The sequence below is a fragment of the Archangium sp. Cb G35 genome (genome assembly GCF_001896145.1).
Classification (GTDB): Bacteria; Myxococcota; Myxococcia; order Myxococcales; family Myxococcaceae; genus Archangium; species Archangium violaceum.
Map to the genome: position 1 here is coordinate 403,061 of NZ_MPOI01000008.1, position 57,671 is coordinate 460,731.

At 67.3% G+C, this 57,671-nt stretch carries 45 protein-coding genes (1 of these 45 cut by a window edge); 20 read left to right on the forward strand and 25 right to left on the reverse strand.

The genetic code is table 11. The features are described from left to right. On the reverse strand, positions 1-712 hold the 5' portion of the coding sequence (locus BO221_RS25685) for a DUF3142 domain-containing protein (protein WP_233166255.1). 410 nt of this gene lie to the left of the window's left edge; only the first 712 of its 1,122 coding nucleotides appear in the window; it begins with the start codon at positions 710-712; the stop codon falls past the left edge of the window. 282 nt (positions 713-994) lie between these two features. Between BO221_RS25685 and BO221_RS25690 the strand changes: the two genes are divergently transcribed. Both BO221_RS25690 and BO221_RS25695 read left to right on the forward strand, forming a co-directional pair. After that, on the forward strand, positions 995-4,030 hold the full coding sequence (locus BO221_RS25690; RefSeq protein ID WP_083681358.1) for an error-prone DNA polymerase: 3,036 nt from the start codon (positions 995-997) through the stop codon (positions 4,028-4,030). A 14-nt stretch (positions 4,031-4,044) separates the two neighbouring features. Beyond that, complete coding sequence (locus BO221_RS25695; RefSeq protein WP_073563127.1) at positions 4,045-4,695, forward strand: hypothetical protein; 651 nt, start codon at positions 4,045-4,047, stop codon at positions 4,693-4,695. A gap of 61 nt (positions 4,696-4,756) precedes the next feature. Here BO221_RS25695 and BO221_RS25700 read toward each other — a convergent pair whose 3' ends face one another. Both BO221_RS25700 and BO221_RS25705 read right to left on the reverse strand, forming a co-directional pair. Next, positions 4,757-5,683, reverse strand: a complete 927-nt coding sequence (locus BO221_RS25700; protein ID WP_073563128.1) for an NAD+ kinase — start codon at positions 5,681-5,683, stop codon at positions 4,757-4,759. Further along, a complete protein-coding gene (locus BO221_RS25705; RefSeq protein ID WP_073563129.1) occupies positions 5,676-6,653 on the reverse strand; it encodes an SPFH domain-containing protein in 978 nt (325 codons plus the stop codon). Before BO221_RS25705 ends, BO221_RS25700 begins: the two co-directional genes overlap by 8 nt. Before the next feature lie 273 nt (positions 6,654-6,926). Between BO221_RS25705 and BO221_RS56390 the strand changes: the two genes are divergently transcribed. The 5 genes from BO221_RS56390 (at position 6,927) to BO221_RS25730 (ending at position 10,365) form a co-directional block, all read left to right on the forward strand. Beyond that, the gene (locus tag BO221_RS56390) at positions 6,927-8,372 is read left to right on the forward strand and encodes a hypothetical protein (RefSeq protein WP_233166256.1); all 1,446 of its coding nucleotides are present in this window, start codon (positions 6,927-6,929) and stop codon (positions 8,370-8,372) included. Continuing rightward, the gene (locus BO221_RS56395) at positions 8,369-8,719 is read left to right on the forward strand and encodes a DUF2019 domain-containing protein (RefSeq protein ID WP_073563275.1); all 351 of its coding nucleotides are present in this window, start codon (positions 8,369-8,371) and stop codon (positions 8,717-8,719) included. The genes BO221_RS56390 and BO221_RS56395 overlap by 4 nt, the downstream gene beginning before the upstream one ends. A 93-nt stretch (positions 8,720-8,812) precedes the next feature. Further along, positions 8,813-9,184 carry a DUF2019 domain-containing protein gene (locus BO221_RS25720; protein ID WP_073563131.1) on the forward strand — a complete coding sequence of 124 codons (372 nt, stop codon included), beginning with the start codon at positions 8,813-8,815 and terminating at the stop codon, positions 9,182-9,184. Between the two features lie 159 nt (positions 9,185-9,343). Continuing rightward, entirely contained in the window at positions 9,344-9,523 is a 180-nt protein-coding gene (locus BO221_RS25725) for a hypothetical protein (protein WP_143195675.1), read from the forward strand. A 47-nt stretch (positions 9,524-9,570) separates the two neighbouring features. After that, positions 9,571-10,365 (forward strand): alpha/beta hydrolase, encoded by a 795-nt coding sequence (locus tag BO221_RS25730; RefSeq protein ID WP_143195676.1) that lies wholly within the window; start codon positions 9,571-9,573, stop codon positions 10,363-10,365. A gap of 42 nt (positions 10,366-10,407) precedes the next feature. Here BO221_RS25730 and BO221_RS25735 read toward each other — a convergent pair whose 3' ends face one another. The 3 genes from BO221_RS25735 to BO221_RS25745 all read right to left on the reverse strand — a co-directional run bounded on the left by BO221_RS25735 (position 10,408) and on the right by BO221_RS25745 (position 15,779). After that, positions 10,408-12,999, reverse strand: a complete 2,592-nt coding sequence (locus BO221_RS25735; protein ID WP_073563277.1) for a DEAD/DEAH box helicase — start codon at positions 12,997-12,999, stop codon at positions 10,408-10,410. After that, complete coding sequence (locus tag BO221_RS25740) at positions 12,992-13,873, reverse strand: DUF1837 domain-containing protein (RefSeq protein ID WP_158079912.1); 882 nt, start codon at positions 13,871-13,873, stop codon at positions 12,992-12,994. The genes BO221_RS25735 and BO221_RS25740 overlap by 8 nt, the downstream gene beginning before the upstream one ends. Before the next feature lie 244 nt (positions 13,874-14,117). Further along, a complete protein-coding gene (locus tag BO221_RS25745; RefSeq protein WP_073563134.1) occupies positions 14,118-15,779 on the reverse strand; it encodes an acyl-CoA dehydrogenase family protein in 1,662 nt (553 codons plus the stop codon). Positions 15,780-15,847: 68 nt separating this feature from the next. On the opposite strand from BO221_RS25745, the gene BO221_RS25750 reads away from it, so the two are divergent. Beyond that, on the forward strand, positions 15,848-17,794 hold the full coding sequence (locus BO221_RS25750; RefSeq protein WP_073563135.1) for an ATPase: 1,947 nt from the start codon (positions 15,848-15,850) through the stop codon (positions 17,792-17,794). A 111-nt stretch (positions 17,795-17,905) separates the two neighbouring features. Here the strand turns inward: BO221_RS25750 and BO221_RS25755 are convergent, their stop codons facing one another. Continuing rightward, complete coding sequence (locus tag BO221_RS25755) at positions 17,906-18,682, reverse strand: WbqC family protein (protein ID WP_369865582.1); 777 nt, start codon at positions 18,680-18,682, stop codon at positions 17,906-17,908. Positions 18,683-18,699: 17 nt separating this feature from the next. Beyond that, entirely contained in the window at positions 18,700-19,818 is a 1,119-nt protein-coding gene (locus BO221_RS54975; protein ID WP_073563137.1) for an endonuclease/exonuclease/phosphatase family protein, read from the reverse strand. A 441-nt stretch (positions 19,819-20,259) separates the two neighbouring features. On the opposite strand from BO221_RS54975, the gene BO221_RS25765 reads away from it, so the two are divergent. Further along, positions 20,260-22,602 (forward strand): ATP-binding protein, encoded by a 2,343-nt coding sequence (locus BO221_RS25765; protein ID WP_073563138.1) that lies wholly within the window; start codon positions 20,260-20,262, stop codon positions 22,600-22,602. Positions 22,603-22,608: 6 nt separating this feature from the next. Here BO221_RS25765 and BO221_RS25770 read toward each other — a convergent pair whose 3' ends face one another. After that, positions 22,609-23,400: a phytanoyl-CoA dioxygenase family protein gene (locus BO221_RS25770; RefSeq protein WP_073563139.1), complete on the reverse strand. Its 792-nt coding sequence runs from the start codon at positions 23,398-23,400 to the stop codon at positions 22,609-22,611. 2 nt (positions 23,401-23,402) lie between these two features. Then, complete coding sequence (locus BO221_RS25775) at positions 23,403-24,395, reverse strand: aldo/keto reductase (protein WP_073563140.1); 993 nt, start codon at positions 24,393-24,395, stop codon at positions 23,403-23,405. 62 nt (positions 24,396-24,457) lie between these two features. Here BO221_RS25775 and BO221_RS25780 point away from each other — a divergent pair, with 62 nt between their 5' ends. From BO221_RS25780 to BO221_RS25800, 5 genes are all read left to right on the forward strand, one after another. Continuing rightward, a complete protein-coding gene (locus BO221_RS25780) occupies positions 24,458-25,411 on the forward strand; it encodes an alpha/beta fold hydrolase (RefSeq protein WP_073563141.1) in 954 nt (317 codons plus the stop codon). Positions 25,412-25,533: 122 nt separating this feature from the next. Continuing rightward, positions 25,534-28,512 (forward strand): DUF4215 domain-containing protein, encoded by a 2,979-nt coding sequence (locus BO221_RS25785; RefSeq protein WP_083681361.1) that lies wholly within the window; start codon positions 25,534-25,536, stop codon positions 28,510-28,512. A gap of 275 nt (positions 28,513-28,787) precedes the next feature. Continuing rightward, on the forward strand, positions 28,788-29,384 hold the full coding sequence (locus BO221_RS25790; protein WP_233166257.1) for a dihydrofolate reductase family protein: 597 nt from the start codon (positions 28,788-28,790) through the stop codon (positions 29,382-29,384). 55 nt (positions 29,385-29,439) lie between these two features. Then, positions 29,440-30,027 carry an NYN domain-containing protein gene (locus BO221_RS25795; protein WP_073563143.1) on the forward strand — a complete coding sequence of 196 codons (588 nt, stop codon included), beginning with the start codon at positions 29,440-29,442 and terminating at the stop codon, positions 30,025-30,027. 18 nt (positions 30,028-30,045) lie between these two features. Beyond that, entirely contained in the window at positions 30,046-30,885 is an 840-nt protein-coding gene (locus BO221_RS25800; RefSeq protein WP_073563144.1) for a helix-turn-helix domain-containing protein, read from the forward strand. On the opposite strand, the gene BO221_RS25805 is transcribed toward BO221_RS25800, so the two are convergent. Continuing rightward, a complete protein-coding gene (locus BO221_RS25805) occupies positions 30,860-31,813 on the reverse strand; it encodes an MBL fold metallo-hydrolase (RefSeq protein WP_073563145.1) in 954 nt (317 codons plus the stop codon). The two genes, BO221_RS25800 and BO221_RS25805, sit on opposite strands and share 26 nt — an antisense overlap. Positions 31,814-31,972: 159 nt before the next feature. After that, complete coding sequence (locus tag BO221_RS56400; protein WP_233166258.1) at positions 31,973-34,273, reverse strand: vanadium-dependent haloperoxidase; 2,301 nt, start codon at positions 34,271-34,273, stop codon at positions 31,973-31,975. 325 nt (positions 34,274-34,598) lie between these two features. Here BO221_RS56400 and BO221_RS25815 point away from each other — a divergent pair, with 325 nt between their 5' ends. Both BO221_RS25815 and BO221_RS25820 read left to right on the forward strand, forming a co-directional pair. Further along, positions 34,599-35,387: an exodeoxyribonuclease III gene (locus BO221_RS25815; RefSeq protein WP_073563146.1), complete on the forward strand. Its 789-nt coding sequence runs from the start codon at positions 34,599-34,601 to the stop codon at positions 35,385-35,387. Between the two features lie 18 nt (positions 35,388-35,405). Continuing rightward, positions 35,406-36,185 (forward strand): 1-acyl-sn-glycerol-3-phosphate acyltransferase, encoded by a 780-nt coding sequence (locus BO221_RS25820; RefSeq protein WP_073563147.1) that lies wholly within the window; start codon positions 35,406-35,408, stop codon positions 36,183-36,185. Here the strand turns inward: BO221_RS25820 and BO221_RS25825 are convergent. Continuing rightward, complete coding sequence (locus tag BO221_RS25825) at positions 36,172-36,702, reverse strand: polymer-forming cytoskeletal protein (RefSeq protein WP_073563280.1); 531 nt, start codon at positions 36,700-36,702, stop codon at positions 36,172-36,174. The two genes, BO221_RS25820 and BO221_RS25825, sit on opposite strands and share 14 nt — an antisense overlap. Positions 36,703-36,891: 189 nt before the next feature. Between BO221_RS25825 and BO221_RS25830 the strand changes: the two genes are divergently transcribed. Further along, a complete protein-coding gene (locus BO221_RS25830; RefSeq protein ID WP_073563148.1) occupies positions 36,892-37,263 on the forward strand; it encodes a hypothetical protein in 372 nt (123 codons plus the stop codon). Positions 37,264-37,400: 137 nt separating this feature from the next. Then, complete coding sequence (locus tag BO221_RS25835; RefSeq protein ID WP_073563149.1) at positions 37,401-38,651, forward strand: hypothetical protein; 1,251 nt, start codon at positions 37,401-37,403, stop codon at positions 38,649-38,651. Between the two features lie 19 nt (positions 38,652-38,670). Here BO221_RS25835 and BO221_RS25840 read toward each other — a convergent pair whose 3' ends face one another. From BO221_RS25840 to BO221_RS25850, 3 genes are all read right to left on the reverse strand, one after another. Further along, on the reverse strand, positions 38,671-40,557 hold the full coding sequence (locus BO221_RS25840; RefSeq protein WP_073563150.1) for a hypothetical protein: 1,887 nt from the start codon (positions 40,555-40,557) through the stop codon (positions 38,671-38,673). Between the two features lie 75 nt (positions 40,558-40,632). Then, positions 40,633-41,667, reverse strand: coding sequence for a low specificity L-threonine aldolase (locus BO221_RS25845; protein ID WP_073563151.1), 1,035 nt, complete (start codon positions 41,665-41,667; stop codon positions 40,633-40,635). A gap of 29 nt (positions 41,668-41,696) precedes the next feature. Next, on the reverse strand, positions 41,697-45,368 hold the full coding sequence (locus BO221_RS25850; RefSeq protein ID WP_073563152.1) for a lipopolysaccharide assembly protein LapB: 3,672 nt from the start codon (positions 45,366-45,368) through the stop codon (positions 41,697-41,699). 137 nt (positions 45,369-45,505) lie between these two features. Between BO221_RS25850 and BO221_RS25855 the strand changes: the two genes are divergently transcribed. Beyond that, positions 45,506-46,597 (forward strand): hypothetical protein, encoded by a 1,092-nt coding sequence (locus tag BO221_RS25855; protein ID WP_233166269.1) that lies wholly within the window; start codon positions 45,506-45,508, stop codon positions 46,595-46,597. On the opposite strand, the gene BO221_RS25860 is transcribed toward BO221_RS25855, so the two are convergent. Then, positions 46,569-47,027, reverse strand: coding sequence for a universal stress protein (locus BO221_RS25860; RefSeq protein ID WP_073563153.1), 459 nt, complete (start codon positions 47,025-47,027; stop codon positions 46,569-46,571). The genes BO221_RS25855 and BO221_RS25860 overlap by 29 nt on opposite strands. A gap of 286 nt (positions 47,028-47,313) precedes the next feature. Continuing rightward, complete coding sequence (locus tag BO221_RS25865) at positions 47,314-48,111, reverse strand: serine protease (RefSeq protein WP_073563154.1); 798 nt, start codon at positions 48,109-48,111, stop codon at positions 47,314-47,316. A gap of 386 nt (positions 48,112-48,497) precedes the next feature. Between BO221_RS25865 and BO221_RS25870 the strand changes: the two genes are divergently transcribed. Then, positions 48,498-49,379 carry an SDR family oxidoreductase gene (locus tag BO221_RS25870; protein ID WP_073563155.1) on the forward strand — a complete coding sequence of 294 codons (882 nt, stop codon included), beginning with the start codon at positions 48,498-48,500 and terminating at the stop codon, positions 49,377-49,379. Positions 49,380-49,395: 16 nt separating this feature from the next. Here BO221_RS25870 and BO221_RS25875 read toward each other — a convergent pair whose 3' ends face one another. The 7 genes from BO221_RS25875 to truD all read right to left on the reverse strand — a co-directional run bounded on the left by BO221_RS25875 (position 49,396) and on the right by truD (position 57,613). After that, on the reverse strand, positions 49,396-50,883 hold the full coding sequence (locus tag BO221_RS25875) for an FAD-dependent oxidoreductase (RefSeq protein ID WP_073563156.1): 1,488 nt from the start codon (positions 50,881-50,883) through the stop codon (positions 49,396-49,398). Beyond that, positions 50,880-52,238: a 2Fe-2S iron-sulfur cluster-binding protein gene (locus tag BO221_RS25880; protein ID WP_073563157.1), complete on the reverse strand. Its 1,359-nt coding sequence runs from the start codon at positions 52,236-52,238 to the stop codon at positions 50,880-50,882. The genes BO221_RS25875 and BO221_RS25880 overlap by 4 nt, the downstream gene beginning before the upstream one ends. Positions 52,239-52,606: 368 nt before the next feature. Beyond that, positions 52,607-53,131 carry a hypothetical protein gene (locus BO221_RS54005; protein WP_143195677.1) on the reverse strand — a complete coding sequence of 175 codons (525 nt, stop codon included), beginning with the start codon at positions 53,129-53,131 and terminating at the stop codon, positions 52,607-52,609. A 320-nt stretch (positions 53,132-53,451) separates the two neighbouring features. After that, entirely contained in the window at positions 53,452-54,861 is a 1,410-nt protein-coding gene (locus BO221_RS25885; protein ID WP_073563158.1) for a hypothetical protein, read from the reverse strand. Positions 54,862-54,869: 8 nt separating this feature from the next. Next, positions 54,870-55,379, reverse strand: a complete 510-nt coding sequence (locus BO221_RS25890) for a hypothetical protein (protein WP_073563159.1) — start codon at positions 55,377-55,379, stop codon at positions 54,870-54,872. Further along, entirely contained in the window at positions 55,376-55,942 is a 567-nt protein-coding gene (locus BO221_RS25895) for an RNA polymerase sigma factor (RefSeq protein WP_198956189.1), read from the reverse strand. Before BO221_RS25895 ends, BO221_RS25890 begins: the two co-directional genes overlap by 4 nt. A 123-nt stretch (positions 55,943-56,065) precedes the next feature. Next, on the reverse strand, positions 56,066-57,613 hold the full coding sequence (truD, locus tag BO221_RS25900; protein WP_073563161.1) for a tRNA pseudouridine(13) synthase TruD: 1,548 nt from the start codon (positions 57,611-57,613) through the stop codon (positions 56,066-56,068). Between the last annotated feature and the right edge of the window lie 58 nt (positions 57,614-57,671).

A 57,671-nucleotide genomic window follows, 5' to 3' on the forward strand; every position in this document is an offset into this window, starting at 1 on the left:
CCGCGGACAGGGGCGTCCCATCGTGCAGCCGCACACGGTAGGTGGGGAGCGCCACGTGGAAGGGACGGCGGGTGACCCGGGACCAGGCCTCGATGAAGCTCCGGGCCTCGCCGGGGGTGAAGAGCGTGGGAGCACGCACGGCGTGCACCTGGACCACGATGCCATCGGGAATGGAGACGAGCCGGGCGAGTGCCGGCGAGGTGCTCCACGTGGGTAGCGCCGTGAGGGAGAGCGCCAGGTCTCCGAGTGCCGCCCGCTCGCGAGCCAGCCAGTCCGCGTAGGCGGGCAGTGCGGCGGTGGCGCAATCATGATCCAGCTCGATGCCCCGGACGCGGACGCCCTTCGCCTGCCAGGCACGAGCGTGGGTAGCGACTTCCTGGAGGGAGATGCCCTCGAGCGGCGCCGTGCCATCCACGCGCATTACCGCCACTACCTCGCGGCCGCTGCGAGCCAGTGCCTCCACATCCACCGCGATGTCCACCGGCGTACGGGAGGGTCCGGAGCGCTCGCGAGCCAGCACGCGGAGAGCACCCAGCTCCGAGGGAACGTCCGCGATGGCCTGCTCCAGCTCGGGGCTCCAGTCGCGCTGCCAGACGTAGGCCTCGTGGACGAGCTCCTGTGATGGCCGTGAGTCCCCTCGCGAGCAAGCGAGGCCGAGCGAGAGGAACAGCACGCCCAGCGATATCCAGGTGCATCGTCGTATCGAGGACACCTTGGAATCCTAACCCGGTTCGAGCGGCCCCACTCCCTCGCCCTCCGGGAGAGGGCTGGGGTGAGGGTATCCGGCTCCCGAGTTCCCACCCGTGTGCATCCCCTCTCCCTCTGGGAGAGGGTCAGGGTGAGGGTCTGGATCAGACGTCCCAGGTTCCACCCCGAGCCACACCCGGCAAGAAGGTCACGCGGGATGATCCCACTTCCTGAGTGACGTGACACGGCGGGTAGACTGTACATACCTACTGGGGCGGACCTTCCGCCTGAACGGCCGCTCAGTAGGGTGGCGAGCGTGTACGCCGAGCTGGTCTGCCGGTCGAACTTCTCGTTTCTGCGCGGGGCATCGCACCCCGAGGAACTGATCCAGGCAGCGGCGGAGCGGGGACTGTCCGCCGTGGCGCTGGCGGATCTGGACGGCCTGTACGGAGCGGTGAAGGCCCACCTCGCGGCGAGGGAAGCGGGAATCAAATACCTGATCGCCAGCGAGCTGACACTGCTGGATGGCCCGCCGGTGGTGGTGTACGCGCAGGACGCGAGGGGCTACGCGAACCTGAGCCGGCTGATCTCGAAGAGCCGGATGTTGCACCCCAAGGGCGAGGCGGGCCTGCCGTGGCGCGAGCTGGCGGAGGGCAACGAGGGGCTGCTGGCGCTGCTGCCGTACCCTGTGGCGGCGGATCGGGTGGGGCCGCTGGCGGAGTCCTTCGGGGATCGCTTCTACGTGGGCATGTGCCGCACGCTGTCCTCTGGGGACGAGGCGCGGGTGGCGAAGGCGAAGGCGCTGGCGAAGACGCTCGGGGTGCCGCTGTGCGCGCACAACGATGTGCACACGCACCAGCGGAGCCGCCAGCCGTTGCAGGACGTGCTCACGGCCATCCGGTACAAGACGACGCTGGGGCAGCTCGGGACGAGGCGGCTGCCCAACGCGGAGCGGACGCTGAAGGGGCCGGAGGAGATGGCGCGGCTGTTCGCGGACTGCCCGGAGGCGCTGGAGCGCACGGTGGAGCTGGCGAGCCGCTGCAACGCGACGCTGGACGGGTTGCGCTACCACTTCTCGGAGGAGGATCTGCCGCCGGGGCAGACAACGTCGACGTGGCTGCGCGAGCTGACGTACCAGGGGCTTCAAGTGCGCTACCCGGGAGGCGTGCCACCCGAGGTGGTGAAGCAGATCGAGCACGAGCTGAAGCTGATCGCGGCGTTGGACTTCGCGGGGTACTTCCTGGCGATCTGGGACATCGTCCGGTTCGCGCGCTCGAAGGGGATTCTGTGCCAGGGGCGTGGGAGCGCTGCGAACTCGGCGGTGTGCTACGCGCTGGGCGTGACGGCGATCGATCCGGTGCGGATGGGGCTGCTCTTCGAGCGCTTCCTGAGCATGGAGCGCAAGGAGCCGCCGGACATCGACGTGGACTTCGAGCACGAGCGGCGCGAGGAGGTGCTGCAGTACGTGTACGAGAAGCACGGCCGGCACCGGGCGGGGATGGTGTGCGAGGTTATCTGCTACCGGGGGAGGCTGGCGCTGCGCGAGGTGGGCAAGGCGCTCGGGCTGTCGCTGGACCAGGTGGACCGGCTGGCGAAGGTGGCGGGGGCGCACGGCGAGATGTCGCTGGAGCTGCTGAAGGAGGTGGGGCTGTCGGAGGAGGACCGGCGGGTGCGGCAGACGCTGGCACTGGCGCAGGAGATCGAGAGCTTCCCGAGACACCTCTCCATCCACGTGGGCGGGTTCGTCATCACGCGTGAGCCGCTGGTGGAGATGATCCCGGTGGAGAACGCGGCGATGAAGGGCCGCACGGTGGTGCAGTGGGAGAAGGACGACCTGGAGGCGGTGGGCGTCCTGAAGGTGGACCTGCTGGGGCTCGGGATGCTGACGGCGCTGGCGAAGTGCCTGGCGCTGATCAAGGAGCACCACGGGCGCGAGCTGACGCTGGCCACGATTCCGGCGGAGGATCCAAAGGTCTACGACATGCTGTGCAACGCGGATTCGATCGGGGTGTTCCAGATCGAGAGCCGGGCGCAGATGAACATGCTGCCGAGGCTGAAGCCGCGGTGCTTCTATGACCTGGTGGTGGAGATCGCGCTGATCCGGCCGGGGCCGATCGTCGGGGACATGGTGCACCCGTACCTGCGGAGGCGGGAGGGGAAGGAGCCGGTGGAGTACCCGTCGGAGGACGTGCGGCGGATCCTGCAGAAGACGCTGGGGGTGCCGCTCTTCCAGGAGCAGGCGATGAAGCTGGCGATGGCGGTGGCGGGCTTCACGCCAGCGGAGGCGGACGGACTGAGGCGAGCGTTGTCCCACAAGCGGGCGGAGGAGCGGCTGGGGCCGTTCCACCAGCGCTTCGTGGAGGGCGGAGTGGGGCGGGGATACTCGCCCGAGTACGTGGACACGCTGTTCCGCCAGTTCCGCGGGTTCGCGCACTACGGCTTCCCGGAGAGCCACTCGGCGAGCTTCGCGCTGCTGGCGTACGCGTCCTCGTGGCTGAAGTGCCACTACCCGGCGGCGTTCACGGCGGCGCTGCTGAACTCGCAGCCGATGGGCTTCTACGCGCCGCACACGCTGGTGGCGGACGCGCAGCGGCACGGGGTGAAGGTGCTGGGCGTGGACGTGAACCACTCGGGGTGGGATTGCACGATGGAGGAGGGCGGGGCGCTGCGGTTGGGGATGCGGATGGTGCGAGGGCTCCAGGAGGCAGCGGGGCGGCGGGTGGAGTCCGCGAGACAGGGAGGGCGCTACGCGAGCATCGGAGAGCTGGCGAGGCGGACGCGGGCACCGCGGCACGAGCTGGCGCGGCTGGCGCTGGCGGGGGCGCTGGGGAGCATCAGCGGCTCGCGGCGGGACGCGCTGTGGGAGATCCAGGCGCTGGGCCCGCTGGAGGAGACGGACCTGTTCTTCGGGATGGCGATGGACGGGACGCAGGTGGAGCTGCCGCAGATGAACGTGGCGGAGCGGGTGAGCAAGGACTTCGAGACGGTGGGCGTGTCGCTGGAGAAGCACCCGTTGGAGCTGTTGAGACCGGCGCTGCGCAAACGGGGCGCGGTGACGGCGGCGGGGCTGGAGCGGGTGCGAGCGGGAGCCCGGGTGGCGGTGGGCGGGATGCTCATCACCCGGCAGATGCCACCGACGGCGAAGGGGTTCTGCTTCCTATCGCTCGAGGACGAGACGGGGATCGCGAACCTGGTGGTGGCACCGGACGCATATGCGCGGTTCCGTAAGGACATCCATGGCGCACTGTTCCTGGTGGGGCAGGGGGTCTTGGAGAAGACGGGGAAGGTGCTGAACGTGAAGGTGCAGCACCTGGAGCCGCTCGCCCAGGGGCTCCCGGGCTGAACTATGCTGCTTGGATGATCTCCCTCCTGCTCACTCTGTCGCTGCTCGGCTCGACACCAGCCGAACTCAAGCCAGCCTTCATCGTCATCGCCGATGGAGCCAAGACCCAGGCCGCCGCCGCCGCGAAGCTCAAGAGCTACAAGGCGAAGCACCTGCCGGAGCACGGTGACTTCCCCAAGGTGATGGACTCATCCACCATCAAGGGGCTGAACCCGGGCTTCTTCATTGTCGTCGCCGCGATTCCCGCCAACGAGGAAGTCGCGAACACACTCGCGGCGTTCATCCGCAAGACGCTCCAGGGCGCCTACGTGAGGCGGGTCGAAGTCGAAGCACCCGAAGCGTTGCGGCTCCTCGCCATCGAGCGCGTGAAGGTCCACGACTCGGAGCCCGATTCCATCTCCTACACGCTGCACCAAGAAGATCCGATGCGCTACTCGATACGAGGGCGTAGCTACCCCAGCCCGGACAACGGACTTGTCATTCCCTTCACTGTCGACTCGACGCTGCCCCAGAAGTTCCGTGTCAGCGAGAACCATAAGGAGGAGATGTCGATTTACTGTGAAACCGATAATCCGGAGCAGCTGAAGCAAGGGTTCGGTCCTGATGATGTGCTCGTGCTTCGCGTGCCAGAACTGAATGTCCACTGCCGCATCGCGGGCGATTGAGAGTGCCTTGCCAGTGGTGCCACCGGAGCGGCTTTGGATGTGCTTCCTGGAAAGGACTGTCTCAGTGGACAACGAGCCGGGCGCGTTGGGCGGCCGGACGCACGCGGGCCGTGGTGCCCGCGTTGAAGGCGAGGAAGTCCTCCTCCACTCCATCACTGAAGATGACGCCTCCCGAGGGCATCCGAGACTCCACCTCTAGTTCTTGCTGAGCGCTGACGAACCCGGCCACCAGGCTGGCCGCCGAGTGCCGGCTGATGAAGGGCTCGCGCACCACGAAGGCCAGCCGCGGGTCCTCCCAGGTGAGCCGCCAGGGCTGGCCTGGCTGCCCACCCGTCGCCGCCGTGAGTCCCTGGGCCAACGTGAACACCGAGGACAGCCAGCCGCTCGAACCTGCGCCCGTGGAGACGATGATGCCGCTGGAGGACTGGGACTCGGCGCGCTTCTCGTAGTGCAGCATGTATCGTGCGGAGACGTGGGTTCGCGCCCCCAGGAACAAGTCGTTGAACCCGAGCAGCCGCTGGCCATCGCTCAGCACTACCTCGGCGAGCGTCACCTCGCGGAAGCGGGCGTGTGACTCCAGCACATGGCGCACCGCCACCCGCGCCTTGTCGACGCCGAAGGGCAGCAGTACGCCATCGAAGCGCTCGGGGTCCGGGTTGACGCCGACGATGGGCTGCGAGCCCACGTACTTGGCCACGTTGGCCACCAGGCCGTCCTGGCCCACCGTCACCACCATCTCCTTGCCGGTGAAGAGGAAGGTGGGCACCAATGAGCGGTCCACCTGCTGCACCGGCAGGCCGAGCTCCAGCAGCTTGTGCAGCGCATCGAGCGAGCGGCGGTAGGTATCATCCTCCCGTGCGTAGTCCTCGAAGTCCTGTCCGGCGTGCTCCAGATAGAAGCGTGCCTGCGAGCGTGTATTGAAGCGCTCCACCAACTCGGCGAGCCTCGTCTTGCGGGTGACGAGGACGATCTTCTCGTACTCAGCCATGGCGGCCCTGGTTGCCGGACGGGCCCGAGAGCAGCGAGCGCAACAGGTCCGGGGACACGTTCAGCTCGCCGATCTTCCCGGCGTTCTCGGCCATCTCGCGGAAGGCGAGCGCGATGTTCAGCTTGGGATCGTTCCCACCGCCAGCCGCCGCCATGAGCACCTTCCAGTCCATGTCCCGCACCGGGGCGAGCGTCTTCTCCAGCGCGTAGGCCTTGGCCTCGGCGGCCTTGCGCTCGTTCTCGCTCCAGCGCTCCATGAAGGAGGCGCGCTGCTCCTCCACGGCGATGTCCGCGGCGATCTGTGCCTCGCGGATCTGCCGCTTGCCGGCCTCCACGGACAGCTCGGTGGCGATCTCGCTCTCCTTGATGCGCCGCTCCTGCTCCACGGCGGCGTTGCGGCGGGCGTAGATGGCCTCGTCCGCGCGCCGCTGGAGGGCCTCGCGGGCCTCGGCCTCCAGTGCCCGAGCCATCTCCGGGGTAGGGCGTGCCGAGAGCAGCGAGAAGCCCTGCACCTCCACGCCTAGCATTCGCACCGCCTCCGTCTCCCGGAGCGCCGCGAGCACCTTGCCCTCGATGGTGGCCGCCTGCACGAGCACCTCGCGCAGGGGCATGGATTGCACCACCGTGCGGGCGCGCACCTGGGCAATCTGGACGAGCCGCTCCTCGAGCTTCGAGGGGTCTTCCGAGGCGTACTCGCCCGAGGGCTTCACCGAGTAGTCGAGCAGCCCGGCGAGCAGCTTGGGGTCGGCCACGCGGTAGGTGAGCTGTCCCTGGAGGGTGACGGCCTGGAAGTCCTGGGTGACCTCGTTGAAGGCGAAGGGCACGTCCGAGCTGGCGAGCGGCACGGCGACCACGGTGGTGGTGGGTGCCCAGTAGAAGAAGGAGAGGCCCGGCCCCTCCCGCTTCACCCGTCCATCCTTGAACTGCATGACGTACGTCGTCGGAGGCGCCTTCATGTACCGGATGCTCATGGCCGGACTCTTTCTGTCTTCGTGTTTTATTGACACCAACATAGTGTTCAAGTGACACGATTGCAATAGGGAATGGATCCGTGGATGCTCCCTCTCCCTCTGGGAGAGGGCTGGGGTGAGGGTGTATGGCCCCACGGGTTGTGCCGCGCGTAACCAATCCGGCCCCCTGACGGAGCCGTCGGCTTGACAGTGGGACTCTCGACCACCTGACATCTGGCCCCTTGGGGACGCGGCGAGGGTTCATCTCGTACGACTCGCCAGAGAGGTGCGGCCATGTCGACTCAGCATCCATCCCCCTTGAGTGTGCGGCTGCGCTCGCGAGTGGGGGTGTTGGCCCTGGTGGCGCTGGTGCTCCTTGGTGCGTGCACCACGGGATCCCCCACTGGCGGACGGCTGATGGCACAGCGCGGCGAGCCACCAAGGCCGCACCAGTCCTCAAAAATCCAGGAGGGCATGGATGCAGCCCGAGGAGGCGCGGGTCATGACGTGCTGCTCTTCGCCAGGTTACCCACGGACTTCGATCCGGTGCGAGTCGGGGAGGCGGAGTTCAGGGCCGCACTGTCGAGCATGGTGCTCGACATGCCGCTGCGGGTGGCCTCCTCCGGACCTGGGCAACGTAGCGGCGGGTTGGCGCCTGGCTCCGGGGGAGCAGGTGGAGAAGCGTGGCACGCAGACATGGCCCGGTCCTACGGGCGTCTCTGTGCGCAGCGCGGTTCTCCAGGAGACTGCTTCACTCTCTTCAATGACGGTCCCTATCTTCAGGATGACGACAAGCGAAGCATCGCCATGGCCCTGGCGGTGGGTCCGGCGCTGGAGGGGGTAGACGCGGAAGTGCGGGCCATGATCGACCCAACGCGGGTGCTGGCGACCGTGAGCATCACTCTGTCGGCGTACATGGCTCTACTGATAGCGCCCGAGCCTGTCTCCAAGGGGGTGGCCGCCGCATTCGCGGTGCTCTTGTGGGGCTATCTTGGGTTCGAATTTTTCGAGTTGGTCCGGGCCTACGCGCGGCTTTCCGAGGATGCGAAGCGGGCCACTACGTTCGCTGAGCTGCGCGAAGCAGGCGAGCGGTTCGGCCGTGTCATTGGCCCCAACAGCGTGCGCATTCTTGTCCTGTTGGGGACGGCGGCGGTAGGCGAGACAGCGGCACTCGTCTCCAAGGGGCCGATGTTGCCGGGATTCGGCCAGGCCTCGCGCACCATTGAGGTCAACACCGGCTTGACCCTGATGGATGCGGCAGTCGGGGTCGAGCGACTCATCGTGTCCGTGCCCGAGGGGACGCTCCGGGCCGTGCTGCCCATGACTGCCGTGGCCATGTCGGCCCGGGGCGATGGTGACAAATCCTCTGGAGGCGGGATCGGGACACCCAAGGAGGGAAGGGTGCTTCCGAGCGGGCATCGGGGCTTCAAATCCTTCGACGACTTCAAGGACTTCATGGGCCCTGCGGGCGAGGGCAAGCAATGGCATCACATTGTCGAGAAGCGCGAAGCCAATCTGAAGCGTTTCGGTGCCGAGGCTTTGCACAACACAGAAAATATCGTTTCTCTCGACAGGGATCTCCACACCCGAGTCAGCGCATTCTACTCGTCAATTCAGAAGGAACTCACGGGATCGAGGAAGTTGACCGTCAGAATGTGGTTGGGCACGCAGTCGTACGAAGCTCAGCGTCAGTTTGGTTTGATCGCCATCGAAAATGTCAGGAGGGGGCTTTGGAGGTGAATCTGAAGGCGCTTGTGGAGCGGTTCGCTGTGAATGTCGCTGAGCAAACCGATGCAATCTGGAGGGGTGACGCCAAGACCGGCAACAAGCATGCAAAGCGGTACCTGGATGCAGTCGATAAGCTACTTGCCCTTGGTAATGCAGGACGGGACGCTCTGGCCTCGTTACTTACTCACCCGCGAATGGACGTCCGAGTCAAGGCCGCAGCGTACTTGCTTCGCTATCGAACAGCCGAGGCCAAGGCAGTATTGGAGGACGCAGCCAGCAGCGAGGGTTTGATCCCCTTCATTGCTTCTGAGGTATTGAAGAATTGGGAGAAAGGGACTTGGACGCTGGATCCTGAGTAGATCGGTTGCAATGACAGTTCTGAACTGGTGCAGCCGATCGGAGCGGTGGAGCGGGTGGCTATAAGAAGGGGCTTCGGAAATGAGGGACGCACCATGAAGAAGGCGCGGTTGAAGGAACTCTCGATTGAACAGTTGATCGAAATGACCAGGACTGCTTCCGCCGAGAGGTGGCGTACCATCAATGCAGGCAAGTCCAAAGACGGAAATCGTATGTTTGATCTTCTCGTCGCAATCCGCAGGGAGTTACGAGCGAGAGGTCTGGATGCCCAGCGCCAGCTCTTGGGTTTGATCGACGATCCAGAGCCGGGAACCCGTTGTTGGGCTGCGGTATCCGTTTTGGAGTTTGCTCCAGGTGAGGGAGAGCGAGTGCTTGCTGAGCTTGCGAAACTGCCTGACAGCTTGGTGGGTTTTTCCGCGGAGATGACGCTGGAGCAATGGAAGGCAGGCACCTTCAAGCCGCTCTGATAATTTCTTGAGGACTCGCATAGACTTGAGGGATGCCAAGCGCGTCGAGTGATCTCCTCCAGCAAATCCGCTAGCGGCCCGGTATGCACGTGGGCGATACGGGCGGTTACGGCCTCCATCGGCTGTCACATTCCCTTGGTGCTCACGGAGGGGCTCACGGTGCTGATTCCCCGGCCGGTATGGCTGGGTCCCGTCAAGGGAGTGCTCGCCAATGAGGAGTGCGAGTTCGAGGTGTCCGAGCTGGTCCAGACGTGGCTGAGCAAGCGGTTCGAGGAGTCGTCCGAGGTGGCGATAGTGGTGCTGGACTTCGTCATCGGGCGGTACATCGCGCGCGGGTAGCGCGTTAAGGTACCGCCATGGATCGTCTCCTCCGAGGAGCGAAGCGGATGTTGCTCCTGGTACTGGTCACGGTGGTCATCGCGTACGTGGGCATTTGCCTGCTGGTGTTCTTCAACCAGCGTCACATGGTGTTCCCGGTGCCTCCGGGGGCTCGTGAGCCCTCGCTGCCTGGAGCCACGCTCCTGCGCATCCCGGGCCCCGCGGGCTCGATGGTCTACGCGTTCCATGTACCCGCGCCGGCAGGAGCGCCAACCGTGGTGCACTTCCACGGCAATGGCGAGCAGCTCGCGGACGGAGCGTGGCTAGCGCAGCGCTTCCAGGAGGCGGGACTCGGCTTCTATGCGGTGGAGTACCCGGGCTACGGGCTCGCGGCGGCGCAGGGGCCCTCCGAGAGCGGCATCTACGCGGCGGCGGAGACCGCTCTGGAGCACCTGTACCAGCAGCTGGGTGTGCCTCGCGAGCGTACGGTGCTGCAGGGACAGTCACTCGGCTCGGGCGTGGCGGTCGAGATGGCGAAGCGGGGCCACGGCTCGCGGCTGGTACTCATCACGCCCTACACCTCCATCGTTGAACTGGGGGCGAGGCTCTTCTCGTGGTTGCCTGCGAGCCTGCTCGTGAGGGATCCGTTCGACAACGCGGCCAAGGCTCCCGGGCTGAAGCTGCCGGTGCTCATTGTCCACGGGACGCGGGATGAGGTGGTTCCCGTGGACATGGGGCAGCGGCTGGGAACCTTGTTTCCGAACGCCACCGTGCGTATCCTCGTGGGAAAGCGCCACAATGACATCCTTGACCTACCCACCACGCTTCAAGAGTTGGTGCGGTTCGCACGGGAGGGCGTGTAGCGGCTGGACCGGGCGAGCCAGGCTCCTGAAATATTGGACCAGCTACTCTATTTGCTTAGATAAAGGCCGCAGAACTCTCTTTATTTCTTCAATGATAATGCGTGACAATCTCAGTGAGTTTAGGTTTTCGATGTCTTTCAGCCACTCCAAGGCTTGGTCTCTTGTTTTTGTTGTGTCTGATATTAGCTCTGACAAGGAAATCGCAGTCGTGCGCGACAGGCCTATCTCCATAAGGGAGAGTTGCGTTGACTGCGAGGCCCCAAACTCAAGCCATATACTGATTTGAGGTATCTGGTTTACTAGGTGAGAAAGTCCTTTCTCCCTGAAAAAGTAGCGCAGCAAATCGATGTAACATGAAGAGTATTTGGCAAAGTAGAATCTTGCATATTCTTCGATGTCCTTCATCGTATCTCTGATGACTTGATTCAGTTCCTTGCCGCCCTTTTTTCTCCAATACTTCCAATTGTCGCTGATTATTCTGGCGAGCGAGTAGCCACGCATCCAGTTCACAACGAGAATTGCCCTGTAATAAATCAACTTGGGGGATTCGTCAGTGAGATGCTGTCCAATGCGCTCAATGATGCTCATGTAGCTTTTGACGGCATCTGGATCTTCTGGCATCGCAGGAATCAGTTCCTGTGGATTGCCTCTGAAGCAGTGGAAGTAATCAAGCAGCGATTGCTGAGAAAGAGGGCTGACGCCTGGATTCTGGTGCAAAATTTTTTCGGGGATTTGTACTTTCTTGTGTAAAGGTTCAATAAGTGCGTCGATCTGTGAGACGAATTTCTCATCGTAGGTTGTTGTTGATGGAGAACGCTTAAGTGTGCCATGGCGAATATGTTCTGAGAAAAAATACGTAAACGCATGTTCGAGTTCAGGATTTTGAGATGAGGTTTCTTTGGGAGTGCCTGAGGATACGTATCTCAGAAAATCATCTGTTTGAGCGTAGGCTACTTCGTCCAGGGCTCGGTGGATCGTGTATTCTGTCCGCTCTTGAGGAGGTGGCTCGTGCCACGTATTCCTGTCGAGCGGATCGACACAAACCACATTCCCCTCAAATTCTTTTCCCTGTCTGCCGGCACGTCCGGCGAGATTCCAGAAATCGATTTCCCCCATAGGCGTTCCACGTCCTTTTTGTGGTCCGCGCATAAAGATATTTCTGGCTGGAAGATTTACGCCTTCGATGAGGGTCGAAGTGCAAACTAGGAATTGGATTTTTCCTTGTTTGAATAGACGCTCAATTTCTCCTCTTATGAGGAGCGGCATGTTTCCATAATGACATGCCACCCCTCTTTCCAGCGTCGTAGACAGCACGTAGTCTTTATGAACCGTCTTCTTGATGAGACTGATGAGGGCTCGAATTTCTTTGTCTGGCTTAATAGGCGTGCGCGCCAGGAGCTCCCAAAGTTGAAGAGCTGTCTTCTCTGCGGCAGCAGGCCCATTGACGTATACGAGATTTCCACCATTGCCTGCGCCAAGTGAAAAGGCGACAAAAGGCAACCGTTTGCTATCGTGTGTCGGTCTGTCTGGAAGAGAGAATACACCGAGTCGTATTGTCTCTTGTCCAAGGCAAAGTTCTAGGTTCCAACGAGTAGGGTCGCCTTTTACTTGAGAAGCCCGAAGTAGATTTTGGTTTACGGCGACCTGCTCAGAGAGCACTGGTGCTTTGCGCTTCTCTTTTGTGGCGTGCTTTAAGAGCAGTTCGGGATTTCTGATCATGGGGCTTGAGAAAATCATTCTCGCCCCGGGAGAGCGTCGTGCCGTCTCTTCAAGCACTTGTTGAAGAAGGATTCCCCTCGCTCCATCTCCAATTTTCTGGGCCTCATCAATGATTATTAGATGAGGCTTAAATGCGCTAGGGGCTTCGTTCAGAAGCCAGTGCAGCCTTTCCTGTGTGAAGATGAAGAGGTTGGATTTTTTTTGCCAGTCCTCAGGCAGTCTCGGAACAGAACTAATGCGGACTTCGCCCAATCCGCGAGCCGATAGCCTTTCTGTAGTGTCTAGCTCGACTTCTTGTACCAGGGCTCTTGTAGGTACTATGTAAATTGCTATTCCATGAGATGTATTTCGGAAAAATTCCTCCACTATCCTTTGGAGGATAAATGATTTTCCGGAAGATGTGGGGGCTGAGATGCTGACCCAATCAAACTCGGCGGTTGCGTGATATACGGTCGTTTGAAAACGATTGAGCCGCAACAGCGATTCATCGGAGGGGTCTATGATTGAGTTTTGCATCCCCCTCTTGAACATATCTAACTGTAGCGGTAGAGGGACTGAGTGTTGGAAGTCCTGATCTAGCAATCCTCGTTCAATCGCGAGTTGGGTGGCTGGTGAGTTTGTCAGGATGTCGAGGATTACTCCTGCTCCTAGTTTTTGCTGGTCATTGCTGTCTTTGCTTGTTAGGCAGTGTTGTGCAATTCTCAGTGCGGCATCTTGACATTTGCCTCTGTCCGAGTTGGCCAGAATGCTGGCGCATAGGAGCATGTAGTTCCAGTCTGGAGTGGCGATTTTGAAAATGTCGTCGGATTCCAGGCTGCTGAATTGGGTTAGTACGGATCTGACTGTGAGTTGCTTGAGTCTTGAGGAAAAGCCGTTTAGTGCAAGCAGTTTGTCTGCGAGCGATGGTTCAGGCATTGCGAAGTTCCTCGAGGAACGCGGCTCTGAATGATTCCACAGAGGGAAAGGGGATTAGAAATACCTCCATCTCAATCGACTCTAGTGGAGTTCGTGAGCGGATGTTATGAGCCAACTTGCCTGTCCATGTGGAAAACGTGTTTGCGATGGACTGTAAAACCTGCTGCTCCAATATGCTGTTGGGTAGTTTTGGATAGTGCTCGTAGTCGAAGCCGACTAGGCAAATTCCTCGGTATTCTAGTTTGTTGTGTTGTTTGTCGTCGGGATCCAAGTATTGAAGAATTGCCTCTTCTAGCTCCGGTGAGTTGAGATCGATATTTGATTTTACGAGTTGAAGATCTCGCTCTTGAGGAATTCCTGTGCCTCCGTTGTTGCAAAGGAAGGGCTTGATGCTTTCGAGGCACGAAGAAATTCCATGGTCAATAGATGCGTGGAGTTTTGATTCGCACCAATATAGAGCTAGTCGGCCGCTTTCTCTGTTTAAGGCCGCATGGATCCCGTCCGCGCCATTATAGTGTAGCTTGTTGCTGGTTTTGTGCGGCATCTTGCAGAAGATTTGGGGGATTTTTAGTAATGTTTGTGTCAGCATATACAGGAGAAGTTCGCCTCCTTCTCCTGTGTTGCTGATGGTGGTGAATAGCTTTTTGGCTTTTGTTCTGAGTTCGGCGGTGCGGGCGCTTGTGTTATGCTTTTGATCGTAAGCCTGAGCTTCGGCAATTTCTTTTCTGGGAATTGCGTAATCTATGATGCGAAATACTAATGTGCGCGCAAGGTCGCCCACGCGCGGCATGCTGTTTCCGTCGAGAGAGATGGCATGGCAATGGATGTTTGCTTTGGTGTCTATAAGGCTGTGCTGGGCGGTTACTTTGCTCAAATAGGCATCCAGTTCATGGCCATCTCCTCTTAGAAGGGCTTCGAATTTATCGAATAGGCCGTTGGTGCTTTGGAGCTTGTTTCTTTTTCTCGTGCGCCGTGGGGAATTCTGTTTCGCAGTTTGCTTCGATGGCTTGGTTTTGGTTGAGCCACCCCGTCGAGCCCGGACTGTACTACCAGGAGTTCTAGTAGTCATTGGCGTGTGTACTTTGTGAGCAGTGATACGACGGTAAATGGGGTTTGACTCAAGACACCAGCAGCCGCGCGTCGTCCAGTTCCATGTCGGCGATCAGGTCCACGCCGTTGCGCATGAGCCGCCGTGCCGCCGCCATGGTCTTCGGGCCGTGTCCATTGTCCAGGCACCACTGCGCGTGCTCCACCAGCAGCGCCAGCTCGTACGTGCGGCCCAACGTCAGTGAAAACCGCCTCGCCCCGGCCTCCACCCCCGCCGGATTCTCCATCGCCTTCATCACCCACGCCCGCGCCTTCTCCAGCGAGTCCTGTGCCGCCGCCACGCACGGCCTCAGCCCCGCGTCCTTCGCCGCTCCCAGCCGCCGCTCCGCGTCCATGTACAAGGACTCCAGCGCGCCGCCCTTCGCCATCGCCCTCAGCGTGTCCAACGAGAGCACGTTCGTCGTCCCCTCCCAGATGGACAGCACCTGCGCGTCCGCCAGCAGCCTCGGCAGCCCCGTGTCCTCCACGTAGCCCGCCCCGCCGAAGCTCTCCACCGCCTCCGACGTCACGTGCACCACCTGCCTCCCCGTCGTCAGCTTCGCCAACGGCGTCACCAGCCGCTGCAACAGCAACTCCTCCTCCGTCGCCGTCCTCGCCTCCATCTTCCCCAGCAGCTCCACCGCCCGGAACGCCAGCAGGAACCCACCGTGGAACTCGGCCTCCAGCCCCGCCAGCGTGTCCACGTGCAGCGGCTTCTCCGCCAACGGCGCCCCGAACTGCACCCGCCGCTTCGCGTAGTCCCTCGCCAGCGCCAGCGCCCTTCTCATGCTCCACGCGGCGCCCATCGCGTTCCACGTCCGCGTCACGTTCAGCATCCACGCCATGTTCCGGATTCCGTCCGTCAGCCCCGCCACCGGTACCGCCAGCGTCCCGTCCAGCGTCAGCTCCGCCGTCGGCACCTTCCTCGTCCCCAGCTTGTCCTTCAGCCGGTTGATCTGGATCCCGTTCAGCCTCCCGTCCGCCCCTCGCGTCTCCACGTAGAAGATCGCCAGCCCCTTGCCTCCGGGTCCGTTCCCCTCTGGCCTCCCCAGTGTCAACGCCATCTGCGCCGTCGTCGCCGAGGTGAACCACTTCGTCCCGTACAGCCTCCACCCCTCGGGTGACTGTCTCGCCGCCGTCTGCGTCAGCCCCACGTCCGAGCCGCCCGTCCGCTCCGTCATCCACTGGCCCGACGTCCAGAACGTCTTCGGGTCTCTCGACGTCAGGTGGGGCAGGGCGCGCTCCATCAGCTCCGGGTTCCCCAGGGACAGCAGCGTCCGCGCCGCCCCGTCCGTCATCGCCAGCGGGCACGAGTAGACGTCCAGCGACGGCTGCACCAGGTAGTTCAGGGCGAACTGGTGGATGCGCGAGCGATCTCCATTCTTCTGCTCGTACGCCACCGCCACCAGCCCCCGCTTCGCCGCCAGCGTCTCCGCCTCCTTCCACAGCGGCGACACCTCGATGTGGTCCACCCGGTGGCCCCAGGCGTCCCACTGCTTCAGTTCCGGCTCGTTCAACCGGTCCCCGAGCTGGAACTGGTACAGGGGCCCGCCTCCCAGCTCGCCCAGCTCCCGGAACTCGTCCTCCAGCCCCGTCCGCATCTCCTTCGGCAGCACCCGCTCCAGGTAGCCGCGCAGCAGCGCGTCGTCGTCGTACTGGTTTCCAAGCCTCGGCGGTTCCTGGAAGAAGCTCATACCCAGCAAGCTAGCATCGAGCCTCGCCCACTTCCTGCTAGACTCGCCCGTCCCAACCCGGAGCAACCATGGCCGAGCAGCGGAGGCCGGGGGCAAATCCCCCTCCATTCGAGTCCCCCGAATTCGAGACCGACACAGGTCACAGCGCCACCCCACGGGAGACTCCCCCCGCGGGCAATGTGCTCTCCGCGCCTCCCAAGCTCCGGAACCCCCCGGGGCAGGGTCCCGCCCAGGGCGGCCCGGCGCGGACTCCCCCCCAGGGCGGTGCTCCCGAGCGCCGTCCCCTCGGTCCCAGTCCCTTCCTCGAGCGCCGCGCCCCGAGCCCTCCCAGCCCCGAGGCCCGCCGCGTCATCTCCAACCTCCCCACGGAGCAGCTCCCTCCCGTGCCCGCGGAGCTGCGCCGCCAGGCTCCTCCCGTGCCCAGCATGGACCTGGCCGCCGTTCCCATGGAGAAGCGGTCAGCGCCTCCCGTGCCCAGCATGGAGATGGCTCCCGTCCCCATGGAGCAACAGCGCCGCCCGGCCCCGCCGGTGCCCTCCATGGATCTGCCCTCCGTCATCGTGGATCAGCGCCGTTCCGCTCCCCCCGTCCCGACGTCGGAGCTGCCTCCCGTTCCCGTCGAGATGCGGCGGCCCACGATGGGTGGCATGGCTGTTCCGGGCTCCGAGCGCAGGATGACCGGCACCATGCGCCGTGCCGCCATCGCCGAGGGTGGGGGCGTCCCCCCCAGCTCCGCCGGCTTCTGGCCCGCACAGCCGCGCTCCCTCTCCGAGTCGGGGCTCACCGCCACCATGGTGGAGGAGCTCGTCCTCAAGGCCATCTTCTTCGCCGGCGAGATGCGGGGCATGGACATCGCCAACCGCCTCAAGCTGCCCTCCACCGTCGTCGATGAGGTCGTCGAGGGCCTGCGCCGCCAGAAGTACATCGACATCCGCGGCGGCGGCGGCTCGGGCGTGGGCAAGTCCACGATGATCTACCAGCTCACCACGTTCGCCACCGACGTGCTGCGGCAGATCCTCGATCGCAACCGCTACAACGGCCCCGCTCCCGTCACCCTCCAGGAGTGGATCGACTCGGTCAAGAAGCAGACCGTCCGCGGCAATCGCATCACCCGCAACCGGATGGAGGACCAGTTCGGCGACCTCATCATCCGCGACTACATCTTCGATGGCATCGGCCCCGCCATGAACTCGGGCCGCGCCATCTTCTTCTACGGGCCCCCCGGCAACGGAAAAACAGCCATCTGCCAGGGCATGGTCAACTGCTTCGACGGGGAAATCTTCGTCCCCCACGCCATCCTCATCGACGACTTCGTCGTCCGCATCTACGACAGCATCCTCCACAAGCCCATCGAGGACGACGACACCACCCCCTCCTATGACCGGCGCTGGGTCCGCTGCCGCCGGCCCCTCGTCGTCGTCGGCGGTGAGCTCACCCTTGAGATGCTCGACCTCGTCTACTCCCCCGAGGTCAAGTACTACGAGGCCCCCTTCCAGATGAAGGCCACCAACGGGATGCTCCTCATCGACGACTTCGGCCGTCAGAAGGTCTCCCCGAAGGATCTCCTCAACCGGTGGATCGTCCCGCTCGAGAGCGATGTGGACATGCTCACGCTCCACACCGGCAAGAAGATCCAGGTCCCCTTCGACGTCTTCGCCGCTTTCTCCACCAACCTCGATCCCAGTGACCTCGTCGACGACGCCTTCCTCCGCCGCGTCCGTTACAAGCTCGAGGTCCAGCCCCCCGACGAGGAGCTGTTCCATCAGATCTTCGACGTCATGTGCCGCAAACGCGGCGTTCCCTATGACTCCGAGATGGTCCAGTACCTCATCGATACCCATTACAAGCCCGTTGGCCGCCGCTTCGCCGCGTGCCAGCCCCGTGACCTGCTCGATCAGATGATCGATATGGCGCACTACCGCGGAATGGCCCCGCAGTTGGATCAGGACCTCATTGATTCCGCGGTGCGGAGTTATTTCGTCCGGTTCGACAAGGAGCGCGGGGGCGGGCACTGATTCTCGGGCTCACGGCGTTCCCCACGGTGGGGAGGACGGGGGCGGGTACCCTCACCCCGTCCCTCTCCCGGGGGGAGAGGGGATGTTGCCGTGGGTGTTATCTCGTGGGTGTTATCTCGCGAAGGGGCCCCAGGGGCTCGGTTTGAGCCACTCGCGCACTTCGTCCACCGGTACGTTCGACAGCACGTCCACGATCGACAGGCCCACGACGAAGCGCTCTCCCTTGCGGCCCTGGCCGTATCCCGGGTAGCGGAACTTCTGCCACAGCAGCCTCACCCCCGCCTCCCGGAACGGCCCCGGCTTCAGGTACAGCGACCCCACCGCCGAGTAGTACGTCCCCATCCCCAACTGCGTGCAGTACGACGCCAGCCTCCCCGTCTTGTCCGGGTGCGAGCGGTCCAGCTTCGATGCCAGCTCCACCCTCGGGCTGATGCCCAGCGGCTCGTAGAAGAGCGCCATACTCGCCAGCAACGTGCGCAGCAGCGAGCCCGGGCCCTGTTCCTTCTCCGCCTCCGCGTAGAAGCCTTCCAGCCTCGGCAGTACCTGGCTCCGGAAGTAGGGCCTCCTCCCGTACAGCATCGTCAGCGTCGCCAGGTGCTTGCGCGTCCACCGCTGCCCCGTGTCCACCGCCAGCTCGGAAATCCGCGTGTCCCGGTGCGCTCCCTCCAGCGGTATCGTCAGCCACTGGAACGCCGGTTCGGTGGGGGCGGGGAGGGGAGTGCCCGGCGGGAGCGCCACCCGCGCCCTCCGCTGCCAACCCCTCCTCAGCCACTGCACGTTGTCCAGCACCAGCAGGGTGTCCGCCCTCGCCACCTGCTCGTAGAAGTCCAGCCACGGCAGGTAGTGGGGTTGCTCGGCGACCAGGACTCCCGAGTGCGGCTCCGTCACGTGTCTCAGTGTAGGTGTCACATGCGCAGGCGCGCCACCACTCCCGACAGCTCCGGCTTCCAGGGGCCGAACCGCTCCTCCAGCGCGCCTCCCACTCCGTATGCCAGCACGGGGCCCATCCGCCGCGGGCCCGGCGCCACCGGCTGGCGCACCAACACCAGGTCGAGGCGCTCCGCCAACGCCGACATCGCGAGCGGCAGCTCCGCTTCCACCGGCCGCGTGCTCCCCGGCCGGTGCGTCCATACGTCCACGTAGCCCGCCAGCAGCAACTCCCGGTACGTGGGCGCCCCCATCAGTCCCAGGTTGGCCGGCGTGTTGAAGTCCCCCACCAGCACCACCGGCAGCGACTCGCCGCGCAGCCTGCCAATCAGCTCGCCCACCTGCGCCACCTGCACGCGCAGCCCCTGCTCGTCCGGCGCCGGCTCCAGGTGCGTGCTGACGAAGCGGTACTTCCGGCCCTCCACCTTCGCCGCCACCGACACCCAGCCCCTCGGCAGCGTCACCGGCTCCTGGCCCGGCCGCCGTACCTCCCGGCGCGCCACGTAGTTGCCCGCTCGCGCCTCCTTCACCTCCACGTCCGCCCGCGCGAGAATCACGTCGAAGTCCGTCAGCCGCACGTCCTCGAACGCCGGCGCGCCACTCGTGAGCAGCGGCACCTCCACGTCCGCGTTGCGCACCCGTGCCACTTCCCGGTAGTGCAGCCCGCGCGCCTCCAGCTCGCCCAGCAGCACCGGCAACACGTCCAGGTGCAGCGCCTCCGCCGGCCGCGTGCCTCCGAAGATCGCGTCCCCCGGCGACTGCCGCCGCACCTGCGTCACCTGCTGCAGTCCGATCAGGTGCGGCCGTGCGTATTGGATCTCCTCCGCCAGCTTGCGTGCCCGCGCCAGGACGTTCTCCTGCCGCAGTGCATCGAGCAGCTCCGCGGCGCGCACCGGCTCCTCCGCGAGCGGACCCTCCAGCACCTGCTCCAGGTGACTCCCGCCCGACAGGCCGCGCGTCATCACCGTGAGGGAGCCCCGATCGAAGAGCTCGGACGTGGAGCGCTCCTCCCGTCCGTCCACCACCTGGGGCAGCGTCGCCACCTGACAGGCGCCGAGCGCCACCATCCACAGCCCCACCGCGATGCCGTACTTCATCTGTGACTTCCCCCCCCCCGGACCGACCCCGCCCCGAGCAACCCGCGCCCGCGTCCGACCTCGGCGGACCACCCCGATGAGATAGGCCGCCCTTGCTCGGACGCCAGGGGACCGAGCCCCTTCTTCCCCCCGGACGACCACCATTGAGCACGTCGAGGTCGCACAAACGTTGGACACGTGGCAATAATGCGGGCTGTCCGCCCGCTGCACGGGCGGCCCATGGTGCCCCCTTTGCGCCTCCCAACCCTCCCCCGAGCAGAGCGAACGAGGGTAGGCTTCCGTCCAACGGAGAGCGGTTCTCCCCGGTCCCGGCGCTCGTGGTGGACCGGAAGGGCCTCGATCTAGCAATCTTCTGTTCCCTTAGAATCCGCTCCTGCCTCCATGCGCTTTCTCCTCCTCAGTCGCGACGGTGACCACCCCATTGGGGCGGAGCTCTCCCGGATGGGACATGAGGTGGTGGTCGCCTCGGGCCCCGAGGTCACCGCCGCCACCATCTCCCTGGTGGATGTGCTGGTCGTTGGAGCCGAACAGGTCCGCGAGAAGTCCGATTGGTTCAACCGGCTGCGCGCGCAGATCCGCGCCGCCGAGGTGTCCGTGCTCGGCATGGCCGACGGCCTCTCGGAGGAGGACATCGCCCCGCTGATGGAGATCGGCGTGGACGACTACCTGGTCGCGCCCTTCAACCCGGTGGACGTGCGCGCCCGCATCGCCCTCTTCGAGCGCCGCTGCTACGCCTTCATGCGCCGGCAGTCCCACGAGGAGTCCGCGCGCGGGGAGATCGAGCGGCTGGCCGCCATCATCCAGACGCAGAACGACATCGCGCTGGCGGGGTTGGATCTGGACGTGGTGATGCGGCTCATCGCCGAGCGGGCGATGATCCTCTGCGGCGCGGGTGGCGCGGCCGTGGGCATCATCGAGGGCGAGGAGATGTACTACCGGGTCTGCACGGGCTACTCGAAGCAGTTCGAGGGCGCGCGCCTGCCCATCGCCAACACCATGGCCGGCAGCAGCGTGCTGCGCGGCGAGGTGATGCGCACCGACGACACCGAGCGGGATCCTCGCGCCAACGTGGCCGCGGCGCGCCGGCTCAAGGTGCGCTCGATGCTGAACGTGCCCCTCAAGCGCGACAACCAGACGGTGGGCGTGCTGAGCATCGCCTCACAGGTGCCGTTCGCCTTCGTGGACTCGGACGAGCGCACGCTGGAGTTGATGGCCGGACTGCTCGGGGCCGCCATGGGCAACGCCGCCGAGCACGCGGCGAAGCAGGCGCTGATGACGGAGGTGGCCTCCATCGTCACCGCGCTCCAGGAGAGCCAGCACCTCTTCGACTCCTTCCTCAACAACAACCCGGCGCTCGCGTACATGAAGGACGAGGCGGGCCGGCGCGTCTTCGTCAACGAGCCCTTCCGGCGCTTCTTCGGCCTGGCGCCCGGCGTGGACGTGAGCACCATCCCCGACGAGCAGCTCATGCCGGCGGAGACGGTGGCCCACCTGCGTGAGCAGGACGAGCAGGCCTTCAAGTCCGGCCAGCCCTCGGTCTCCGAGAGCATGATGCCCACGCCGGAGGGCGAGCCGCGCCAGTTCCTCACCTACCGCTTCATCGCCCGCGACAGCTCGGGCCGGCGCTTCCTCGGAGGCGTGTCCTTCGACATCACCGAGCGCAAGGCGGCGGAGGAGGCCCTGCGCCGCTCCGAGGAGAGCTTCCGCGCCCTCATCGAGGGCTCGCCCGAGGCCATCTTCGTGCACCGGGGCGGGCCGCTGCTCTACGTCAACCCGTCCGCGTCCTCCTTCCTGCGGCTCAAGTCCAGCGAGCTGGTGGGCCGCTCGCTGCTGGACTTCGTCCACCCGGAGGATCGCGGCGCCGCCGCCGGCACGCTCGATGGGTTGCCCGGCCGGGGCGCCTCCAACCGTGTGCGGGAGATCCGCTTCCTGCCTCCCGGCGGCGGTCTGCTCACGGCGGAGATCAGCAGCCTGCGGCTCGTCTTCGCCGGCCAGCCCGCCACGCTGGTGAGCGCGCGCGACCTGACCGAGCGCAAGCAGATCCAGGCGCGCCTCGTCGTCGCCGACCGGCTGGCCTCGGTGGGTACGCTCGCCGCGGGCGTGGCGCACGAGATCAACAACCCGCTGGCCTTCGTCATCTCCAACCTGTCGTTCCTCTCGGAGGAGCTGCAGGCCATCAACCCGTTGCTGCCCGAGGGGCGGCTGGGCGAGGTGGAGGAGGTGCTCCGGGAGACGAACGAGGGCGTCAACCGCGTGCGCCTCATCGTTCAGGACTTGAAGACGTTCTCGCGCGGCGACGAGGAGCAGCCCACGTCGGTGGATCTGAAGCGCGTCGTCGATTCGGCGCTGATGCTGGCGCGCGGCGAGCTGCGCCACCGCGCCAACGTGGTGAGGGAAGTGTCCACCGATGTGCCGCTGGTGGAGGGCAGTGAGGCCCGGTTCGGCCAGGTGGTGCTCAACCTGCTCATCAACGCCGCCCATGCCATCAACGCCGGCCAGCCGGACAAGAACGAGATCCGCGTCACCCTGCGCACGGAGAGCAACCACGCCATCATCGAGGTGAAGGACACCGGGTGTGGCATGCCCCGCGAGGTGATGGATCGCATCTTCGATCCGTTCTTCACCACCAAGCCGGTGGGAGAGGGCACGGGGCTCGGACTGTCCATCTGCCACGGCATCATCACCGGCTTTGGCGGGGAGATCACCGCCCACAGCGAGGTGGGCCGGGGCAGCACCTTCCGCATCAGCCTGCCCGCCATCCGCAAGAAGCTGAAGACGGCGTAGGGCGCCTCAGCGCGAGGCGCGGCGGAAGAGCGGGAAGAAGTCCCGAGGCGCTTTCTTCTTTCGCACGCAGCGGGTGTCCGCGCTCATGTAGCAGGCCGAGAAGCCCCGCCGCCGCTGGCCCGTGCGGCTCTGCCTCGAGCGGTGCCACACGTAGTTGTGGAGGAGCAGGACTTCCCCGGCCTCCACCGGCAGCGGCACCGCGAGCCGGTCCGCCCCTCGCGCCGCCACTTGATCCGGCGGCACCACGCCCCCGAGCGCCGTGGCCAGCCCCCAGCGGTGGCTCCCCGGCACCACCTCCACGCAGCCCCCGTCCAGGGGCGCGTCGTCCAGCGCCGTCCACAGTTGCAGCTCGGGATCCTTCGTGAGGCCCCACAGCTTGCCGCCATCCTGGTGCCAGGGCAGCTCGCTGCCGCCCCGCTGGCCCTTGTGGAAGAGGATGGCCCGGTAGAGGCAGATGTCCCCGGGGATGAGCGTCCGGGCGAGGCGCTCGAAGAGCGGGTTCTCCATCCACTCGAGGAAGCGCGGATCCTTCTCCAGCTTTTCCAGCTTGCGGTAGTCCAGCGACGGCCCCTGCCAGCCGAGCCCCAGCGGCGCGTCCTCATAGCGGCCCGTGGGCGCGTCCATCTGCCAGAAAAAGCCTGGGTAGCTCACCCGGCCCAGCATCAGATCGTCCGCGCGCTCGCGCAGCGTCTCCAGGCCCTCGGGGGCGAGCAGCCGGCCCAGGCGTGCGTAGCCGTGCTCGGCGTAGTGCGCCAGCGGCCCGGCCAGGTCGAACGTCTCCACATCCACCGCCAACATGCTCACCTCGCGTACGTGGCGTCCGTGCCCAGCCACTCCCGGGAGAGCTCGTCCACGTGCGAGGCCACCTCCGGGGGCAGCGGCTTCGCGCAGGCGTCCAGCGCCGCGTCCAGGTGCTCCACCGTCGCCGGGCCGGCCAGCACCGAGTCCACCCCGGGCCGCCCCGCCAGCCATGCGTAGGCGAGCTCCACCAGCGTGAGGCCCGCGGCTTCCGCCACCTCGCGCAGGCGCACGGCCTGCTCCAGGAGGCGCTCGGACCAGTAGCGGCGCTGGTAGAAGCGGTTGCCGTCGAAGCGGGAGCCGGCGGGGATGGTGCCGCCCGGCACATGGCGTCCGGAGAGCAGCCCTCCGGCCAGCGGGTTGTAGACGGTGGTGTGGATGGGGTAGCGCCTCGTGAAGGGCAGGTACTCCACCTCCACCTGGCGCACCAGCACGTTGTAGAGCACCTGGGACACCGCCGGCCGGGGCATGCCGCGCGCATCGCACAGGCCGCGCAGCTCCAGCAGTTGCCAGGCGGCGTGGTTGGACACGCCCCAGTGCCTCGCCTTGCCGGCGCGCAGCAGTCCGTGCACGGCCTCCAGCGTCTCCTCCACCGGCGTGGCGGCATCCGGGGCATGCAGGTAGAGCACGTCCACGTAGTCCGTCCCGAGCCGCTTCAGGCTGTCCTCCACCGCACGCACCACCTGTTCCCGGGCGAGGCCCTCGGGTTTGCCCCGGACGCGCGCCAGCCCCACCTTGGTGGCGATGCCCACCTCCGCCCTCCGGCCGCGCAGCGCCTGGCCGAGGAGCCGCTCGGCCTCTCCGTTGCCATAGGAGTTGGCCGTGTCGAAGAAGGGCACGCCGCGCTCCAGGGCCCGGGCGATGATCCGCTGCGCCTCGGGCGCCGGGGTGCGCGCCCCGAAGTTCATCGTGCCCACGGAGACGGCGGCGGGTGGCGCTCCGGGCCCGGATGCACGGGGCTCGAGCCAACGCGAGAGGGGAAGGGGAGGGGTCATGATAGCCACTAGTGAACGCCGGACCTTGCGCCAAGGGGGGAGCGGCCGAATGGTGGTGCACTATGCCCTACCTCCGCCTCACCCGCTTCGTGACCGCTCCCGATGGCACCCGCGTCGCGTATCACACGCATGTGGGCAATGCCCCGGAGAGCGAGGCGGAACCCACGCTCGCCTCCCGTCCGTCCGTGCTGCTCACCAACGGCATCGGGACGTCGGAGAACTTCTGGCGCTACATCGTCGCGGATCTGGAGCAGGACCACCGGGTGGTGCACTGGGACTACCGGGGCCATGGCCGCAGCCAGTTGTCCGTCGATGGCGACTATGCGCTGCGCGTCCATGTGGATGACCTGGAGCGCGTCACCGAGGAGATGATGGTCCGGGGCGATGGGCGCCCGCCCCACCACGTGGCGTTCTCCATGGGCGTCAGGGTGGTGCTGGAGCTGTACCGGCGGCGGCCGGAGCTGGTGCCCGCCATGACGCTCATCGCCGGCAGTCCGTCCTCTCCGGATCCGAGCGCCTGGTTCATCCCCCTGCCGGGTGGACACGCCACCCTCGGCCGCGCCCTGAAGACGCTGACGCCGCTGGTGCCCCGGGTGGCGCCGTTCGTCCATCAGGTGCTCGCCTCGCGGCTGGCGTATCCGCTCGGGCGGGTCTCGGGTCTGCTGAGGGCGCGTGCTCCGCGCGCGGACATCGTGGAGTTCATGCTCGCCCTGCGCCGGATGGATCCGCAGGCCTTCTGGATGATGATGCGCGGCCTGGTGGACTGCCCGCCATGCTGGGACGTACTGCCGGAGATCCGGGTGCCCACGCAGCTCATCGCCGCGAAGAATGATCTCCTGATACCCCTGCGCGAGATGGAGCGGATGCGCAAGCGGATGCCCGCCGCGGAGTGGGTGCTGGTGGAGGACGCGGGCCACGCGGGCCTGGTGGAGGCGGGCACGGAAATCGCCGAGGTCGTGCGCGCATTCCGGCAGAAATGCGGGGTGGGCCCGGCGTACCCGGTGCTGACGCACTGAGAGGGGCGTTCCGCCCCGGGTGGAAGGGCGCGTGTGTCACTTGGATGACCTCTCGGGCATGATGGGCGCCGATCCGGTCCCCGCCTTCCGCGGGACTCTCCGTACCGGAGCAGGTGTGCTCGATGCTGCCAGCCCGCCGTCTCGGAATCGTTGCCTTCACCGCGGTCCTGCTCGTGCTCACGGGGTGCGTTGAAGGAGAGGAAGCGGAGCGTTGTGGCGATGGCGTGATGACTGGCGCCGAGCAGTGCGACGACGGCAACACCACGGGCGGTGACGGGTGCGAGAACAACTGCACCCTGCCGGTCGTCATCGGCACGGACGCGGCGACGGACGCGGGGCCGCGGACGGATGCGGGCTCGGACGCGGGGCCCTCGGGGCCAGTCTGTGGCGATGCGATCTCCGAGCCACCGGAGCAGTGTGATGATGGCAACACCGTGGAGGGCGATGGGTGCGAGAACAACTGCACCCTGTCGGCCGTCGATGCGGGCACGGAGGCCGCGGACGCAGGTACCCCCGTGGATGCTGGCTTCCCCGAGGATGCAGGCACATGGCCAGATGCGGGTCATGACGCGGGAACCGGCGATGCGGGCACATGGCCGGATGCTGGCTCCGATGGAGGTTGGGAGCCGGGCCCCGACGCGGGCACGGGGCCAGTCATCGAGTGCCCGGGCTCTTCGCTGCCGCCGCCCACGCCGGGAACGTGTTCGGTGACGCCGGGAAGCGCCAGCCGCCTCATCACGGGCGTCATCCTCGCGCCGGACAGGGTCTACAACGGTGGCCAGGTCCTCTTCGAGCCGGACGGTGTCATCCAATGCGTGGGTTGCGATTGCTCCAGCATGTCCGGGGCGGCTTCGGCCACGCGGGTGGTGTGCCCGGAGGGCGTCGTGTCGCCGGGTCTCATCAACCCGCATGACCACATCATCTACCAGGACGGGCCCTTCTCCGGCTTCACCTCGGAGCGTTACGAGCACCGCCACGACTGGCGCATGGGCCAGGATGGCCACACGAGGATCCTGTCCTTCATCTCCAGCAGCGCGGCCATCCGCTGGGCGGAATTGCGTCAGGTCATGGCGGGCACCACCTCCATCGCTGGAGGCGGCGGTGAGAACGGGCTGCTGCGCAACCTCGACAAGCCGAGCACCTCCACGAGCGGCGGCAACCAGGAAGGGCTGGGGGCGGGGGTCAGCGGCCTCAACTACGAGACCTTCCCCCTGGGGGATTCCATGGGCACCGAGCTGACCAGCGGTTGCGCCTATCCGTTCATCGCTCCGCCGAGTGACATTCCGAGCGACTCCGCCTTCCTGACGCACGTCGCCGAGGGTATCGAGACCTCCGCCCTCAACGAGTTCCTCTGCACCTCGGGCGTGGACCCATCCGGGCAGGATCTGCTCGGCTCCCGGACGGCGATCGTCCAGGGAATCGGCCTGCGCGTGCCGGAGATCGGGCGCATGGCCTCCCGGGGCGCGAGCCTCGTCTGGTCTCCGCGCTCCAACGTGGCCCTCTACGGAGACACCGCCCAGGTGGCCATCCACAAGCGGATGGGCGTCAACGTCGCGCTGGGCACGGACTGGTTGACCACTGGCTCGATGAACCTGCTGCGCGAGCTGCGCTGCGCGGACTACCTCAACAGCGTCTACTACAACGCCACCTTCAGCGATGCCGAGCTGTGGTCCCTGGTCACCCGCAACGCGGCCCTGGCCACGCGGACCGCGTCGAAGATCGGTGACCTGAGCCCTGGAAGGATCGCGGACATCGCCATCTTCCGGCTCAACGCCTTCGAGCACTCGCCGCACCGCGCCGTCATCGCCGCCAACCCCGAGGACGTGGTCCTCACCCTGCGTGGAGGCAAGCCGCTCTATGGCGACTCGGCGCTGGTCGAGGCGCTCGGTGCCACCGGCTGCGATGCGCTCGAGGTGTGCGGGGCCTCGCGCCGGGTATGCCTCCAGCCGGAGATCTCGGAGTCGCTCGCCTCCCTCCAGAGCCAGAATCCGGGTGCCTACCCGCTCTTCTTCTGCTCCACGGCGCCCTCGGGCGAGCCCTCGTGCACGCCGAGCCGCGCGTCCACCGATTCGCGCTTCCCCGGCTCCGTGAATGGCTCGACGTCGTACTCGGGCATTCCCGAGCTCCATGACCTCGACGGCGATGGTGTGCCCGATACCCTCGACAACTGCCCCAACTTCTTCAACCCCGTGCGTCCCCTGGACAACGGGATGCAGCCGGACTCGGACGGAGACGGGGCAGGGGATGCGTGCGACGTGTGCCCGCTCGATGCGCACACCCCCTTCTGCGCCTCGCATGATCCCAGCGACGCGGACAGCGACGGCGTGCCCACCTCCAGGGACAACTGCCCCTACACGTACAACCCGGGTCAGGAGGACTCGGATGGCGATGGCCTGGGCAACGCCTGCGATATGTGCCCCGTGTCCAACCCCGATGGCGCGCCGTGTCCGGTGAGCATCTACATGCTCAAGACGCCGGCGAGTGGTTCCTGGCCATGGGTGGGCCAGCGCGTGTCCCTCCATGACGTGCTGGTGACGGGCGTGGGCACCTCGGGCTTCTTCGTCCAGGTGCACCCGGACGAGCCCGGTTACTCCGGCCCCGGATACTCCGGCGTCTTCGTCTACAAGCCCGGCCACACCGTCAAGGCGGGCGACCGGGTGGACATGGGCAATGCGCTCGTCACCAACTACTTCGGGCAGCTGCAGGTCACCGAGCCGGTCAGCCTCGCCATCCGGAGCTCGGACAATTCGTTGCCCGTGCCCATCGAAGTGGCGTCCTGGGAAGTGGCGAGTGGCGGGGGGCGCGCGCGGGAGCTGGAGGGCGTGCTCGTCCGCGTCCGGGGCCTGGAGGTGACGGAGGTCGAGCCGCTGCCCGGCCCGGGAGACTTCAGCCCCACCCACGAGTTCGTCGTGGACGGCGTGCTGCGCGTCAACGACTCCCTCTTCCGGGCTCCCATGCCGGCCGTGGGCGATCTCTACGCGTCCATCACCGGCGTGCTGCAGTGGCGCAACGGCAACTCCAAGCTGGAGCCGCGCTCCAGCGCTGACCTGGCGGTTGACAGGGAGGCCCCAGACACCGTTCGTCACGAGACAGCCAGGTGAAGGAGAAGCTTGTCTCCGGTGTACGTCCGTGAGACCTTGCCCGGCGACACGGGAAGCCGTGTCGTCCATGATCTCCCTTCGCTGAAGACCTCCGCTTCGTGCCGTGACCCTCGGGTGTGACGCTGTCTGTCACGCATGCCGATCGGGTCGTGCCGTGTGTTCGCGAGGAGCGGAGACCCGCCCCCCCTTCATTCATTTCCTCTTGCCGCCGTGCATTCCGCGCGGAGCGCGCCCGTGCGCGGCGTGAACCCATCTCCAACGCAACCGGAGTCCCCATGCAATCCCAGATGCGCAAGCTCAAGTACCACGTGGCCACGACGCTCGACGGCTTCATCGCCGGTGAGGACGACTCGGTCGACTTCTTCCCAGCGAACCTGTCGCCCGAGCACGTGATGGACTACTTCCACTCCCTGTTGGCCGAGTACGACACGGTGGTGATGGGCCGCGGCACCTACGAGCCCGCGCTCAAGGTGGGAATCACCGACCCGTATCCCTCCCTGGAGACCTACGTCTTCTCGCGCACCCTGAAGGACAGCACGGATCCGCACGTGCACATCGTCCGAGAGGACCCCGTCGCCTTCATCCGGGAGCTCAAGTCGCGTCCCGGCACGCAGACCGACATGAGCCGCGCCGTGCGGGCGGCGAAGATGAGCGTCCCCAAGGACATCTACCTGTGCGGCGGCGGACCCCTGGCGGCGGCGCTCTTCGACGCAGGCCTCATCGACGAGGTCATCGTCAAGCTGAATCCGGTGCTGCTCGGCGCGGGAAAGACGCTCGCCCCTCATCTGGCCCGCAAGCTCGATCTCGAGCTGCTCTCGACCAAGGCCTACCGCAACGGGGTGGTGCTCCTGCAGTACGCGGTCAAGCGCTGAGGCCCGGGAGAGGATCGTCCTCGCATGGCGCGGGATCGGGGTATTCTCCCGCGCCATGGTTTCCTCACGTCCTCCCGCAGCCTCCTACGTCATCATCGACGCAGAGAACGTCGACTGGGCCGTGTCCAATGTCGTGGGACGCAAGCCCGAGCCCCAGGATCGCGTGCAGTTCGATCGGCTGGTGGCCTTCTGTGAAGAGCACTTCCCCAAACCCGTGCGTTGCGTGGTGGTGCTGAACGCCCGGGGCGAGCAGTTGCCGGATGTGATGATCGGCTTCGTGCGCGCCCTGAAGACCGCCGGCTGTGACGTGGCGCTCCTCCATGGCCGGTCCGATCAGAAGGTGGTGGACCTGGGCATCCTCAAGCTCCTGGAGGCCATCCGCACCCAGCGCCCCAAGGCGGCGGTCGCGCTCGCCAGCCATGACGGCACGGACTTCGCGGATGCCCTGCGCCTGCTGCTCGAGGAGAAGCGGCAGGTGGCCATCCTGGGGTTGCGCGAGTACATGAGCCAGCGCTTCCGCGAGCTCGTCCCCGCCGGGCTGGAGATCCTCGACCTCGAGCTCAATGCCCGGGTGTTCCAGAGGCCGCTCCCGCGTCTGCTCCCGGTTCGTGTGGACGAGTTCGATCCCACGCTCTTCCTGTAATCCACGGGGGGACGTGGCGTGCCGAAACCCCTGGTGGATGTGGACACGGTGGAGGCTCCGGCCTTCTGTCTCTCCGACGAGCTGTCTCCCTTCACGTCGGCGTGGCATGCCCACCGCAAGCACCAGCTCCTCTACTCGGCACAGGGGGCGTTGCACCTGGAGGTGGAGCAGGCTCAGTGGCTGCTTCCGCCCCAGCGCGCGGCGTGGTTGCGCTCCGGAACGCGGCACCGGGTGCGCGTCTCCCAGCCGGTGAGCCTGCGCACGGTGTACCTGGAGCCGCGGCTGGTGCGCCTGCCTCCCGAGGGCGAGTGCCGGGTGTTCATCATCGAGCCGCTCGCGCGGGAGATGTTGCTGTACTCCACGCGCTGGGGTCCCGAGCGTCCGCCCCGCGAGCCCCTGGCGGACAGCTTCTTCGGGACGCTGGCGCAATTGCTCTCCGAGTGGGCCTCGGAGCCGCGGGCGTGGCGGTTGCCCCGGGCCCGGACGCCGGAGCTGGAGCGGGCCATGGCCTTCACGCTGAAGCACCTGGGAGAGCCCATCTCCTTCGAGGACGCGGCACGCGCCGCGAGGCTGTCCGGGAGGACGCTCTCGCGGCGCTTCGAGGAGGAGGCCCAGACGACGTGGCGGAGGTTCCTCCACGACGCGCGGATGCTGCGGGCCATGGAGCTGCTCGCGGAGGAGGGGGCCCGGGTGACGCAGACGGCCTACGCGGTGGGCTTCGAGAGTCTCGCCGCCTTCACCCATGCCTTCCACGCCTTCACCGGAGAGCGTCCCCGGGACTTCCGGCAGCGGGTGGCCCGAGGCTCGGAGCCCCGGGCCGGAGCGGCACCGGCTACTCGGCGCACGCGAGCGCGTTGACCAGGCCGTAGACGCTGTACTGCACCATGTACGGCAGCGTGTACTGGGGGAAGGTCTGGGTGGCGCGCTTCGTGAGCTCCTCGTAGTGCGGTCCGGGCGAGCCGCCGCACAGCTCCGCCTTGCGCGCTCCCAGCTCCGCCGCGTACGTGGACACCAGGGACTTCATCGTGTCGAGGTACTGCTTCTCCTCGGCGATGGCCGTCTCCACCGGAGCGCTCTCGCCGCGGCCGCCGTACACCGTGGCGCCCTTCCACGCGGCCAGCTCCTCGAGCGCCGCCTTCCAGGAGTCCAGGTCCGGCACCGTCTTGCCCTCGCGCAGGCCTCCCTCCAGCCACGCGTGGGCGCGGTGGTGGACCAGGTCACCCACGACGAGCGCGTTGCGCCTCGGCAGATACGCCACCGTCTGCGTGGTGGTGACACCCGGGTGCTGGAGCACCTTCAGCTCCACCTCGGCACCGCCCTCGAGCGGCAGCTTCAGGCTGTCCTTGAAGGTGACGTCCACCGTGGCCTGCTTGGGGTACGTCTCCTCGGTGAACATGCCGGCGATCTTCGTGAAGTAATACTTCTTGTAGGCGTGGACCGAGGGGATGGCCGCCGCGGTGGCCTCGCTGGCCACCACCCTGGCGCCCTCGCGCTGGAACACCGCCACGCCGTTGAACTTGTCCGGGTTGGGGTGGGTGACGACGACATAACGGATGGGGTTGCCCGTCTTCGCGCGGATGGTAGCGAGCAGCTTCTCCGCCTCGGCCTCGGTGAACTGCGCGTCGAAGACGACCACCTCCGCGCCGGTGTCATAGAAGAACGAGTGCGTGTCGAAGCCGTTGGCGTCACTGGTGTAGCCGGCCAGCGCCGAGTCGATGAGCTTCGGGGCACAGCCGCTCGCGAGCACCGCCGCCAGCACCAGGGTCATCAGGGAGTTGCGCTTCATGGGTTGCGTCCTTTCGTGGGTCCGGGGAGTGGCCCCCGTCGACGTTGAGCAATGTGCCCTGGATGCCCGTGGCGCGCTTTCGCGGGTCGGACAGCTTTTTGTTCCCATCCGCCACAGGCGCGCAATCCCTTCCCCCCGGTCCTTTTCAGCCCTGGCGGCTCACGCCGGTGAGATCTGCTCCACGATGCCGTCGTAGATGCGGATGGTGGAGCCGTCGAACTTCGTGAGCTGGAAGAAGGCGTCGTCCTCGTTGAAGGTGATGCTCATCTCCTGCAGCAGGCCGATGGCCACGGCCTCGCCCAGCGGCAGCGACTCCGTGTAGTCGCTGCGCCAGTGCACGCCCGCCGCGTTGCGGAAGATGGCGATGTTGCCCGCCAGTTTGTTCAGCTCCCCGCCCACCGTGAGCTGCCCCGCGTCCGTCCCCGTATAAGGCACCAGCGAGAGGCCATCCGCACTGGAGATCACCGGGGCCTCGATGAGGGCGCGCTCGTCGAAGAAGGCCTTGAGGATGGTGGCGCATGCCCCGGAGATGGAGGCGTGGCCCGCACCGTAGGACGGGTGCGTGGGGCAGCCCTCCGGGTACGCCTGGGGCAGCAGGTACGAGCCGTACCGCTCCGGGAAGTAGGGCGCCAGCCCTCCCGTGGACAGGGACGTGATGATGGACGTGTGCAGCGGGTAGGTGCGGCGGTTGTTGAACTGACTGTCCACGCGCCCGCCGTACTCCTCGGGACGCAGCCGCCGGTGCACACCCCACTTCTGCCACCACACCGCCCTCCCGGTGCGCCCGGCCACCTCGATGAGCACCTGGAGCAGGTGCACCGGGCCGAAGGTGGCGAAGCCCACCTGCCGGCGTGCGTCACCCGTGGTGCCAGGCGGGTCGTACGGATTGCCCGCGTTGAACGAGAACTCCATGTCCACCTGGGGCCGGCCCGTGCCCGCCGCGTTGCCCAGGTTCTGGTTCCCGCGCGGCTCGGACAGCAGGTAGAAGGCCGCGTTCCACCACACGTTCACCACCTGATCGAAGTGGACGAAGTTGGCCCCGTCCCGCAGGTTGCGGATGAACCGGCGCTGCGTCAGGTCGAACTGGTCCGCGCCCCGGTCATCCCGGCCGTCCTGCACCGGCAGCCAGTCCTCGGTGAAGCGGGTGAGGTAGTCGGCGGCCGCCCCGAGCTGCGGGAAGCCCTTCACCGTCCACTGCCGCTGGTCGATGACCTGCGAGCCGAAGGTGATGTAGCCCTCGGCGGCGTCACGTCCCTGGCCGTCAGGCTTGCGCGGATCCACGTTGCCCTTGAGCAGGAATTGCGACACGTAGGGCCCCGCCTGCTCGCCGGGGTAGATGCCCCGGAAGACGTTCTGCGCGGTGACGGGAGCCGTGCCGCCGAAGAGGGGGAACTCGGTGTTCAGCGAGCTGATGGCCCGGGCGAGGATGCTGCCAGCGGTACCGGCTTCGGTGGCGTAGTTGATGAAGGGCACGTCGCGCGCCAGCGCCATCCAGTACAGCTCGCCCATCTCCGCGGCGGTCTGCGCGCTGTCGAAGCGGGGCGCGGGCGGCTGCGTCAAGGCCTGCGCGTCCGGACCCGCGACGTCGAAGGCGAGCCCCGCCTGCGGGTTGGTGAGCTTCTTGGCCCCCTCCGGCTGGTTGATGCTCTCGAAGTCACTGGGAGCCCGGCTCTCCAGCGCGCGCAGCAGCGTGCCGTAGGAGATGGGCTCCGGGTCACCACAGGAGCAGTGCTTGAGGCCCTTGGAGTAGTTCCCGATGAAGGGCCGATCCGGGTAGTTGACCTCGTCGTTGTTGTTGGCGTGCTCGGAGTGGTACCGCCTGGCGGCGAGCTCCGCGGCCCGCTCGCGTGTGGCCTGGGCGGACAATCTCCGCTCCTCCACACGCCGGGCGGGGCCGGAAGCGGGCGTGTTGAACGAGTCGAAGATGGTGACTCCCGGGGCGGGCATGGGATCGGTGGCGTTCGCTTGCAGCTCGAAGCGGACCGCGGTGAGGTCCATCGGGTTGCTCATGCTGAACAGCGTGGTCCACCGCTGGCCATCCCCCGACACCTCCCAGTAGGTGATGCCCGCGGATTCCCGAAGCTGCCACCAGCGGTGGTGCACCGGGGAGTATGGAACGCGCGCGAGGATGATGGTGCCGCCGACGGTGTGCCTGCATTGCATCTCGCCGTTCGCCCTGATGATGCGCAAGGTGCCGGCGCTGCTGCTCGCGATCAGGTGGGTGTACAGCCCGGCCGGTATGCTCAGCGCCGGGGGCACCTCGACCTTCACCGAGGAACTGGTCAGATCATAGGTGGAGAGAGACCTGTAGCCGACGAACGCGTCGTTCGTGTGGGGCGGTGGCTTGAGTTCGAGCCGCTGGTTGGTCTCCCGTGCCTCACCACTCCCCGAGACACTCCATTTGGACGTGTCCATGGTGTTGTCATTGAAGTTGTCGCTGAACGTATGCGCCTTGGCCATGAATGCTCCCGTTCTCACGCGAGCCGCCGAAAACCTCTGGCCGCCGCGTGAGCATGATTTCTACAGGGCACGTCTGACATTGATTGGCGGGGTGGAAATCGCTTGCGCGAATGGAATCATGAAAGCGTTTGATCCAGGACAATCAAAAACATCCGGGTGATGATGAGGAGGGGAAAGGGTTGTGAGTCTTTCTTTTCGAGCAACTCCGCACAGCCAGGGCCGTGGGCCGATGCGGTTGGCCGCCGTCCGCCTGTCCGCTCCCAGGGGAAGCAGGGAGCTTCACGGAGCGCTGGAAAAGCGCGCGCCGCTCGGGCAATGAACGGGTGTGCGCATCGTCTCCTGGAACGTGAACGGGCTGAGGTCGGTCCACAAGAAGGGCTTCCTGGATTGGCTGGCGGCCGAGAAGGCCGACGTGGTGGGCGTGCAGGAGGTGCGCGCCCGCTCGGAGCAGCTTCCCGAGGAGGTCCGTGCGCCGAAGGGCTGGCGCACCACCCACTTCGTCGCGGCGGAGCGCCCCGGCTACAGCGGGGTGGGCCTCTTCGCGCGCAAGGGGCTGGACGATGTGGAGACGTTACTGGGCGTGAAGGAGATGGACGCCGAGGGCCGGCTCCAGGTGGCCCGTATCGGGCGCCTCACGGTGGTCAACTGCTACTTCCCCAATGGCAACGGGAAGGAGCGGGACAACAGCCGCGTCCCCTTCAAGCTGGACTTCTACCGGCGCCTCTTCGCGCGGCTGGAGAAGGGCCTGCGCGACGGCGAGCGCATCCTGGTGATGGGGGACTTCAACACGGCGCATCAAGAGATCGATCTGGCCCGCCCCAGGGACAACCGGGAGACGAGCGGCTTCCGCCCCGAGGAGCGCGAGGAGCTGGACCGGTGGATCCGCTCGGGCTGGGTGGACACCTTCCGCCACTTCGAGAAGGGCTCGGGGCACTACAGTTGGTGGAGCCAGCGCTTCGGGGTGCGTGAGCGCAACGTGGGCTGGCGCTTGGACTACGTGCTGGCTTCGCCCGGGGCCATGCCCTATGTGAAGCGGGCGGCCATCCACCCCCACATCCTGGGCTCGGACCACTGCCCGGTGAGCGTGGATCTGGACCCCAAGGTCCGGCGCTGATAGGCCGGGAGGCACTCCATGAACGCTCTGCTCTCCATTTATGCGTGGCTGGAAACCGGCCTGGTGGCCCTGACGGGCTTCTGCCTGCAGGCGCCCCTGGTCATCACCTGGCCCTTCGACAAGCGCAAGGTGATCACCGGCCGGGCCTTCCGGCTCATCGGTGTCACCGCCGCCAAGCTCAACCCCTTCTGGAAGTTCGGCGTGCACGGCAACCCGGTGCGCCCCGCGCCCCGGACCGTGGTGGTGAGCAACCACGAGTCCAACGCGGACCCGTTCATCATCTCCTTGCTTCCGTGGGAGATGAAGTGGCTGGGCAAGGCCTCGCTCTTCAAGATTCCCGTGGTGGGCTGGAGCATGTGGCTGGCCGGGGACATCCCCGTGCGCCGCGGCGAGAAGGACTCGGCCCAGGCCGCCATGGCCGTCTGCGCCCGCTGGCTGGACAAGGGCATGCCGGTGATGATCTTCCCCGAGGGCACTCGCTCCAAGACGGAGGATCTGCTGCCCTTCAAGGACGGCGCCTTCCGGCTGGCCATCGAGACGGGAGCCGACGTGCTGCCCATGGCGGTGAGTGGCACGCGCCGCGCCCTGCCCAAGCACTCGTGGCGCTTCGCCACCTCGCGCGCGCTGGTGACGGTGGGCACGCCCATCTCCACCAAGGGCATGACGCTCGCGGACCTGGAGCGGCTCAAGCAGATGGCCCGGGATCAGATCCTCGCGCTCCGGGCCACGCTGATGCCGCTCACCGGTGTCGAGGGCGGGGCGCCCTCCGAGCAGGAGCGGACCGTCACTCCTCCGTGAAGCGCAGCTCGCAGTCGCCCTTGAGCGTGCCGCTGAGGGCCTCTCCGATGATCTTCTGGAAGAACTCCTCTCCGTTGAGGGTGATGGAGAGATCGTTCTTCTTCCCGGCGATGGAAGCCCCCTCGTCGGCCTGAATCCGTCCACCGATGGCGGTCACGTCCCCCGCGACGGTGGCGCCCTTCTGGATGTGGACGTTCCCGTTGATGGCGTTGATGTCTCCGGACACGCGGGCGCCTGCCTCCACTGTCACCTTGCCACGGATGGCCGCCACGTCATTCACCGTGGCGCCCGCGCGCACCACCACGTCCCCGTCGATGGCCACCGCGTCCCGGACCGCGCCCTTGCCATCGACGACCAGGTTCTTGCCCTGGGAGACCAGGTCCCCCTTCTTGACGCTGATGGTGCACTTCGCGTCCTTGTCCTTCGCCTCCGTCTTGGCGTCATCGTCCGCGCGGGCGGCGGCGGGCAGGGTGAGCAGGGCGAGTGTGGTCACGGCGGACAGGAGGGGCCTGGACATGGTGTGTGGACTCCGGGAGAGCGGCCGCTCGAGGCGGCGCATCCCGTCCTACGGGCGTCCCCGGGAATGATTGCGGCGCTGGCCGAGGTGGCTTAGCGGGGGATCGGACGCTCCGGGATTCCACGACACCCCTCATGGTCCGGACGTGTTACGAAGAGGGGCTACCGAGCTGGCCGTGGAGGCGGTGTGATGAAGGATGAGGCTCTGGAGAAGGTCCGCTTCGGGCGTGGGCAGAAGTTCCGGCTCTCCTCGAAAGGAAACGAGGCCGTGTCGGCGTATACCCTCATGGTCGAGAAGGCACGGGGTGGCTCGGGGCGTGCCCAGTTCGACGCGGCCCGGAGTGATTGGAGCGGGCCTCGCGGTCTGTCTTCCGAGGATGGTCTCTATCTCGTGGAGTTCGGAGTGGGGGAGCGGACGCTCTCCGAGGTGACACGCAACCTCGAGGACTGCGCCAGCCCGAAAGAGGTCAAGGTGGCGGTCGAGCGCCTGCTGGAGTGCGGCATGCTCGAGCCGGTGTCCGTGCCGGTCCCACCTCCCGCGCAGCCGCGCCGCTACTGGTAGGCCGCCGAGACCCGGACCCGGGGGCAGGTTGTCCATTCGACGGCCTACATGGTCCGCCGTGCGATTCAGACTGGCGGCTCCCGTAGCGATGTTCACCCATGGCAGTTGCAGGCGGCGGGCAAGGGGGAGGGGACGCGATGGGAGCGCTCAGGGGACTCTGGTTGGGGGCGCTGCTCGTGCCCCTGGCCGCGTTCGCGCAGGACGTATTCGAGAATGTCACGAACTTCAGCCAGACCCGCAGCACGTCCCGTGAACCCACGGTGGCGCTCGTGGGGGCGCATGTCTTCACCGCGTGGATCGACATGCGGACGGGCTATGGGGACGTCTACTTCCGGCAGAGCTCGAACCGGGGCCAGAGCTTCGGCGCGGCCCAGAACCTGAGCGACAGCCATCCCACGCGGGCCTCGGACGTCCGGGTGGCCCGGGTCGAGGGCCACGTCTACGTCGTCTGGGCCGAGGCGGGCATCCGCTTCCGTGTGAGCCACGACTCCGGGGAGACCTTCGGTCCCATCCAGGTGCTGAGCGAGCGCGGCCGGGAGCCCCATCTCGCGGCCAGCGGCGGGAATGTCTACGTGGCCTGGAGCGGCCAGGACGGCGGCCTCTTCCTGCGGAGCAGCCACGATTCCGGCGACTCCTTCGAGCCTTCCATCGCGCTCAGCGAGCAGGCGAAGGACGGCGATCTGGACCTCGCGTCGGATGGCGCCTCCGTCCATGCCGTCTGGGACGATGGTTCCCAGGTGTTCCTGCGCCGGAGCCTGGACGAGGGCCGCTCGTTCGCGCCCACGCAGGTGCTCGATGAGGGGAGCGCCCCGTCGGAGGACGCGAGGCTCGCGCTGATGGGGGCGGGCGTGTTCGTCGTCTGGCGGGAGGGCAGTGGCTGCGACAGTGAGATCGTCTTCCGCCGGAGCGCCACGCGCGGTGAGAGCTTCGAGCCCATCCTGAACCTCAGCCAGAACAGCGTGGCCTCGTTGGATCCGCTGCTCAAGGTGAGTGACCCGTACGTCTACGTCCTCTGGAAGGAGAAGGTGGCGGGCCAGACGGACATCTTCTTCACGCGGAGCGTGAACATCGGGGGGACTTTCGAGGCGCCCAGGAACCTGAGCCAGACCCCGGGCAAGTCGTCGCAGTACGCGCTCTCCTCCTCCGGTGGTGCCGTCCGCATCGTCTGGCGCGACCGGTCCGCGGGCGGGGGCGACATCTTCTATCGCTCCAGTGCCGACCGGGGGGCGAGCTTCGGGCCGATCCAGAACCTGAGCCAGTCCCCCGGGAAGTCCACCTCGCCCGTCATCATCTCCTCGGGCAAGGCCGCCGAGGTGCATGTCCTCTGGGAGGAGGACCTCCCCGGCAACCGGGAGAGCTTCTATCGCCGGGGAGTGTTGGGGCCCTGAGTCACCGGGCCTCCCTCCGTCAGCGCAGCTCCCGGGCGAACTGCGTCCGGTAACGCTCCTGGAGGTCCTTCAGCTCGTTGCTCTTGCCAGCGGTGCGGTACTGCTCCGCCAGCATCTTCCAGGCGTCCGTGTGCGCCGGCTCCAGGGTCACGACGCGCTCGAGGTGTGTCCGGGCTTCCTGGCCCGCGCGCGTGTTCGCCGCCATCCACCCGAGGAGGAAGTGCGCATGGACGGACTCCTCGTGCGCCGCGAGCGCCTTGCGGCAGGCGGTGCGCGCGGGGCCGAGCTGTCCACTCCGCAGTTGCAGCTCGCACTGGAGCACCTGCACCAGGCCCGCCCGGGGGTACTCCTTTGACAGCGCGGCGAGCTGCGTGCGCACCTTGCCCATGGCGCCCTGCTCGAGCTGTGTCTCCAGCGCCTTCGCGGCGCGGATGAACCCACCCTCGCGATCGGCACTCACGCCACTGCGCCCGGTGTCCACGGGCAAGGCCTTCCAGCGTCGCGTTTGCGTGGCCCAGGTGAGCACCTGGGCGGCCTCAGCGTTCCCGGGAGCCTTCGCCGCGGCCTGCTCGGCCCAGGTGACGCAAGCGGCGTTCCGGAAGAGCCCCGCGAGGGCGGCCCACTGCTCCGCCGGGCTCTCGGGTTGGGACTCCAGGTGCTGCCGTATCTTCAACAGGAGCGCCTGCGCTTCCCCGTGGTTCTCCGACTGGAGGTGGAGCGCCGCGAGGTTCATCAGGAGCGGCACCTGATGAGGGAAGCGGGTGATGGCCCCCTCACAGCGCTCACGCGTGGCGGGCAGCTTCGGCGCGGTGCGCACGGCCAGGTAGCACGCCATCACCTGGACCTGCTCGTCGCGGGGGTAGCGCTGCACGAGCGGCTCCAGTTGCTGCACGGCCACCTCGACGCGTCCCTGTTTGTCGAGCGCGAGCACCTCGTCGAGCCGCCGGCGATCGGCCGGGAGGAGGGGCGTGGCGGGTTCCGGGCCCAGGGGCTCGCGTCCAGCCAGGGCACGCTCCGTCCACGCGAGGGCCGACTCCTTCTCCGGTCCCTCCCAGTCCGGCCAGACGGTGTTCGTGAGCAGCGCCTTCAACTCCCGAGCCCAGGTCTGTTGGGCCTCGCGGTCGCGGCGGCCCTGGGGAAGGTGGCGCAGGCTCAGCACGAGGTGCTGCTGGGTCTGGGGCGCGAAGGCCGCCTGCGAGGGCTCGTAGCCGGGGGACATCATCCACTGGGAGTCCTGGACGTGGAACACGCCAAGCGTGTGGGCCCACTCGTGCAGCAGCACCGAGGTCTCCTTGTGCAGCTTGCGCTCGCGGTAGAGGGCCTCGCGCTCGGCATCCGGCAGGTGCTTGAACATGGACAGGAGGGCCTTGCTCTCCTCGGGGTTGTCCATGCCCCGGAGGACGCAGTGCCGGCCGAACAGCCGCGCCATGCCGAGCTGGTGGTGGGAGGTGGTGAAGATGGGCAGCGCCGAGACGAGGCCGATCACCAGGTCCACGTCCTCACCCGGATCGAGCGCCTCCAGCTGATTCAGCGCCACGTCGAGGTCCTGACTCGAGCCCGCGCGGTCCCAGTTGCGTGCCGAGTCCACCTCGAACACCACGCCGAGCGGCCCCTCCACCACGGCACTGGCGCGGCGAAGTTGCGCCTCGATGGCGGGCTGCCAGCGCAGCACCTGGGAGCGGTAGTCGGCGTCGGCGTAGACCCGGACGCGCAGGGTGCGGCGCGGACCGGAGGCGGGCGCCTGGGAGGTGTTCTCCAGGCGCTTGGGCGCGAGTGTTTTCGCGTACTCCCGTTCGTAGTCCACCGGCCGCTTCACGCAGCCGCCTCCTCCGGCGAGCACGAGCACGAGCAGGGTGAAGAGAGCACACAGCGCGCCCTTGAGGCGCGGAGAGACAGGTCGAGCCACGATGGTTTCCCCCCCGGAAGATGGAGCGCCAGTCTGCCAGAGGCGCGCCTCGTCCGGGGAGGGGGACCGTGGGGCTCAGCCGCCCACGAGCTCGCGCAGCCGGGAGACGAAGCCGCGCACGTCCTCCTCGGTGGTGTCGAAGGACGTCATCCAGCGCACCTCGGAGGTGGACTCGTCCCAGACGTAGAAGAAGGCGTGCTCCTGCATCCGGGAGATGAGCTCCTTGGGCAGGGTGGCGAAGACGCCGTTGGCCTGGGTGGCCCGGGTGATGCGCACCCTGGGCACGGAGGAGACCTCCCGGGCGAGCAGCGCCGCCATGGCGTTGGCGTGGCGCGCGCTCTTCAGCCAGAGGTCATCGGAGAGGAGCGCCTCGAACTGGGCGGCCACGAAGCGCATCTTCGAGGCGAGCTGCATGCCCTGCTTGCGCAGGAAGCGGAAGTCCGGCGCCAGCTTGGGCTCGAAGACGACCACGGCCTCGCCCATCATCAGGCCGATCTTGGTGCCGCCGAACGAGAGCACGTCCACGCCGCAGTCCGTGGTGATGGCGCGCAGCGGGACGCCGAGCGCGGCGGCGGCGTTGGAGATGCGGGCGCCGTCCATGTGCAGGTACATCCCATGGCGGTGCGCCAGGTCCGCGAGCGCGCGGATCTCCTCGGGCGTGTAGACGGTGCCCATCTCCGTGGTCTGGGAGATGGAGATGACGCGGGGCTGCACGTGGTGCTGGTCACCCAGGCCGCGGATGCGCGGCTCCACCAGCGCCGGGGTCAGCTTGCCGTCCGGGGTGGGGATGTCCACCAGCTTGCAGCCGGTGGCCTTCTCCGGGGCGCCGCACTCGTCCACGTTGATGTGCGCGGACTCGGCGCAGAGGATGGCGTGGTACGGCTTCATCAGCGTGCTGAGCCCCAGCACGTTGGCGCCGGTGCCGTTGAAGACGAAGTGCACGTCCACGTGCGAGCCCAGGTGCTCGCGGAATTTCGCCACCGCGCGCTCGGTCCACGGGTCGCCGCCGTACGCCAGGGCGTGGCCCACGTTGGCCTTCGCAATGGCCTCGAGGATCGTCGGGTGGATCCCCGCGTTGTTGTCGCTGGCAAAGCCTCGCTTCGGATTCATTCGGTTGTCCGCTCCTGTCGTTCCCGTGCTCAGGGCCGGCCGTGCTGCGCCTTGCCCTGCTTGAAGAGTTCCTGCTCCGCCTTCTCGCGCGGGTGGTTTCCCGCCAGCCTCGCGTCGATGGCCAGCTCCAGCTCCACGTCCGGCCGTGAGAACACCGCCGCCGCCGCCTGCTCCAGCACCACGTCTCCCGCTGCCTTCGCCAGCACCCAGTCCGATATTTTGGGCTGGACCTTGGCCCGCTCGCGCGCGTGCTCGGCCGCTTCCTTCAGCTCCGGCTGCGCCCGCAGCGCCGCCGCCACTTCCGCGCCCGCGGGTCCCGTCAGCGCCCGGTGCAGGATCGTCCCCATGCCATGGGTGCGCCGCTGCTCCTTCCACGCCTTGTCCAGTGCCTCGGACTTCGCCGCCCCATGCTCCAGCGCCACGGTGGCCAGCGCCCACTCCAGGGACCTGCTCTCGCCGAACTGGGGCCAGAGCTTCGCGGCCTCGCGGTAGGCCTCCACCATCGGGGCGAGCTGCTCCGGCTTCTCGTCGAAGTAGTGCTGCTTGTCGAGGGACTCGCCCAGCAGGTGCCAGGCCGCCGCGATCGTGGGCGTGTGGTTCGTCTGCTTCGCCCGCTTCAGCGTCGCCTTGGCCCTGGCCGCGTGCAGGGTCATCCACTTGACGGCCTGTGCGTCCATTTCGCCCGACTCCCACTTCTTGCGGCTCAGCATTCCGGCGCTTGCCTCGAAGGACGGCAGCGTCTCCAGCCGCTTCGCCAGCGACGCCAGGCCCTGCGTGTCCTGGTGCCACCGCAGCCAATGCAACTGGCGCTCCCAGGCCGAGGCCTTCCCGGGTGACAGGGTCTGCTCCTGCTGGCTCAGTTCCTGGCTCCGGCGCAGCGAGGGCTCCGCATCCAGCGCCTTCAGCACCTCCTCGCGCAGCGGGCCGTCGAGCAACGTTCCGAGCAACTCCCGCGCCTCGTCATCCCGCAGGTGCAGCGCCTTGGTGCGCACGAAGCGCTCCAGGACGTTGATCCTGCCCAGGTACTCCAGCGCGTCCGCGAGGTTGCCCACCACCAGGGAGTTGTCCGGCGCCAGCCGCACCGCGTCCTCCAGGTACTTCACCGACGAGCGCAGGTGCGTCACGTCTCCCGTCGCCCGGTAGCGGCCCATGAGCGCCGTGGCCGTGTTGTTGGCGGCCGTCGAGTTGTGCTTCGCCTCGCGGGCCCGGAAGGCCACGTTCTTCGCCAGGGCGCGATCGGCGTCCTCCAGCCGGCCCTCACGCAGGGCCCGGTAGGCCTCCATCTGCAGCAGATCGTCCTGGATGGTCGGTGAGCGCGGATCGCTCTTGCGCAGCCACTTCTCCTCCTCGTCCTCGTCCGTGGACATGCGGGCCAGGGTGATGGCCGCGACGTACTTCATCTCCGGTTCCGTCGCGGTGTCGTAGACCTCCTCGCCGAGCGGCCGGGCCAGGTCGAGCCGATCCAGCTGGCGGTAGATATTGACCACCTGCAGCGTGAGTGCCGGATCCTTGCGCTCCACCACGCCGCGCAGCTCCTTGTCGCCTTCCTCGCTCCGGCCGAGCCGGTGGTACACCTGCCCCAGTCCCAGGTGGAAGCGTGGATCGCCCTCGGCATCCTGGCGGATGGAGAGGAAGACGCGCTCGGCCTCGCCCAGCAGTGCCTGGCGCGCCTCGCCTTCCGTCTCGTTGGCCCGCATCAGCTTCACCATGCCCAGCATGAGCGAGGCCGGCACCACCGACTGGTGACGCAGGTACTCCTCCCGCAGCTTCTCCAGGCCGGGGTCCTTCTCCATCTGCTCGGACAGCCACTCGCTGAAGATCTTCCGCTGCTGCTCCTCGCTGCCGGAGGCCACCTTCAACCGGTTCTCCACCTCGGCGGGGAGCTGGCCCGAGCGCGCCCGCGCGACGAGCCGCTCCTGCAGTGCGTCCGCCTCCTCCTCGTACTTGCGCTGCACGCGCTGGAAGGACTCCAGGCGATCGGCGACGTAGGACGAGAGCACCGCGTCCGCCTCGGCCATCTGTCCGAGGTCGCGGTAGCAGAGGCCGAGCATCATCTGCGCATCGCCCGTGAGCCGCCCCATCGGTCCGAGCGCCGTCAGGGTGGCCAGGGCCTCCTTCGCCTCACCCCGGGCACGCGCCAGGCTGGCCATCGCCACGGCCAGTTCCTGGTTGCCAGGGGACCCCTTCAGGGCCTGGGCGATCTTCGCCTCGTCGCCCTCCTCGATGAGCGCCTTGTCCTTCGCGTTCGTGGCGGAGGCCGTCTTCAGCCGCTCGCGGTAGAGGGCCACCTTGTCGCCGCGGGACGTGTTCTGATCCTTGTGCTTCGTCCACGCCTCCACGTCGCTGGAGGCCTCCAGCCACAGCGAGGGCGCCTCGCCGAAGGTGTCGATGATGGCCTCGGCGGCATTCAGCGACTCCTTCCCGGGAAGCCTGACGTAGAGCGAGAGGGCTCGCAGGGGCTGATCCTTCACGAGCCGCTCCGCCTGGCCGCGCATGAGCGCTACCCGCCGCTCCTTCAGCGCGGGAGTGCCCGCCACCCGCAGCGCGCCGTCCACCACCGTGAGCGCCGCCCGCGCGTCCGCCGTCGTCTCCTGGCCGATCTCCTGGGCGCACGCGTCGAGCCGCTCGCCGAACCGGTCCGAGGGGGCGCCGCTGATCGCGCTGGAGGGCAGGGTGCCGATGCCCCTCACCACACGGCCCACCGCATCCACCGAGTCCTTCGTGCAGGGCGTGGGCAGGCCCGCGAGGCTCAGCCGCACCACGGCGTCCGCCGCCTGGGACCGTGCCGGCTCCTCCGTGTGCGCGTCGACGACGGAGCGGTAGCGCTCAATGGCCTGTTCGCGCGAGAGGGTGGCCTCCGCCTTCTGGGCCTCCTCCATCGCCAGCCGCGCCAGACGCTCCGGCGAGTTCAGGTAGCCGTCCGCACCCGACCAGAGCAGCAGGCCCGCGGCACCGGCGAGCATCAGCCGCTGCCACACTCGCGTCACGGGGCCGAGCGACTCCTTGGCGTAGAACTGGTACGCGTTGCCATCCACCTCGCGCACCCGGTAGGCCGTCAGCGGGAACACGGGGATGAAGATCAGGCTGATGAAGTACGTGGCCACATAGGTGCCGTCCGGGGCCTCGTCGCGCTTGCCGTACAGTCCCACGCCGCAGCCGTTGATGCGGAAGAGGGAGGGGGCGCCATTGAGGGGACGCGAACCCCGCAGCGCGGTCCGGGCCGCCGTCTTCAGTGCCGGCTGGCGGGCATCCTTCACCACGCGCTTGAGCAGGGCGTCCGCCTTGTCGAAGCGGCCCTTGCCCAGCAGCCACCCCGCGTACTCGAAGCGGCAGAAGACGTCCGGCTCGGCCAGTCCGGCCTCGAGCTCCGAGCGCTGCGAGGCGTCCTCGGACAGCTTCAAAGCCTTCTCCAACAGGCGGCGGCAGCCCTCGGTGCTGCCCGTGGCGTGCAGGAGCGCGGCGACCCGGCCGGCCACGCCCGCCACCCGCTTGCGCACGAGCGCCTTCATCTCGGCCTCTTCGGCCTCCTCCAGCGCGCCGGACAGGCCGTCGAGCACCCGCTCCATGCCCTGACGCACCATGTCCACGCGGACCTTCATGCCGCTCCAGTCCGTCCGCTCCGGATCCGGCTCCAGCACATCCTCGGCGAGCAACCCCGCGACATGGCGGATGTCCTCGGCCAGCGTGTTCAAGCGCTCCATCGTTCCCCCCTCCAGGGTCTGAATGCGCGCGGGACCATAGACGATACGCCGGGTGGGGAGCGAGCCCCCCCGCACGCCAGGCGCCACTCTTGCAGAGTCCACCGGGTGGAGCCCGGGGAGGGGCCCTTCACGTGGACATGACGACCCACCGGCGTGACCTCGCCATCTGGGGCTACGCCTTCGGCTACTTCGCCTGCTACGCGCCCTACAGCGCGCTCACCAAGGCGCTTTCACAGGGAGCGTTGGACGGGATGACGCGCGGTGTCTCCGGCTTCGAGCTGCTGCCGTGGAGCACGCTCGCGTCCGGGGTGGGCATGTTCCTCTTCCTCACCGCCCGGGGCTGGTGGCAACACGCGAGCACCCGCACGGTCCTGGGCGTGCGGGTGCCGTTCCCCGGCCCGTGGACGTTCCTCTCGGGGCTGTGCTCCGCCGCCATCATCGCCACCACCACGCTGGCCTATACCTTCAGCGGCACGTCCATCGTCTTCATGATGCTGCTCATGCGCGGCGGCGTGCTCATCCTCGCGCCGCTGGTGGACGTGCTGAGCCGGCGCCGGGTGGCGTGGCCCTCGTGGGTGGCGCTCGGGTTGAGCTTCGCGGCCGTGGCCGTGGCCACCGCGCCCGGCGTGGATGCCCGCGTCACCGCGGCGGCGTTGGTGGACCTGGGCGTGTACCTGCTCGGCTACTTCATCCGGTTGCGCTTCATGAGCCGCCTGGCCAAGTCGGGGGAGCCCTCGGTGGGCATCCGCTACTTCGTCGAGGAGCAGATGGTGGCCACCCCGGTCCTCGTGGCGGTCCTGGCCGTGGGGGCGCTCATCGGCGAGGGGCCCGTGCTCTCCGACCTCCGCCACGGATTCACGGAGCTGTTCGCGCGCGGGCGGGTGCTCGAGGAGCTGCTCGTGGGTGTGCTGTCCCAGGGCACCGGCATCTTCGGAGGCCTCATCCTGCTGGACCACCGGGAGAACTCCTTCTGCGTCCCGGTGAATCGCGCCTCCAGCATCATCGCGGGCGTGGTGGCCACCGGGCTGCTCTCCGCGCTGCTCGGAATGCCGGGAGCGGGCACCCGGGAGATGGTGGGCGCCGCGCTCGTGATGGGGGCCATGCTGGTGCTCGGCCTTCCCACGGTGCTCGCGGCCCGCCGGGCGGCGAAGCGGGCGGTTGGACTCCCGGAGGCCGGGGCCGGCGCTCCGGGCGGTGAGCCTACTTCTCCTCGGTCACGTGCAGGGTGAGGACGGGGCAGTGGGCCCGGGCGATGACCTTCTGGGCCACGCTGCCCAGCAGCAGCCTCGGCAGGCCCCGGCGGCCGTGCGTGCCCATGACGATCAGATCGAACCCGCCTGTCTCGGCCACGCGCAGGGTGGCCGCGGCGGGCTCGCCCACTTCCAGCCGCTGGGTGATGGGACCCGGGGCGTTGAGCGAGCTGATGAGCGTGGTCAGCTCCTTGCGGGCCGCCTCGAGCGCCGTCTTCTCCAGCGACTGGGGATTCCAGCCCGGCGCGGCCACCAGGAGATCCGGCGCCACGTACTGGGGCGGCTCCCAGGCATGCAGCACCTCGATGGAGGCATTGAAAGGTCTGGCGAGCTGCACCGCGTAGTCGATGACGGCCTTGGAGCCCTCCATCAGGTCCACGGGTACGAGGATGCGAGAAGGCGTGGGCATCGGTGTTCCCTCCGTTGTGGCCCGGGCCCCGGAGTGGGGCGGGCGATCTGCTTCTTCCTCCTTGGAAGATGCATGCCAGGGCCGCTTCACGCACCGTGTGGAGTCCGGGCGCAAACTCTTCCGTGGAGTGCTGAACGGGGCGCAAGCCTTGCGCGTGACGGAGGCCTGCCTGGAGGGGTGGGGGCGAGGCCCGGAAGGTGTCGGAAATGAAAAACGGCGGCCCCGTGAGGAGCCGCCGCCGGTCCCCGCGCCCCCCAGAGGCGCGCGGGAACTCATGAGGCTGGGATTACAGGCCGATCTCGGCCAGGCGGGCGCGGATGGCCGTGGCCTCGACGCCCCGGTTGGAGGCGCTGGTGCTGTAGTTGGAGCCGACGCCCACGTGGTGCAGGCCGATCACCAGGTGCGCATTGGCGGCGCCCGCGCCCGCGAGCACCGGCGAGCCGGAGGAGCCGCCCAGCGTGTCCGCGTTGTAGGACAGCTCGTTGCTGGTCACGTTGGTGTTGAGCACGCTGCCCGGCGAGTACTTCTTGTTGGGCACGCAGCTCGGGGTCGCGTTGTAGTCGCAGTTCTGGTGGAGGACGTACATCGCCGAGCTGTTGGCCGCGTTGGCGCTGGCCACCGTCAGCTTCCCGTACACCGCACCGGGCAGGACGCCGTTGACGGCCTTGCAGGTGAGGACGGTCATGTCCTCGGCCGTCCAGGTGCGCACGAAGGTGGAGCAGTCGTACCAGATGCGGCTGGTGGAGGCGACGCCGTTCTCGTAGTTGAAGGACACCCGGGCGCCCACGGCCTCGGAGGCGCTGCCGACGCAGTGGTTGTTGGTGACGATCTTGTCGTTGGCCACCAGCCACGCGGTGCAGCGGCTGCCCACGGCGGGGATGGACAGATAGCCCACCGCCTTGGAGCGGACGCGCTGGGTGCTGGTGGAGCTCAGCGACGTGACCTCCGACCAGTTCACCGAGCCGACGATGACAGGGGACTCCACCGAAGCCGCATCGGCGTTCGGAACGTCCTCGGGCAGCTCGGCCACACCACAACCCGTCAGACCCACCACCAGGAACGCACGGACAAGCTTCAGGCTCATAAAGGGGTTTTCTCCGTCGCGCGGGGAAGTGCGCGCGGACCGTGCTGATGGCACTTGTCGTGCCAAGCCCCCATGTGGCCGTTTTTCCTCGGGCCGGGTCCCTCTGGATTGGCTCCGGGTGGTGCGTCCACGCTCCTGTCTCTGGGTTGCAGATGTAAAAGGACTGCACAAAGCCGGGGGAAACCCGAATCGGCACCGGACCTTATGGGCTCCAAGCGACTGTCCTGAAACAGAACATCACGCTTTCTGGGATTCGTACTGAAAACGGACAATTCACGCGGTCCGGCCGGGGAGCAGGGGGCCCTGGAGGGCGCCTGTCCCGACGCGCCATGTGGGGGTGGGGTCAGGTGCCTAACTTTCCCCTTTGGTGAGCCAAGGAGGAGCCCATGCGTCCACCCATCGATTCGGGCACGGTCCTCATCACCGGGGCCTCCTCGGGGATTGGCCGGGAGATCGCCCGTCAGCTCGCCCGGAGGGCCCGGACGCTGGTGCTGGTGGCCCGCCGGGAGGAGCGCCTGGAGGCCTTGCGCGACGAGCTGCACGCGCGCAACCCCACCCTGGGCGTGATGGTGGAGCGGTGCGACCTGGCCCACCCGGACGAGGTGGACTCGCTGCTGGACTCGCTGCACCGGCACCTGGTCCGCGTGGACGTGCTGGTGAACAACGCCGGCCTGGGGGACTACAGCCTCTACGAGCAGGAGAGCTGGGCACGCATCCAGCAGATGTTGCAGGTGAACGTGACGGCGCCCCTGCTGCTCACCCACCGGTTGCTGCGGCTCATGGTGGAGCGCAAGCGCGGCGGCATCCTCAACATCAGCTCCGGTGGGGCGCGGGCCTTCGTCCCGGGACTGGCCGTCTATGCCGCCACCAAGCACTTCCTCGATGGATTCACCGAGTCACTGCGGCTGGAGTTGATGGGCACGGGGGTGGTGGTGACGCAGGTGGCCCCCGGGCCCGTGGACACCGAGTTCAGCGAGGTCGCGGGGACTCAGGAGCGCGCGGGCAGGGCTCCGGCGTGGATGCGTATTTCCGCCGCACGGTGTGCCCGCGAGGCCATCGAGGGATTCGATCGCGCACAGCCGCTCGTGCACCCGGGTTTTGCGTATAGGTGGATGATGCGGTTGTCCTCGCTCATGCCTCGGGGCGTGCTGCGGGCCGCGGGCCTTCCGGGCGCCAGACAGCTTCGGTATGGCACCTCGTTGCTGGAGCCCGCTCACCCGGACACCGGCCAGCGTGTGCTGCTGGCCAGTGGGCCCGAGGAGGCGTGACACAGGGGAAATGGGCTCAGCCGATGATCATGTCCTCGCGCTCCAGCTTGCCTTCCTGGAAGCGGCGCAGGTTGAAGCGGGTGAAGAGCTCGTCGGACTCGCCCGTGGTCATCCACCCGGCCATCCGCTCGGCCACCGCCGGCGCCATCATGAAGCCGTGGCCCACGAAGCCGGACATCTGCAGCAGGTTCTCCAGGCCCGGCGTGCGCCCCAGCACCGGGTTGTTGTCCGGCGTCACGTCGTAGCAGCCCGCCCACTGGCGCAGCACCTTCACGTGCCCCAGGTTCGGCATCTGCTCCAGCAGCGCCTGCGAGAAGCGTGACACGAAGCGCAGCGTCGAGCCCATGTTCAGCCCCGCCGGCTCCTTCGCATCGCCCATGCCGCCGACGATCTCCCCGCGCATCGACTGGCTGAAGTACAGCCCCGAGTCCAACACCGACACCAGCGGGCTCAGGAAGGGCTTGAGCGGCTCGGTGCTGAGGATCTCGTGCCGGTGCGGCTCGTTGGGCAGCTTCACGCCCACCAACTGCGCGATCTCCGGGCTCCACGCGCCGGAGGCCAGCACCACCGTGTCGCAGGCGATGTCGCCGCGATCCGTCTTCACCTTGCGCACCAGGCCGTCCGAGGTCTCGAAGCCCGTGACGTTGGTGAACGTCTCGACCTTGATGCCCGCCTTGCGGCAGCCGTTCGCGTAGCCCCAGAGGAAGGGCCACGGGAAGATGACGCCGTCCTCCGGGTTGTACGAGGCCGCCTGCGCCCCCGCGAGCGACAGGCCCGGGACGATCTCCCGCGCCTCGTCCACCGTGAGCAGCCGCGTGGGCACGCCGTGCTTGTTGTGCAGCGCCACGTTGCGCTCCAGGCGCTCCGCCACGGCCTTCGTCCTGGCCATGAAGAGGTAGCCGCCCTGGCGCAGCCACACGTTGATGCCCATGTCGCGCGCGAACCGGCCCATCAGCTCGATGGAGCGCTTGGCCAGCTCGATGTTGGCCGACGTGCCCCACTGCATGCGCACGCCGCCACCGTTGCGCCCGGACGCGCCCGCGCACAGGTAGCCGCGCTCGAGCACCACCACGTCCGTCTCGCCGCGCAGCGACAGGTTGTACGCCAGCGCCAGCCCCATGATGCCGCCGCCGATGATGACCACCTTCGCCTTCGCCGGCAGCGGGCCCTCGGGCCGCAGCGTCGGCGGGAAGACGGCCAGCTCCTCGGGCACGCCGCCCACCGGAGGCTGGGACTCGTCCACCTTCATCGAGCCCAGCACCGACAGCTCCGTCGGGTAGAGCGGCGGCCGCGGCGTGAAGGGCAGCAGGCTCGCGGGCTTCTGCGCCTTCTCCTTGCACAGCAGCGCCGCCACCGCCGACAGGCAGCCCTTGCCCTGGCAGATGCCCGTGCCGAAGCCCGTGAAGCGCTTCACCGACTCCACATCGCTATAGCCCCGCGACACCGCGTGCCGGATGTCCTCGGCCGTCACGTCCTCGCAGGAGCAGATCAGCGTCTTGCTCATGACTGCCCTCCCGTGAGCGAGCCCACGAGCGCCTCGGCCGCGCGCTTGCCATCCGCCGCCGCCTCCGCCGCGCTCCTCCCGCCCGTCACGTCACCGGCCACGTACAGGTCCTTCGCCTCGGTGCGGCCGTCCGCGTCCGCCACCACCGCGAACACCTCGCGCGCCTCGTCGAACTCCACCTTCGCGCCACCCTGGCGGGCCAGCTCGAAGCTCGGGCTCGTGGCCACCGCCACCAGCACCGCGTCACAGTCCACCTTCACCCGCTTGCCGGAGGTGTTCGTGTAGCTGAAGCCGCTCACCTCGTTCCGGCCGTGGGCCTTGGGCTCGCCGCCCTGGGTGGCTCCGGCCGGCGCGCCCGAGGGCACCGGGCCCTTCAGGTCCACCACCGCCGCCACCTTCGTGCCGTGCTCCTCCATGAGGCGCGCCAGCGCGTACAGCTCCGGGCCCCAGCCCACCAGCGCCGCCACCTCGGGCGCCACGCCGTAGCGGCGCATCAACAGGCTCGCCGCCCGGCCCGCGTACACGCCCGGGAGATCATTGTTCTCGAAGGGCAGCATCGGCGGGTGGCCTCCCGGCGTCAGCAGGAAGCGCTCGGCGTACACCTTGAGGAGCCGCAGCCCCTCCGGCCCCTCCGCCACCACCGCGAGGAAGCGGCCGGCCTCGTCGTCATACAGGCCGATCACCGTGGAGCGCGTGCGCACGCTGCCCGAGGGCAGGGCTCCCGTGTCCGGCATCTTCGGGGCGTCCGGCTCCGGCGCGCCCGCGGCGAGGCGGCCACCCAGGAAGCTCTCGCGCTCGAAGAGGAGGAAGGACACGCCCTTGCTGGCCAGCACCTGCGCCGCCGCCAGGCCCGCCGCGCCACCGCCCACCAATGCCACGCGCGTGCGCAGCGTCTGCACGGGCATGCGCTCGGGAGCGGGGGAGGCCGGCAGCAGTCCGAGGCCCGCGAGCTGGCGCGCCACCTTGGCCATCACCTGCTCGGCCACGGGCACGCCGGCGAACATCTCGTGGTGATCCAACCCGTTGGGGAAGAACCAGTCGATCGCCTCGAAGACGTCCACCTTCGCGGAGGGGTAGGCGTTCTGCCGCTCCAGCTTCATGCCGGCGCGGGCCGGGGTGCGGCAGGTGTAGACGTTGGGCACGCCGTCCACGCGCATGAGGCAATGCGAGCACGCGCCGGAGAAGCAGTAGGGCCCACGGGCGCGGTGGTACTTGATGGAGCGGGCGAGCACGGATTCACCGGTGGCGATGAGCGAGCACGCGACCGGCTCGCCCTCGACGGCGGGGACCGTCTCACCCTCGAGGTCCAGGGTGATGGACTTGCCGCGCGCGGCGGCATCTGGGAGGCGACGCATAGGGTGCGCGGACAATGTCCCAGCCGGCCCGGGCGGTCAAAGGACACTCGGCACTCCCGCCCGCTCACTCGGTGGAGGAGATGACAGACCGGGTGATGGAGGTTGGTACCCCGGCTTCTCTCCAGGCTGGCGCGGTGCGTCAGCACCCGTGTCGGGTGGTGGATGCTGTCCTGGTCCGGACGCGCAGAGGAGGGGATGGAGGACGCGGCGCCACTGGTGTGCTACCCGAGTCGCGCCGCGTTCCTACAGATGATGTCCGATTCGGGCCACTCGTAGCTCACCCACCTGTGCACCGCAGCGCTCCAAGAGGCGGTGCTGCAGGTCATGACTCAGTGGCAGGGCGGCAAAGACAAGCAAGGACTTGTTGCCTAATAAGGGCACGAACCAGGAGTTTGTGGGAAGATGTATGCCGCAGTTCCCTCGTAGGTGTAGCCATAATGGCGGGCAGCGTTCAAGGTTTCCTGCCAGGACAGGGTGTAGAAGTGATCGCTGCCACGACTCTTGTAGAGTCTATAGAAAGGGCACGTCCCTGTCTGATTCCATGAATAGACGTAGCAGGCGACGCCTTCATCGGTGTAGCCATGCGAGGCAATGGCGATGTCCCGCTCCTGCCATGAGGTCGTGTAGAAATGATCACGGCCTGAATAACTGTATAGGCGGTACAGCGGAACCGTTCCCGATTCTTGGGTGGACAAGCATTTGCCGGAAACACCTTCGTAGGTGTAGCCATAGTAGGACGCTGCGCGGAGCGCCTCGTCTAAACTCGTTGTGTAGAAGTGATCCGTGGCACCGTCGCTGTACAGCCTGTACAGATCCACTGGGCCAGCCAGCGCCGTGCCTGCAGTGACCAGCATCCCCATCAATACTGTTCGGCACATTCCTCTTCGGTTCATCGCGCTTTCCTTTCGCGGATTCCCGACAAGGTTGCTCTGTGCCATCTCTGGGGAAAGGGGTCTTCTGGTGCTGCGGCTTATCTGGGAAGCAACATTGAGCTTTTGTCTTTCATTGTGTGAGAAATTCTATGTTTGTGATTGTCAGTGCCACGCGGCACTTGAACTGCCGAATTCAGCGCCAGTGAGTTGTGGCTTCCTCTGCGCAGGTGGCTGGCAAGTGGGGGGCGGCTGGTCATGAAAAACTCCGGGGGGCGGACCGAAGCGCCCCCGCGCCTCGTGCCGCCCCCCGTGAGGTACTGCCCGTCTTCCCGCCCCGCTGATCAGACCGGGATGTGATCCGAGATGATGGGCTCCGGCATGCCCCGCGGGCGGCGTCCGAGCTGGGTACGGAGGACCGCGCCGAAGCCCACCAGCACCGCCGCCACGATCACCAGCGGTCCCAGCACCGGAATCCGTCCCACCACCAGCAGGAGCAGCAGCCCCAGCGCCATCACCATCGCTTGCGTCTTGCGGCCGCGCATCACCGGCAGCCGCGTGCCGATGCTGCTCGCCACCGCCGTGAAGCCCACCGCCGCCGCCAGGGGCGGGAGCATCCACAGCGCCACCGCCACCGGAATGCCGACGATCGTCACCGCCAGGACGATGGACACCACGAACAGCGGGATGGCCGCGGGAATCAGCGCCACCACCCCCGCCAGTCCCACCAATCCGCCCGCGAGCGGCTTCGTCTGGATGTCCTCCGCCAGCGCCTTCATCCGCGCCGGGAAGAGCATCTGTCCCAGGAAGCCCAGCCCGAACATCACCGCGAACTGGATGAGGAAGCCGGCGAAGCCGCCGCCGCTGTCCCGCTCCTCCTGCTCGTCATGGTCGGCGTGCGCGTGCTTGGCCTTCTTCAGCTCGCCGGAGATCACCTTGCCGAGCTTCGCGCCGCCGAAGGACTCGGTGCTGCCCTCGACGCGCGCTCCGTCCTGCTTGATGACGGCGCCGCCGAAGGACGAGACGTCTCCCTCCACCACGGCGCCCGGGCCGAGCACCACGTTGCCGCCGAAGGCGTGAGCGTCTCCCTCCACGTGGCCGTTGATTTCCAGGTTGCCGCCGAAGACGACCGCGTCGTCGTCCACGTGGCCCTTCACCGTCAGGTTGCCGCCGTAGACGACGGCGCTGTCCACCGACTCGCCCTCCTTGACCTCGATGGAGCGGCCGCGGGCCACCACGTCACGTGAGCCGTTGCTGGCCTTCCGCGCCTCCTTCATCTTCTTGCGAATGCGCTCCTTCACCTCGTCCTCGTCCACGGCGTTCTCGGCCACCTCGTCCGCGTCGTGCTGGGGCATGGGCGGAGGGGGAGCCACGGCGGGCATGGGAGGAACCGGAGGCACGGGGGCCGCCACCGCGCTGCCCTGGGCTGCTTCCGCACCCTTGGAGCGCACCGTGAAGATGCCGTCGTTCTCCTCCAGCTGCAGCGAGTGGGCGCGAGCCACGGTGCGCAGCGCCTGCCGGGCGCTGACGCCATTGAGGTAGACCTCGGCGGGAGCGTCCATCGGGCCGATGAGCACCAGGTTGAGCCCGCCCTCCTCGGAGAGCTCCTGGAGCACGTCCTTCAGCGAGCCGCGGGCATGGACGCTGATGAGGTCCTCGGCCTGCGTATCGGTGTCCTGCGTCTGGGCGAGGGCGAGGGGCGAGGCGAGCAGGGCGGCGGAGAGCAGCAGGCCCCGGGTATTGAAGGGTTTCATGGCGACACTCACGCTTGAGAAGGGGTGGGACCGTTGCGGACCAGCCGCTTGAGACCGAACACGGAAGAGAGGATGACGAAGGCGACCAGGGCGACCAGCGGGCCGGCGGCGGTGCTCCACAGCGCGTGGACTCCGCTCATCAGGGCCTCGGTGAAGGCCGTGCCGCCCACCAGGGTGCGGGCCATCGTCTTGCCCAGCCCGCTCAGGGCGGCGTCGCTGGTGAGCAGCAACCCGAGCCCCATCATCAGCGAGGCCCCGAGGATGGACAGGCCCGTCCACAGCTCGCGGCGCACGGGCGTGGGCTCGGCGGCCACCCGCGCCATCACCTTGTGCACCAGGTCCGGCGGGGGGAGCGGATCCGCCAGCCGGCACAGATCCTTCTCCAGCAGCCGGTGCTCCTCGATGATGGCGGTGCACAGCGGGCAATGCCCGGCGTGCTCCAGGGCGGGACCTTCGCCGGCCTCCAGCTCCGTGAAGAGCACCTCGAGGTCCGGGCACTCGATGGGCGTGGGCGTCATGTCGGCTCCTCCGTGCTCATCTGCTTGCGGAGCTTCTCCCGGGCCCGGAACAGGCGCGCCATGATGGTGCCGGGCGCGCAGCCCAGGACCTGGGCGATCTCCTTCGTGGTGCGCTTCTGGACGTAGTAGAGCGCCAGCACCTCCCGGTCGTCGGCGGACAGGGTGGCGAGCGCCGCCTCGAGCGACTGGCGCTCCTGGCGGGCGATGGCGCCGTCCTCGAGCGAGGCCTCTCCGCTGGGGAGGACCTCCTTCATGGACTCGAGCTCCTCCGTCTTCACCTTGGTGCGCCGGCGCAGCAGGTCCAGGCACAGGTTGCGGGTGATGGCCATCACCCAGAGATCGAAGGGGCGCGAGTCGTCGTACTTGTGGAGGTTCTGGTAGGCGCGGAGGAAGGCCTCCTGGGCGATCTCGGAGGCCTCCGCCTCGTTGGCGAGCAGGCGCAGGGCCAGGCCATAGACCGGGCGCTGCACGCTGCGCACGAGCGACTCGAAGGCCGACGGGTCCCCGCGCCGCGCGGCGGCCACATCCGCCTTCCAGGGAGTGGCCGGAGCGTCATCGGCCATCAGCATGCCGATGGCCCGGGCGAGGTCCGCGACGTTTGCTGCGTTGAGGGAGAGAGCGTTCACGCCCAGGTCTACGGAACATGTCCCGCCCGATTGCACCGCCGCGAAAATCGGCGGCCCCTGTCACTTTTTCTTCCGTGATTCCGGGCGCTTGGCCGCCTGCTCGCGCCGGGCCTGATCCTTGGCGTCCTTTTTCTGCCGTTGGCGCTCGAGGAATCCGGCCGAGGGCTGGGAGGGGCGGTGCTCCTGGGACTTGGGGGCCTGGGTCCGCCTGCCGGGGGAGGGGGCGCCCTCCGGAGCCGGGGTGCGCCGGGCGGCCCGGGGGCCCGCCGTGGGAGCCGCCTTGGGTCCTCCCCTGGGGCCGGACACGGGAGGCGTGGAGCCGGGAGCCTTGCGGGGCCCCCGGGGCGCGAAGGCCGTGTCGCCGGACTCCCGCTCGCCGTCCCGGTCCTCGACGGGCGCGCGCCAGGACTCGCGGATCTGCTGAGCGGAGTCCTCCGCGTACTCGAAGTGGAAGAGCCGCTTGATGACGAGGGTGGCGTAGGCGCCGGGGGGCAGGGTGAAGGCGATGTTGACCTTGAGGTAGCCCCGGTTGAGGTCGTCGTTCTGGACGCGGCCGATGACGAGCTTGTGCGGGATGACGACGGTGGGGCGCTCCTCGTGCTTGAAGAAGAGCATCCGCCGGGCCTCCTCGACGCGGAGATCCTCCAGCTTCAGCTTCTCGCGGCCGAGCACCCAGTCCACGGCCTGCTTCACCTTCGGATCCTCGAAGGTGCTGTCCGGGGCGAGCAGCGGGAAGGTGGAATTGCGCAGCGTCTCGAGCACCTCGAGGTCCGCGTCGCGGTGGAAGAGCAGGGTGCCCGCCTGGTACTTCAGGGGGAAGAGGTTCTCGCGAGGCAGCAGCAGCTGGAGGTAGCGCCGCACGCCCTCGTTCCAGAGGTAGCTCTGGTAGGTGAAGAGCAGCATGGCGCGGTAGGACGCGTCGATCTGCAGGAAGGCGCGCAGGTAGTCGCCGGGGTGCTCGCGCAGGGACTTGAGGATGCGGTGGTACTTGCGGCTGCCCTCGAAGGGCACGCGCGCGTCCCACCGGCCCCAGTTCTCGCGCCAGAAGGCCTTCACCTTGGCGTCCTCGCTGCGGTCCAGTTCCGAGGGCTGGGCGAGGTAGTTGCGCAGCGCGGCCTCGAAGTCACCGCGGATGAGATCCTTGGCGATGAAGCCCTGGCCGTGCTTGAGCGAGCCGAAGCGCTGGCTGTCGAAGTAGTTCACCACGCCCAGGCGGTTGATCTCCGCGGCGGCGAGGTTGAGCGGGCCGATGGACTCCTCCGTCAGCATGCGCACGGTGACGGCGAAGCGGTTGGAGGTGATGTTGGCGGCCGACAGCGGCTGATCCGTGCGCCCCAGGTACTTCAGGCGCAGATCAGGGTCCTGCATGTCCACGTCCGCCCCATCCACCGCGATGAGCTGCTCGGTGCGGCCCTGCTTGTCCTTCAGGCCGCAGTAGGAGATGGAGCCGGGCCTGAGGCCGAAGGCGTCGCGGATACGGTCCGCCGCGTCGAAGGTGGACAGCTTCTGCTTGTCCATCAGGTAGACGCGGTGGCGGCCGCTCGGCACCTCGTCGAAGCGGTACGACTCCTTGACGGAGAAATCCTCGGGCTTCTGCTTGATTCGCACGGGGCTCCCTTAACAGCGAGGGTGGCCTGAGAGGAAGGAACGAATGGCCGGGGGGCCT

Coding starts and splice junctions, on each gene's coding strand:
- BO221_RS25695 (WP_073563127.1), top strand. CDS start 4,045: ATGATCTCCCTCCTGCTCACTCTGTCGCTGCTCGGCTCGACACCAGCC.
- BO221_RS25700 (WP_073563128.1), bottom strand. CDS start 5,683: ATGGCTGAGTACGAGAAGATCGTCCTCGTCACCCGCAAGACGAGGCTC.
- BO221_RS25705 (WP_073563129.1), bottom strand. CDS start 6,653: ATGAGCATCCGGTACATGAAGGCGCCTCCGACGACGTACGTCATGCAG.
- BO221_RS56390 (WP_233166256.1), top strand. CDS start 6,927: ATGTCGACTCAGCATCCATCCCCCTTGAGTGTGCGGCTGCGCTCGCGA.
- BO221_RS25720 (WP_073563131.1), top strand. CDS start 8,813: ATGAAGAAGGCGCGGTTGAAGGAACTCTCGATTGAACAGTTGATCGAA.
- BO221_RS25730 (WP_143195676.1), top strand. CDS start 9,571: ATGTTGCTCCTGGTACTGGTCACGGTGGTCATCGCGTACGTGGGCATT.
- BO221_RS25735 (WP_073563277.1), bottom strand. CDS start 12,999: ATGCCTGAACCATCGCTCGCAGACAAACTGCTTGCACTAAACGGCTTT.
- BO221_RS25745 (WP_073563134.1), bottom strand. CDS start 15,779: ATGAGCTTCTTCCAGGAACCGCCGAGGCTTGGAAACCAGTACGACGAC.
- BO221_RS25750 (WP_073563135.1), top strand. CDS start 15,848: ATGGCCGAGCAGCGGAGGCCGGGGGCAAATCCCCCTCCATTCGAGTCC.
- BO221_RS54975 (WP_073563137.1), bottom strand. CDS start 19,818: ATGAAGTACGGCATCGCGGTGGGGCTGTGGATGGTGGCGCTCGGCGCC.
- BO221_RS25765 (WP_073563138.1), top strand. CDS start 20,260: ATGGGACATGAGGTGGTGGTCGCCTCGGGCCCCGAGGTCACCGCCGCC.
- BO221_RS25770 (WP_073563139.1), bottom strand. CDS start 23,400: ATGTTGGCGGTGGATGTGGAGACGTTCGACCTGGCCGGGCCGCTGGCG.
- BO221_RS25775 (WP_073563140.1), bottom strand. CDS start 24,395: ATGACCCCTCCCCTTCCCCTCTCGCGTTGGCTCGAGCCCCGTGCATCC.
- BO221_RS25780 (WP_073563141.1), top strand. CDS start 24,458: ATGCCCTACCTCCGCCTCACCCGCTTCGTGACCGCTCCCGATGGCACC.
- BO221_RS25785 (WP_083681361.1), top strand. CDS start 25,534: ATGCTGCCAGCCCGCCGTCTCGGAATCGTTGCCTTCACCGCGGTCCTG.
- BO221_RS25790 (WP_233166257.1), top strand. CDS start 28,788: ATGCAATCCCAGATGCGCAAGCTCAAGTACCACGTGGCCACGACGCTC.
- BO221_RS25795 (WP_073563143.1), top strand. CDS start 29,440: ATGGTTTCCTCACGTCCTCCCGCAGCCTCCTACGTCATCATCGACGCA.
- BO221_RS25805 (WP_073563145.1), bottom strand. CDS start 31,813: ATGAAGCGCAACTCCCTGATGACCCTGGTGCTGGCGGCGGTGCTCGCG.
- BO221_RS56400 (WP_233166258.1), bottom strand. CDS start 34,273: ATGGCCAAGGCGCATACGTTCAGCGACAACTTCAATGACAACACCATG.
- BO221_RS25820 (WP_073563147.1), top strand. CDS start 35,406: ATGAACGCTCTGCTCTCCATTTATGCGTGGCTGGAAACCGGCCTGGTG.
- BO221_RS25825 (WP_073563280.1), bottom strand. CDS start 36,702: ATGTCCAGGCCCCTCCTGTCCGCCGTGACCACACTCGCCCTGCTCACC.
- BO221_RS25830 (WP_073563148.1), top strand. CDS start 36,892: ATGAAGGATGAGGCTCTGGAGAAGGTCCGCTTCGGGCGTGGGCAGAAG.
- BO221_RS25835 (WP_073563149.1), top strand. CDS start 37,401: ATGGGAGCGCTCAGGGGACTCTGGTTGGGGGCGCTGCTCGTGCCCCTG.
- BO221_RS25845 (WP_073563151.1), bottom strand. CDS start 41,667: ATGAATCCGAAGCGAGGCTTTGCCAGCGACAACAACGCGGGGATCCAC.
- BO221_RS25850 (WP_073563152.1), bottom strand. CDS start 45,368: ATGGAGCGCTTGAACACGCTGGCCGAGGACATCCGCCATGTCGCGGGG.
- BO221_RS25855 (WP_233166269.1), top strand. CDS start 45,506: ATGACGACCCACCGGCGTGACCTCGCCATCTGGGGCTACGCCTTCGGC.
- BO221_RS25860 (WP_073563153.1), bottom strand. CDS start 47,027: ATGCCCACGCCTTCTCGCATCCTCGTACCCGTGGACCTGATGGAGGGC.
- BO221_RS25865 (WP_073563154.1), bottom strand. CDS start 48,111: ATGAGCCTGAAGCTTGTCCGTGCGTTCCTGGTGGTGGGTCTGACGGGT.
- BO221_RS25870 (WP_073563155.1), top strand. CDS start 48,498: ATGCGTCCACCCATCGATTCGGGCACGGTCCTCATCACCGGGGCCTCC.
- BO221_RS25875 (WP_073563156.1), bottom strand. CDS start 50,883: ATGAGCAAGACGCTGATCTGCTCCTGCGAGGACGTGACGGCCGAGGAC.
- BO221_RS25880 (WP_073563157.1), bottom strand. CDS start 52,238: ATGCGTCGCCTCCCAGATGCCGCCGCGCGCGGCAAGTCCATCACCCTG.
- BO221_RS54005 (WP_143195677.1), bottom strand. CDS start 53,131: ATGAACCGAAGAGGAATGTGCCGAACAGTATTGATGGGGATGCTGGTC.
- BO221_RS25885 (WP_073563158.1), bottom strand. CDS start 54,861: ATGAAACCCTTCAATACCCGGGGCCTGCTGCTCTCCGCCGCCCTGCTC.
- BO221_RS25890 (WP_073563159.1), bottom strand. CDS start 55,379: ATGACGCCCACGCCCATCGAGTGCCCGGACCTCGAGGTGCTCTTCACG.
- BO221_RS25895 (WP_198956189.1), bottom strand. CDS start 55,942: ATGGCCGATGACGCTCCGGCCACTCCCTGGAAGGCGGATGTGGCCGCC.